Genomic DNA, 46053 nt, shown 5'->3' on the forward strand with positions numbered 1-46053 from the left:
GTCCAAAATTTTGTTTCGTTCACCAACTCAAGGTTAGCTACTAAAAACTTTATTGATTACGTTTTGCTTGTTCAGTTTTCAAGGTTCATTTCGTTACCGTTTTCTCAACAGCAACTTTTATATAATATCATGTCGTTCGCTAGATGTCAACAACTAATTTTCTTTTGATTTAATTGTTTTTCAGTAGCTGTCTTAACGACTTGTATAATACTACACTCTTAATTTAAAAAGGTCAATACTTTTTCAAATAAAAATTTATACTTTTTCATTTCATTGAAAAGCTTCCTATTTAATAATTGAGTTATCGTTTCGATCAAACTTTGTTCAACAGGTGATTAAATGAGAAAATACATTGTTTTTTCACGTTTAGAAGTGAGAGACTTTTTTGGTGGGAGAAGTTAAATTTAGGTATAAATTAAACAAAAAGACTCTTTCCTTTTTAAATAATTCCATTAATACTAATAGATGACCACTATGTGGAAAGGAGTTATGTATAAATGTCCTATGTCAATAAAGATCTTGCTCGTACCTTAGAACAACAACATAAGCGAAGTGTAAGAGGTTTATTTTTAAAAATTCAAGACTTAAATAATGATTGTACATTATTAAGAAAACGACTTGAACCACAGATCGACTTAGCTGTTTATAAGAATGCTATTGATTATGTGAATCAATTCGTTTCCCACACTACCATCCTCAACTTAAAATTCATTACAAATACACAAAATCTAGAGGTCGTTGTGTTACATGCACTTTTATTAGCGCATATATTAGAAAACGAAGACTGTTATGCTTTTGACTATGAACATCATTTGCTTCAAGGGTACATTCATGAAATATTTGCATTAAACGATCATGCAAAAGCACTTTATACTAATCACCAGGAAAAGATGCTTCACTATATGGAATCTCAACCAACATAAAAAAGACGATCTTCGTAGCATATTGCAACTAGATCGTCTTTTTTCTTCATTCAGTAGAAGATTCCCACTCTAAAGGTGTGATATAAATACGAATGTTACTCCTTTTCAATGGGTGTCCAAACACCTACTGAATGGAGAAAAGCCTCCGGCGGATGTCACGGATTTTCAAAGGAATGAATTGTGCGGGCACAATTCAAAATCCGGACGCAATTACGCCAAGGCGAAATTGATTATCTATTTTAACCCTTTAATAATCAGTGATCGAACTGGTAAGAACTGCTCTCCTGTATCACCATAAGTGAGAATTACATCATCACCTTCTTGTAAATAAATTGCAAGCGGTTCTGTTTCTGAGCTTACCAAATAGTTTTCCCCGTTATTTAGTAAAAATGATACAACTGTATATTCTCCAAGACGTTCTTTGTATACGCGAAGCACCTTTCCACTTACATTTTTCTCTTCTGCATGTGAGCTTCCTTCGACTGTAGTTCCACCGCGACTTAAGGCTGTTTTATATAATTTCAGTGCCTCTTTAGGAGTTGTCGCATAAACCGAAATTTCAGGGTTTGCCGCAGAAACGATGAAATAATTTTGTAAGAAACCATTTGAGTCAAGCACCGCTGTTAGCCAGCTAGCTTCACCGTAGAAGTTATACAACACCGGCATTTCTCCAGACCATTTTTTCTCTATAAATTTCTTCTCAATAATTTGCAAGTTACCTTGTGAATCCATATAAGAAGCGTCTAGATTTCCAGTATAATAGGTTGCTTGACCTGTTCGGGCATTTGTTAAGGAATAGCCAAGCATTGAATCGACACCCTCTTTAGGGCTCGTAAAGTCTGTGAAATAATACATATCGCCCTTCTCATCAAAAATCGGGCTAACATTTGCTTCTGTCCCCTCATCAGAAGGAAGTTTTACATCTTTCTTACCAAAATTACTGTTCCAAAATCCGTGTATATAATTACCGAAATAACTATTTTGTAAACTTACTGTCTCTGGAGAAACCGCTCCATCAATAAATTCTGGAACATCTTTCAACTTGATGACTTCTGATTTTCCTGTTAATGCATCTACAAGCACGATCCCTTTTACATCGAAACCATTACGTGCTGAAATAAATTCACCATATGAACGGATGTAGTATGGTTTACCCTCATCATCTATTTCAAGTTGTACATCTCCACAAAAAACAAGGAATGGATGTTGTAAACGTATATGACGGTCTAAATTTGAATTTAAATAAGCAGATGGAACATACTTCATTTCCTGCTTAACAAACTTTGGATTATCCGCTGAATCCGTTGCACTCATTATAAAGTAACCAGGAGTCGACCCGCCATTCATCCATTTAAAGAAACCAGAGAACTCAACTGGTGCTATATAAACATACTCGCCATTCACTTTTTGAATTTGCAAGCGCCCTAGCTCGTAATAACTTGTATTCGGTACTTGCCCGAACGCTTTTTTCATCTTATTACGTGCAAATTTAGGAGGAACACTAGCTGGTGTTTGTGTTTCATCGAACGGTTTTATTTCAACCTCTTCCTTCATTTCAGCTGACTTAAATTTTTCGTTAGCATTCCATAAAGGAGCTGATAATACATACACTGCAACACCTAAACTAGCTAAAAATAAAACACCCTTTATTTTTCTTTCAATACCACTTGCAAGAAGCGCGCCGCCTAATGTTAATAGAATAATAGCGGGCCAAAAAGCAAGCCAGTTTACATCCATTTTTGTCACATATACTGTTATACCAGTAGCTAAAAACCCTAGTACAAATACACCTATAAAGAAGTATCCAATTACCTTTTTAGATCCGTCTTCTTGCTTTTTCGTTATGAGCGGTGTTAATAAAACACTCGCGATTAATCCAATGACTGCCGAAGCTATTAATAGCTTGGTCATTTCGTTCACCCTCTCTTACTTACTGTCCACTTATTTACGGCTACATACTAAAAAAGTTTCATTCATAAGATGAGTATGTAGATTTCCTTCACAAAAGAATAAAGGAAATTCTAACATAGATAAAGAATTTCAAAGAAAAGGAGATGAGAAATTTGTCTAAAAAAATTTTAATAGCATTTATTATTTTGTTTGGTCTATATTATATTTTTTTCCTGTCCCATATTCCAGAAAACTTGATACTTATCTTTAAAGTTATTCCAATGCTTCTGATCATTATTTTAGCCGCTACACCAAAAAATTTAGGTATTAAAAAGTATCAACTACTAATTGTCATCGGACTTGTGTTTTGTATGATCGGTGATTATACACTACAGTGGTTTCTAATTGGGCTAACAAGCTTCTTAATCGGTCATATTTTTTATATCATCGCCTTTTTTTCTACTAATGAACGACAAGTACCGACTTGGGCGAAGATTGTCTTACTCGTTTACGGGGCAAGTATGGCTGTGTGGATTGCAGGTACAGTGTTTTCATCAGGAGAAGTAGTGCTTGGTATCGCGGTAATTGCCTATATTTCGGTCATATTAACGATGGGTTGGACTGCAATTCGAACAGGTTCTACATTTGCAACGATTGGAGCTCTGCTATTTATTTCATCAGATTCCTATTTATCTATTAATAAATTCGTTATGCCCTTACCATTTTCTCATGAGATTATTATGTTGACATATTACAGTGCCCAAATACTAATTGCGTTAAGCATTCTTCAATATTCCGAAATCCGAAGTAAAGTGTTACAATAATTTAGACTTACACATTAGGAGGCCATACTTATGAAAGAACAAGTAATCGAGCGTTTAATTCGTTATGCAAAAATTGATACACAATCTGATTTCACAAGCGAAACAACTCCTTCAACACAAAAGCAATTTGACTTATTGCATGTACTAAAAGATGAACTTGTAGCAATAGGCTTAACTGACATTACATTAGATGAAAATGGTTATTTATTTGCGACACTCGAAGCAAATACAGATAAAAAAGTGCCTACTATTGGCTTTTTAGCACATGTGGACACTACAACAGACTTTACTGGCACAAACGTTAATCCACAGCGCATTGACAACTATGATGGCGGAGTTATCCAGCTTAATGAAAATCTAGCGATGTCTCCAACAGATTTTCCTGAGCTTAAAAATTATGTAGGTCAAACGTTAATTACAACGGATGGTACTACATTATTAGGCGCTGACGATAAAGCTGGTATCGCAGAAATTATGACGGCTATGGAATACCTAGTAAACACTCCTTCTATTAAACATGGTAAATTGCGTGTAGCGTTTACACCCGACGAAGAAATTGGCCGCGGTCCTCATAAATTCGATGTGGCTGCATTTGGAGCCGACTATGCTTATACGATGGATGGCGGACCTCTTGGCGAGCTACAATACGAAAGCTTTAATGCAGCAGGCGTAAAGGTTGTGACAAAAGGTACGAGTGTACACCCTGGTTCTGCAAAAAATAAAATGGTCAATGCCATCACAATGGCGATCGCTTTCCAAAATGAAATGCCTACCAATGAAGTACCAGAAAAAACGGAAGGCTATGAGGGCTTTATTCACTTAATGGGCTTTAACGGTGCGATCGAGCATACTGAGCTTTCTTATATCGTCCGTGACCATGACCGTCAAAAATTCGAGGCGAAAAAACAATTAATTCTTGATGCTGCAGCGAAAATCAAAGCCCAATATGGCGAGGATGCTTTAAGCATTACTATGGAAGATCAATACTATAATATGGGCGAAAAAATTGAGCCCGTTAAAGAAATCGTTGACATTGCACGCACAGCAATGGAAAAGTTAGATATTACTCCAATTACATTACCAATCCGTGGCGGTACTGATGGTTCACAGCTTTCTTACATGGGCTTACCGACACCAAACATTTTTGCAGGTGGCGAAAATATGCACGGTAAATTCGAATATGTATCTGCAGAAACGATGGAGAAAGCTACACAAGTGATTATTGAGATTGTTGAGCTCTTTGAACAACAAGGAAAATAGTTACGAAGAAGGGTTTGCCCCTTCTTCGTATTTTTTTCAAAAACAATGACTGAATTTTCAAATTACATGAAGGGTTTTGAGGTGATTTTAATGAAAGAAATTGCATTAGGCATTTTAGCCTCACTTTTTTTTGCTGTTACATTTATATTAAATCATGCAATGGAAATGCAAGGTGGTAGTTGGCTATGGAGTGCATCGCTGCGCTATTTCTTCATGCTACCGTTTTTACTTGCGATCGTCTTCTATCGAAAAGGCTTTTCCCAACTATCAGGTGAAATGAAAGCACAGCCTATCGCTTGGCTGCTTTGGAGCTTTATCGGATTTGTATTGTTCTATGCACCACTGACATTTGCAGCAGCATTCGGTCCAGGCTGGCTCGTTTCCGGAACATGGCAATTGACAATTGTCGCTGGCGTATTACTAGCTCCCCTATTTGTTTCAGTAGTAGCTGGGAAAACAGTACGTCAAAAAATACCGCTTATTTCATTACTCATTTCATGTGTCATTTTAGCCGGCATTTTACTTATCCAAATACCACAGGCACAATCTGTTCCACTTAAAAGTTTAATGCTTGGCATTTTACCTGTTGTCGTCGCTGCATTTGCCTACCCTCTTGGTAACCGCAAAATGATGGCAATCTGTGGCGGACGCATCGATACATATCAACGAGTTCTTGGCATGACCATCGCCTCGATGCCTGCATGGATTATTCTAGCCATTTATGCATTGGCAACGGTCGGGCTTCCTTCCATCAGCCAAGTGATGCAATCGTTACTTGTAGGCATAAGCTCTGGTGTCATCGCCACAACTTTATTTTTCATTGCAACTGACCGTGTTCACGATCATCAAGGCAAGCTTGCAGCAGTTGAAGCAACACAATCGACTGAAATACTCTTTGTCATTATCGGTGAAGTATTATTACTCGGCATTGCATTCCCAAATCCAATTGCTCTTGCGGGCCTAGGTGTCATCATTGTTGGCATGCTGCTACATAGCTACTATACGATGGTACTAGGGAAAAAAAGTGCTGTTCATAGCAATCCTACGCAGTAATATTAAATACAAAAAAATGTACATTACTAAATTCACTTTTAGTAGTGTACATTTTTTATTCTAGAGAGCACTATAATTTGTAAATCATTGTTTTAGAAGTGCCTACTACTTCATAATCTTGAAAGCCAAGTTTGTTATAAATATTAATGGCCGAACTATTTTCAAGGTCTACACTAAGTGAAATGGTATTGTATCCTTCATCCTGCGCTTGTTGAATTATTTTACGCATCAGTAAAGTCCCCACCCCTTTTCCTCTTACGTCTTTTGAAACAGCAATTCCTATTTCAGGAGTATTGCAATCAATATAACCATAGCTTTTATTATTTTCATCAAACAATCTGTACCAGACTGCACCAACAGTTTGATTTTTTGCGTCAAAGGCAATCAAAGCTTTATCTCCCTTTCTCCCCCAACCTTCGTGATATTTTCTTATGTCAGGCGAGTTTAGTAAAATTTCTTTTGATGGTTTATTCTCAGGAATATGAATAGACTCATATAACATATCTAGAAAGAACTCAAACTCATTTTCGAAATTTCTAATATAAAACATGAAATAATCACCCCTTCTCATTAAGGTATATTATATATTAAATTGTAATTTTTGGTATAATGATTATGAGTTAAATGTACGCTATATATTAGTGTTGATTGGAGTGGAGACTGGGCGACTCCTCGGGGATTAGCGTCACAGATGAGACCCTGCAGCGAGCAACGCGAGTGAAGCGGCTCATCGGACGCCCCCAGGAAAGCGCCCAGTCGGAACGGAAATCAACCCCCACGTTATGCGGGGATGATTTCATTTTTAAAGGAATACTTTGAAGATTTATCGGAACATAATCTCATTTTATCGGAACAATTTTAGCTTTTATCGGAATATTATCTCGTTTTATCGGAACAATTGCAGTTTCAATCAAAAAAAGACGACTCAGTCACAATGGAGTGAGTCGTCTAGAGATTTTACGTTCCCAAAAAATGAGGGGGGTTTTAGGAGCGTTATCATGAACTAGCAAACTTCTGGAGAAAAGTAGCTAAAGTTCATCCTCTCTACACTGTATTGTAGAGGAGGAATAATCTTTATACGATAATGATAATCATTATCAATTATAAAGTCAACATTAATCTGAAAATTTTTTCAAGTTTTTTTATGCCTTCTTCAACGAGCGACGGTATTGCCATTGCTTTAACTGAAAATGTAGGAAACAGCCTATACAAAATCCTGCAATTGCTAACGATGAAGCTACAGCAACCATTCCCGTAAAGACATAGCCAACCACCTGCCATTTAAGCAAGTAACCTAAAATTCCACCTGCTAAACAAAAGCTAGCAATTCTAGAATTAAATTTTTGCTGTTGTGCATCCTCTGGTATATATGTAGATGGCGCATTTTTTAGAAACAGCTTCCCTACCCGAATAATGGGGTTGTAATTGCATAAAACACCTAGTAAATTTGCTACTAAAGGAATTGCTAAAATCCAAAAGACGCCTGTTACCCACGTTAGCATGACACTTAAAAGAATCATCCATTGATTCAGTCGTACGAGCGGCCTTGGAATTGCATGAGGCTGTGACATCACACCATAAAACCTACCTTTCTGATATGTTTAATGTATTTTACAATATTGCATTCCATTTGTGAAGCAAAAATGATTAATTTATAATTGAAGTAAGAGAAGACTGAAAGAAAAGGTGATCACGATGCCAGCATTAACGATGGATCAAGTTCGACAATTGAATTCCTATAGCATTTATACGACAGAACCAAAGCGGACATTATTTACATTAGCGGATATACATAAGGACTTTTACCATCCTGACTTTTTAAACCTGATGATGGGAATTACAGACGCAGCAACAGAAACAGCCGCTATTTCTCACTTTGCACGCCGCTACGGTATGTTTTTCGCTATGCAACTTTACATGCTTGCCGCCTATGACGAGGTGTGGGACGGTAAACCAATCGAGCTTCGCTTTGATGCAGCAAAAGAATTTGACAGTTTTACAGTCGCAATGTTTGTTAATCCAAACGATTGGCGCTATGTCGAGGAGGAAGAACGTCAAGCCGTTATTGAAAAGATTCTATATGATGGGCATGTTATCGTTCAACAGCTCCGTAAAGTAACATCTATTTCCCCTCTCACTATATGGGAGAATTTCTTTGGATATCTACTTTGGCACTATCATATATTGCTTTCTAATCCCGGTCTAGCTGATCAAGCAATGGAGGATATTGAAGCTTTAGAGGACCCTAAAACATGGGCACGTTTCTCCAACAAATCTTGGTGGGCACAATATACAGGAGGTCAAAGCCCTACTAATTTAGTGAACGTTCCTGTACGAAAATCATGTTGTTTTTCAAAAGACATACCTGGCTTAATGGCTTGTGGCTTTTGCCCAATGAAATAAAAAAGATGCAAGTCATTCTACTGAGTAATCCGGTTAAGAATATATAGAAACTTAATGAAAAAGAATCCAATTTGATTAATCTTTTATTCAAATTGGATTCTTTTTATATATTACAAATTATGGGCTGGGGATGAATTTTGATGAAGTATTCCAATATAAAGATGTTCGGAAATTTCCATTTTTACTATTATCCTAAAAAATTTAAAACCTTTTCCAATTTGAGTCGTCTCTTTAGTGCGCGATATCTTACGGAGGATAAAAATGATAAATCAAAATCCATTTGAGGTGATTGAAGAGATTTATGAGGAGCATTACACATATTTGCGGAACTTTTTAATTGGATTAACTAAAAGTTATGACGTAGCCGATGACATCATTCAAGAGTTATTTGCAAAAATCTTAACAGATCCATCAAAAGTGCAACAAGTTACTTATATGAAAAGTTGGTTAGTGAAGGCAGCTAAAAATACACTCCTCGATCATTACAAAAAAAGAAAACCAGCGCTGTTTCATGATGAAAGTGTCATTGAAAGCTTATTAATTGATAATCAAACACCTGAATCAAAGGCAATCATAAATTCCCAAATTATAACTACCTTAGGTTATTTATCGACGCATGATAAGGCCATTTTTTTAGCTAAGTTTCATTATGGTTATGATTATCAAGAAATAAGTACACTTTTGGATATACCTATCCCTACATTAAAGTCCAAGATATTTAGGATGAGAAAGCAGATGGCTAGAAAGAGGTGAAAAAGATGGAGGATTCCCAAAAGATTCATATTCTTTCGCGGGAGTTAATCTCTGTATTTGATGAGCTAGAACAGGAAACAAAAGATATAGTTTTGGAACATATTCAAGACTGTAGTGAGTGTAGGCAATTATTTAATGAATTAGCTGAAGAAATTTATCCGATGTTAGAACAGAGTGAGGAAGTAGAAATAAAGCCATTAAAGAAATTAGTTCAGTTTAATCATGGCCTTAAATGGTTGTTTATTTCCATTAGAGCCTTCATTTTATTTTATATCATTTATTCTTCTTTTTACTTTTACAACTGGGAACTGTCTGCTGATGCAGCCATTGAATATATCAAAAGTGTCACTTTCATGTTCTATTTCCCAGCAGCTATTTTTTTATCAGTATTCACGATGACATTTTTTACCAATAAGTGGATTATACTCTCAATTCTCTTTGATTTGGGGATCATATTTTTTCTAGACTCATTTATGTCGATTTTCAATTAATACATTAATATATTGGGGGTGAACAAATTGGTAACGATAAGTTTAGTTGGTTTCATTATAGGGGCATGTATTTTCCTTTTTACTTTAATAGCTATGAAAAAAACAGGAAAGTTCTACTTGGCTCCGATTGTGACATTTTTAATTGCTATGTTTACCGTCCTATACGGATTGTTCAAAGTGAGAGGCTTTGAAGGGATGGGTTTTGGCATTATTGGAGCAGGTATTTTGATAGCTGCCATAGTTGGGACGTCGTTACTTCCTTTTACGCAAGGCCTAAAAAAATCTGAATTTAACAAAGTGGATAAATCAATCTTATTTATAGTCCCAGTCCTTATTTTTGCTATTATTGGTTGGACGATCACTTTAGATAAAGGTTATTGGATCAATGAAGAAGGCGTTATAGTGGCTGGTAAAGATACATCCTCCTACTACGAGGTATCTACGATTTCTGAAGGAATGAAACAAATTCATATTCAATTAGGCGAGAAATATGAAGGAAAGCATCTGGAAGTAAAAGATGTAAAGACCATAGGGAACACTGAAATCACAGTTAAGGTTGTCGATAAAGGCAATGCAAAAGAAGGACTCCCATTTATAAAGATAGGTCTAGAAAAAATTGTTGAGCCGTTAGTGGTCCAAACAACTGATGGAGAGATAGTCAATTCTAAATAACTAAAAAACTACTTCAATGGAAATTGTAACTGTATACCATTATTAAACAATCGGCACTATTGTTATATAATTAAACAACTATATTTTTAACCCCGTCCTACATTTAGAACGGGGTTGTGCTTGTTTGAGCTTTTAAAATTAAATTAAATAACTTTATTGTTATTTTACATGGGTTTGTTTTTTAATCATGGCTATAATACTGTTTTAGATCAGCTTGTCGACTCATACTGGTGATGAGGAGCTGTTGATTTTTCACGGAGAGTGGCGACTCCTGCGGGATTATCTTGCGCTGAAAGCCCCGCAGGAACGTAGTGACGAGGAGATTGATCAATTATGCCTCGGCATAATTGCGTCCGGAATCGGCTTTGTGCTTGCACAAAGGACTCCTATCCGATTCCGTGACATCCGCCGGAGGCTTTAACTTCTTTCAGCAGGTGTTTGGACACCCGCTGAAAGAAGTTAAAGCCAAGCCCGCGGAAAGCGCCAACTCGGAGTGAAAATCAACCTTTGTTTATTGAAACACCTTAATTTATATTTTATCCTTTTGTCGACAAGATAAGGCTCTTTACTATTATTTATTTTTCATAAACGACGAACCAATCATTTTGATCCTCATACATAGAAGTACCTATATAACCCTGTTTCAAAAGCTGTTGCTGACCAACTGTATCCCCCATTGATATCGTCTTCTTTTCTGTAAAGGTTGGTAGCTCTTGTCGCAAGTCTTTATAGAAAATATATCGGAGCTTATCTACATATTTAATCTTTAATCCCTTTACGACTAATCCTTGAGAAAATTTATCTTTTAAGCTAGGGATATTATATGGCTTTACCGTTGAACATACATAATCATATTTTTCTAAATCGATATGGCCCATGACAACTTGGGCTAATGTTTTTTGTAGTCCATAGCCACGATATGCTGGTGAGACATTCGATATTTCTTGATATAAAACTTTATGAAATTCGTTCTCGGCAAGCCCACAATCATAGCCAAGGTGCTCATCATCAACAGGTGGGTTCAATAGTGCGCGAAAGGCAATTAACTCATCCTCTACGTAAGCACCTATCATCATGCCATTGCCTCTTAAAATATAGTCAAATTCTTCAGTGCTTAATGGCTGTAATATACTTTGGTCTGCTAATGATTCATAAACCTCAAGCTGTAATTTTTCAATTTCTTGCACATGTTGAAGATTTAATGTTGTAACAAAAAACGGCGTTTCCCCCAGCATACCTTCATAATTTTTTTCCATTTCGCCGCCTCCTTAGGCTGTTACAATTGTTGAGAACTTACATAATTCTTTAAGGATTTCTTCATCTACGTCTACACCTAATCCTGGTTTTTCGTTTAAACAGATAAATGGCACATCATAGTGTAAGTTTCCGACATCTTTAGAGAATTTTAAAGGACCTGTTAATTCTACACTTGTCATTATTTTTTTAGAGAATGCTACATGGAAACCAGCTGCTGAACCAACTGATGATTCTACCATTGAACCGATTTGACATTCAATGCCTGCCATTTCAGCCATAACTGCTAGTTTCATAGCAGGATAAATTCCACCGCATTTCATTAATTTAATATTGACTTTATCTGCAGCACGCTTTGCAATAATTTCGCGCATTTCACGTACACCTCGAAGTCCTTCATCAATCATTAATGGTACATCTGTTTTCGACTTCACTTCTACCATTCCATCAATATCTTCACTATCTACTGGCTGCTCTAACCAATCGATATTTAAATCCTTTAATGCACGTAAACCTTGTAATGTAGTTGACGCATTGCCCCATCCTTGATTTACATCTACACGAATTGCAATATCTTCTCTAACACGTTCACGTACCGCTTTGATACGAGCAACATCACGAGCTACCTCTGTTCCTACCTTCATTTTAAATGATCGATAGCCCATCTCCACGCGGTTAGCCGCCTCTTCTGCCATCGCCTCAGGTGTTCCAATGCTCAGTACATGCGTAATCGGGAATTTCTCATGATAACGTCCACCTAGTAGTTGGTACACTGGAACCTGTAACGCTTTACCCGCAATATCGAAACAAGCAATGTCAATCGCTGCTTTCGCTGCCGGCACATCCTTCACAACTTTGTTCAATTTATCGTGAAGTTTTTCAAAGGTCATTGGATTTTCTCCAATGATGGCAGGAGCAAGCTGATTCTTTAATACAGCATATGTGCTCTCCCACGTCTCCCCTGTTACGTGTTCATCTGGTACTGCTTCACCGTAGCCTACAATACCTGTATCTGTCGTAACCTTCAAAATGATAGAAGGCATCGTATCATATGTAGCATAACTGATGATAAATGGATCAATAAGTGGTAAATGAATTGCAAAAATCTCTACTTGTTGGATTTTCATTTTTATCACTCTCCTGTATAATATAGTTGTCGCTAATACGTCGCTAATTGTTAAAAAAATATTGTATAGAAAAGGAACGTTGCCTATGTCTACTAAAATAGCGGTTATTTGCTCTAAAGCATTTATGAAGCGTATAAACAGTATCGCACAAAACATAGAGAATATTCAAATAGATTTTTATCTTTACAATCAACCTATAGAAGCACCCGTGTTATTAAAAGAAATGAAGCCATGTGATGCACTTTTATTCGGAGGAACGCTACCCTTTTTACATGCCCAATCTGCACTGTCAGAACTACCAATACCTTGGAATTATATAAAACAAGATGAGACGGCAATTTCTACAACTTTGTTATCGCTTAAAGCCAATCATGCAATACCTTTAAATAGAATTTCCATTGATGTTATGAATCCGGCTATTGTACAAAATGTTCTAACAGAAATAGAGTATTGTGGTCCAAAACCATATATTCAACCTATTTCTATCACTAAACCTACTCAATCTATATTGCAGCATCATATAGCTTTATGGGAAGCTAACAGCATTGACTTTGTCATAACAAGTATTCATAGTGTGTTTGATGAACTACAAGCTCTTCAAATACCTGCAATGCGCATGTTAGATGCAACTAACTCCATTATTCAATGCTTAGAGGAAACGAGATCTCAATCACTTCTTACAAAATCCGAGTCTGTAAAAGCCGTTGTTGGACTATTAGAAGCTCCTGAAAATAAACCTATAGACTATAACATGTTAAGGCAAATCACAGTAGCTACACATTCAACTTATAAAGAAATTTCACCATACTCTTTTGAGCTATATACGACAGCAGGGCATTTGCAAAAGGCACTCGAAAAAGAAGCCTTACAAAGCTTATTACAACAAATCGATCAGCCATTTAAGCTAGCATTTGGTTATGGTCATTCAATATTTGAGGCTAACCAAAATGCTAAGAATGCATTAACATTTGCTAAACCTTGTGAAATTTATATACTTGATGAACATAAAAACTTGCTAGGTCCCTTTCCAAAATCGGAAGTAAGACTAGCTTTAAAAACAGATGATCCCTACGTTTTACAAATGGCAAAGCAAACAAGCTTAAGTCCATTAAATATTTCCAAGATCATTCATTTTAGCCGAGAGCGACAATCAGCACAATTTACATCCCATAATCTTGCAGAATACTTACAGGTTACACGCCGCACAACAGAGCGCATTATTAAAAAATTAGTGGATAACGGCTATGCTAAAGTAGTTGGTGAAGAAATGACTCACCAACAAGGCCGCCCACGTACAATATATGAATTGAACTTTGCCATCTACTAACATAAACTCTCGCGGATGCCTTTGCTTCCGCGAGACTTTAGTTAACTATCAGAAGAGATTTAGTCAGCCATGACCATGTCAGCTTCATTTATTTCTTGCTCTTTTTTACGCTTCTCAGCTTCTTCCATTTCTTCAGGTGTCAGCTTAACAATCGCAAAACCGATATATGCATAAAAAATTGAAATAATAGGTACCAGGAAGTTAATAATGGCATATGGCGCATATTCCATTGCACCTACACCTAATGTTGCTAAAATAAAGACTCCACAAGTATTCCATGGGAAGAATACAGAAGTTAGTGTTCCCCCATCTTCTAACGCGCGAGATAAGTTTTTCGAATGCAAGCCTCGCTCTTGATAGACATTCGCAAACATACGTGATGGAACAACAATTGAAATATACTGCTCAGAACATGTAGCATTTGTTGTAATACATGCAGCAATCGTTGAAGCAACTAAGCTTCCTGTTGATTTAGCAAATTTCACAATGACATTCATAAGTGCTTTTAACATGCCGGAATATTCTAACACCCCACCGAATGTCATAGCCACAATTGTCATTGAAACCGTATTCATCATCGAATCTAAACCACCACGGTTAAATAGATTGTCCACCATGTCATTGCCAGTTGAAATCACAAATCCTTCTTGTAAAGCATGTACAGCCATTGTAGGTGTGCCGCCTTGTACGAAGATTTGTAGTAAGAATCCTGAGATTATTCCGACAACTAAAGCTGGAATTGCAGGTACTTTTTTCGCTACCAATACAATTACACCAACTGGTACAAGCAATAACCAAGGAGAAATAACAAAGCTTTCCTCCATTACTTTTAATGTCGTTAAAATGCTTTCTGATTTCATTGAAATATCTGCGAAGCTTCTTCCCATAATTCCAAATACAACGATTGCAATGACTAAAGCTGGAATTGTTGTATAAAGCATGTGCTTAATATGATCAAATAAGTCGGTACCAGTTAAACCTGCTGCGAGATTAGTAGTATCTGATAATGGTGACATCTTATCACCAAAGTATGAACCCGAAATAACTGCTCCAGCAATCATTGCTGCAGGGATTCCCATACTTAAACCAATACCCATACCAGCAACACCTATTGTAGCCATCGTCGACCATGAGCTACCAATCGCCAATGAAACAATTGAACATAACAGCATGATTGTTACTAAAAACCAAGCTGGAGAAATTAATTTTAAACCAAAATAAATCATTGTCGCTACGACCCCGCCGCCAATCCATGCGCCGATTGTCAAACCTACTAAAATAATAATAACAATTGCTGGTAAAGCTAGACGTATCCCCTTATACATCATTTCCTCAATTTCCATCCATTTAAATCCATGTATTTTGGCAACTACTGCTGCTACAGTTGTTCCGATAATAAGTGGTACGTGAGGACTTTGCTCTAACACAACTACTGTAATTAACATAGCTATAATCATTATTACAAAAGGCAGAAGTGCCCAACCAGCATTAATATCTTTTTTCATGAATCCATCCCCTTTTTTGCACCAGTTGCCAATCTCGGTTGTCAAAGACGCAAATATTTTTATATGTTTTTTAGCATAATATTCGAAAAATTAAAAGTCAACGCAAAAAATTTATGCTTCTCGAGCGATTTCGACTATTTTTGCGCATAAAAACGCTTTCAAATAGCTATTAGGGACATTGCAAAATATTCATACATTTCGACAAAAAAGAAAAGAAAAAGGAACTATATCAAAAGAATTTTGTACTTTTGATATAGCTCCCTCTCGCTATCGTTATTCGTATTCAGGTTTTTTTTCTAACACACATTCAAGTACTTTTGCAGCATCCATTAATGCACTTCGTTCAAAAGTCATTTTCGGATGATGTAATCCTGGAGTTAAGTTGGCTCCAATACCAACCATCGTTGCTTTTAATTCAGGTTTTTTAACTGTGTAAAAATGGAAGTCATCGCTTCCAGGTGTTGTAATTTCCCCAGCTAAATGCTCTTCCCCTAGTGTTTCAATAATTGCGTCTTTAGCCATCCGTGCAGCAACTGAAGAAACCTCAGCACCAGGTGTGAAATCTAACCATTTCCAATCCATATCAATCTCAAATTGCTGCTGGATTGATTTTAAGCCAAACTCAATACGACTACGAAGTAATTCTAGTTGGCTATTACGTTGCGCCCGAATATCCATTGAGAAGCTCGCAGTTCCTGGAATAATATTCGTACTACCACCATCTGCAACAATCTTCGTTAACTTTGCCGAGTGAGGCTCGAAAGGTGATAAATGTATGCTATGGAGCATTTGTTGTACGGCCATAATTACATCGATTGCATTTTTCCCTTGATGAGGTCTAGCACCATGGGCATCAGTGCCTCGTATTGTTCCTTCTAAAAAATAAGCCGCTCCGTGATGGATAGCAGGCGATACCTTGCCAAGTGGTAGCTCTTCAATTGGTCTTAAATGAACGCCAAATAAATGCGATACGCCATCAACGGCTCCACGCTCAAAGGCTGCACAAGCTCCATTACCAAGTTCTTCAGCAGGCTGGAAAATAAAACGAACACGATGTTGCAATGGTCGATCTTTCAGCAGTAATAAAGCGCCAAGTACCATCGTAATATTTGCATCATGCCCACAGGAGTGGTTCGCTTGCCATTTCCCATCCACTTCCTGCCATAAAGCATCTATATCTGCACGTACAGCAACAATTTCATCACCTGTACCAATTTCAGCAATTAACCCCGGAACATCCCCTAACAAACGATAGGATACATTTAACTCATCTAAAATAGACGCAATCTTTTTAGTGGTTTCAAATTCCTTCCAGCTTACCTCTGGGTATTTATGAAAATGTTCAAACCATTGATAAATTGTCTCTTTTAAGATTACAGCATTTGACATAACTACACCTCTATACGCATTTTTGTTTCCCATTATACAGGAAACTATTTCATTAAAGTACATATGGATTTAGACCTATATATATGAAAAACAAGGATATTTTATTAATATGACTCCATACAGTTGAAGAAATCAATATCGAAAAAAATGAGGCTCATCACCAAAAGTTGTGGATGACGTTTATTAAAACGTATGTCATATCGTAACGCTGATCCCCAAGGAGTCGCCCAGTCGGAACGGAAATCAACCACACGCTATGGTGAGGATCCAAAAATGATTAATATATGTAAAAAAACGAAGGACTGTGTTAAAAGTTATTTCTACCTTTAGCACAGTCCAGCAAATATTTATTATAAACTTGTAAAAAAACCTTCTGGATAGTCTTCATAATGTACCATTGTTAGTTGCTCCTCATTTTTTTCCTCTTCCATATTAAGCTCAATTTCCTGATCCATTAAATACGTTTCAAATTTTGAGTTAAACCATTTTTTCATTTGATCACCTCCTTATTTAATTAATTGAATTTTCTGATAAAAAGATTATACAATGACCTTTGTAAAAAAAGCAATAAACAATGCTCCTTATGCATAAAAAGTATAAAAACAATCTACTTTTTAGATTAAAATTTTGGGCTTATCAGAAAAAGAGATGTATCTAATTACGATACATCTCTCTTATAGTAAGACTTATAAACCAAGCGCTCGATACATAAACGCCGTAAATTGTGCGCGTGTTAAGTTTTCATTCGGTCTAAAATTACCGTTTTCATCACCTAGCGCAATGTTATGGTCTGCTAGAGCAGCAATATATCCACTCGCCCAGTGTGATGAATCTACATCCTTGAACGTACTGTTGCCTCCTGGCGTTAAGTCAAAGGCAAGCACCATTATTTTCGCCATTTGGGCACGTGTTATATAAGCGTTTGGTCGAAATGCTCCGTTTGAACCATCCACGATACCTGCTCGTTGCAGTCGTGTAATTTGTTCATAATATACATAATTTTTAGGTACATCCGAAAATGATACTGCCTCTCGAATTGGTGTTGGTTGTAATGCACGTTCAATCATAAGTACCACGTGTTGACGTTGAATCATATCATTCGGTCGGAAAGTGCCATCTGGGTAGCCTTTAATAATGCATCGCTTGGCAATTTGCTCAATCATATCTTGTGCCCAGTTATGATCAATATCCTTAAAAGTAATATCACAGCCAGTACTCTCCTCCATCCATCGAGCATATAACGTTAAGTCTGTTGTGACTACATCTTTTGCAAAATCCCATGCCTTTGTGAAGTCTTTATTTTTATACCAGCCGATAAATGTATAGCCTTCCTTCTTTGGATTAGAAGGGGCTTTCACCAAAGCCTTATACGCCACTGTTTGCGAAGGAACTTTACTGCCTCCATTTGAATCAAAAGTAACAATATAGCTACCTTCTGACACATTATCTTTTGTCCATTTCGCATATAATGTTATGTCTGCTGTTACTCTATCTTTCGCAAAGTCCCATACATTTTTAAGCTCTGCATCCTTATACCAGCCATCAAATTGATAGCTATCTTTCACTGGAGTAGTTGGGGCTTTTACAAGCTCGTTATAGCCAACCGTTTGTGACGGCACTTCACTTCCACCATTGGAATCAAAAGTGACTTTATAGTTTGATGAACCTCCACCAGATCCTCCTCCTGATGTGTAATCCTTTGTCCATTTCGCATACAACGTAACATTTTTTGTCACTACGTCTTTTGCGAGATCCCATGGTACTGTCAATTCTTTGTCTTTATGCCAGCCGTCGAATATATAGCCTTCCTTCTTTGAAGCAATTGGTACTTTTACTAATTCACCTAGCCCTACAGATTGGGATGGAACTTCGCTTCCTCCATTGGCATCAAAAGTAACGATATAGCTTACTTTCGACCATTTAGCATATAGCGTAATATCTTGTGTTACTACATCTTGATTAAAATTCCACGCTTCCGTAAGCCCTTTATCTTTATACCAACCCGCAAATGTGTACCCTTCTTTTACTGGAGTAGATGGGGCTTTTACTAATTTACCAGATTCCACTGATTGGAATGGTACTTTGCTTCCGCCATTGGCATCAAAAGTAACGATATAGCTTCCTTTCGACCACTTGGCGTATAGCGTGATATCTTTTGTTACTACATCTTGATTGAAATTCCACGCTTCCATAAGCCCTTTATCTTTATACCAACCCGCAAATGTGTACCCTTCTTTTACCGGAGTGGATGGTACTTTTACTAATTCTCCAGACCCTACTGATTGGGATGGAACTTTGCTTCCGCCATTGGCATCAAAAGTGACAGTAACAGTATTAAGGCTCCACTTTGCAAAAATTGTCATTGGTTGTACTACTGAGTAATCCCAATCTTTTGTAAAACCCTCATCTTCATACCATCCTAAAAACGTTTTCCCTTCCTTTTCTTGCCCTTCGAATGGTGAATATTTTCCTGGCCATTGGAAATTATCTAAACCATTAAATGTTACAAAATCAAGACTGTTACTATAAAAAGCATCATCTTCAATCTTTGTCACACTTTCTGGAATTTCTACATTTGTCAATTGATTATAAGCAAATGCAACCTTCCCTATCTCTGTCACACTCGATGGGATCTTTATACTCGTTAATTGATTTATTGCAAATGTAGCCTCTTTTATCGCTGTAACACTTGACGGAATTTCTACATTTGTCAATTGATTATCAGCAAATGCATAATCACCTATCTCTTTCACACTTGAAGGGATCTTTATACTTGTTAATTTATTTTTGACAAATGCACCATATCTTATTTCTGTAACACTTTCTGGAATTTCTACATTTATCAATTGATTATAACCAAATGCAAATTCCCTTATCTTTGTCACACTTGATGGAATCTTTACACTTGTTAATTGATTATCATAAAATACATTCATGCGTATCTCTGTCATGCTTGACGGAATTTCTACATTTGTCAATTGATTATTAGCAAATGCATACTCCCCTATAGTTGCCACACTTGATGGCATCTTTATACTTGTTAATTGATTTGCTCTAAATGCACCATATCCTATCTCTGTCACTTTTGACGAAATTTTTACATTTGTCAATTGATTATGATCAAATGCACTAATTCCTATCTTTGTCATATTCGGAGGAATACCTACATTTGTCAATTGATTATAAGCAAATGCAGCAAATTTTATCTCTGTCACATTTGTCGGAATATCTACAGTTATTAATTCATTATAAGCAAATGCATACTCCCCTATATCTTTCACACTTGACGGAATATCTACCTTTGTCAATTTCTTTTTCCACAATGCATAATCACCTATTGTTACAACTGGTTCACCATTTATTTTATCAGGGATAGAGATCTCTTTCGAGTCACCTTTATAGCCAGTAATGGCGACACCACCGGACACAATTTTTGTTGTAAATTCTTCTTCATCCGATACTTCATTATTACCTTCATCATTCGATGTTACGGATTCATTTTCATTATTATCTAGGGTTGTATTTCCGTTCTCTTCTTCATCATTAGAATATACGATTTCGTCTTCATTGTTTGTTGCTTCGTTCTCATTTTTCATCATATTGTTCTCACTGTGGTTTGTCGCATAAACAGATAGATTACCCAATGACAATTGAGAAAAGACTAAAAGTATGATCATTAAAAGTAAGCTCGCTTTTTTCATTTCGAAATCTCCTTTCAACTCATTGAATATAATAAAAGTTAGCTACCTTTAATGGGTAACCTTTATTACAGTTATCAACACTAACAATCCTCACAAAAGCATGCAAATCAACTTTTGCTGGTTTTTGAACATATTTTGATAATCGATTTTATTGACAATTAAGCACTAAATTATGTAGGTGCTTCGCTTCTTCTTTTACCCAGTATCATCGTCCCAACTGGGCGCTTTCCTGGGGACACCCTGCCTTCACTCCAATCGCCCTTGAACTAAAAATGAATGATTTTGGGAAATTAATAATTGCTTGTCGATTTACCCCCAAAACAAAAAACTGTATCTAAAGTGATTTACTTCAGATACAGTCGATCTATTTTCCTTATTGAATAATGCCACAAGCAATTCTAGCACCAGAATTACCGGAAGGATCTGTTTTATAATCATCCTCAGATTCATGAATGATTAATGTAGTGCCACCATCACGTAACAATGAATTGGCAGCATCTTTTTCTAATGTTAGCCCTTCCGCTAAGAAATTCAAATCCACTTTCCCATCTTCTCCAACTTCTAAATTCGGAAGATCTCCTAAATGATATCCCTTAGGATTATCCTTCCCATGCTCTTTACTCGTTGGATTAAAATGAGGACCTGCTGATTCAAACGTCGGTGGTTCACACTTCCCAACTGAATGAACATGAATGCCGTGTTTTCCGGGTGGTAATCCTGAAAGTGCGAGTGTCACTTTAACCCCATTATCCTCTTCCTCAAAATACGCATTGCCATAGCTTTCATTATTTTTACCAATTACTTTCGCGGTTGCTGTTGGTCCTGAATTTGCGTTAACTGCCACTTTTTGCTCCTTCTTTTCAAAGAAACCACAACCACCGACAAATACTAATAAAGAAATAATTATTAAACTCATTTTTTTCATAAAAATACCTCCTCTATTTCAGATGGTTGCCAACTATCCTTCCACTTATGCAATTTCAGTAGGATTTTGCGAATTATTGGTTAAGGAGTAAATTTTTCATACTTGGCTTTTAATGGCCTTTAACGCATTAAAATAGTAATGCAAAATAAAAGGATATCTCTTAATAAACGAGATATCCTTTCAATCACATTAATTTAAAATTTTTACAGTTACATGTTTGACGCCCCACTGACGAGCTTGTCCCTCAGTAGGAATAAATACATCAATTTTATTACCTTTTATCGCTCCGCCGGTATCTGCTGCGATTGCTTCACCATAACCTTCAACCCAAACCCTGCTACCAAGGGGTATTACACGTGGATCTACAGCAATTACCTTTAAGTTTGGATTAGATCTTATATCTGTTCCATTCGCTGTAATCCCCGAACATCCTTCACAATACGCTGTATAGGCTGTTGCTCGCATTGTTAATGTTTTGCCCGCATTTGCCGGAGCACTCACTGAGTTTGTGCTTGATGTCGTTACTTTCTTTTTACTTGATGTCGTTGCTACCTTGTTAGTTTTGCTTTCGGAAGTTTTAGGTTTTGCCGCCGATGCTTTGATAGCTAATGATTCACCTACGTAAATTAGATCAGATGAAAGGTTATTCCATTCCTTTAATTCTTCCACTGATACACCATTTACGCGTGCCATTGAAAATAATGTATCCCCGGCCTCAACAAAGTGTTGGTCTTTCATTGAATTATCATTTTTCGATTCGACTACATTTAAATCTTGCTCTGGATAAAACCATTTTGCGTCTGGATCGACCATTTGCTCATAATCTCCTAAAGATAAATTGTAAATTTTCGAGATTCCCCACAATACGTCATATGGCTTAAAAGTGAGTTTTTCCTTAGCAGATGATGGACTGGCAAATAAACTTAATCCCAAGGTCAATGTTACAGCTAAAGCTAAAGCTTGTTTTTTCATATTTTGTAACCTCCATATTTAATTATTTTGCAGTCTGCTGCTAGCACACTAGAGTTAGGCTCTTTTATGCAAGGAATGCTAGAGAATGCAATTAATAACTCAGGACAACGGACCTGATAGTACGAATTATTTCTATAAAAACGGAAAAATATACAATATCAATAATATTTTTGGTAAATTGATCAATTTTGCGGAAAAAACATTGGGACTCTATTTGCAATTTTTATATGTTGGAAAATCAGTGTTTTTATACGATAATATGGTAAAGGAGGAATCTATGATGGAAATCAATACAATAATGTCTTCTCAGATTATGGAGCTACAACAAACTGTACAAATGAGTGTTATGCAAAATGCGCTTAATTTAAATACTGCAGCTGCTATCGAATTATTAAAAGATCTGCCACAACAGCAAGTGGCTATACATCCGTATAAAGGGGCAGTCATTGATATTTCAATTTAACCTATTTCACTTTATTTTTTTAAAATCAGGTTATTAAACATTGGAAAGTTGGTGCCCTTTTTGATTCGAGTGATAATAATGGATGATGAGCCATTAGCTCTTATAAACATGGAGAAAAAGTTAAAAGAATTTAATTCAATAGAGGTCATTAAATCTTTTACAACTGCAAAAGATTTGCTTGCAGAGGGGCCAAACTTGGATTTTCAAGTCGCATTTTTAGATGTTGAAATGCCTGGCATGAACGGTTTAGAGATTGCACGGCTATTAAAAGAATGGAACAAAAACATTTTTATCGTATTTGTCACTGCCTATCGGGACTATGCTGTCCAAGCATTTGAAATTCACTCCATTGACTATTTATTAAAGCCTATTTCAAAAGCTCGTCTAGAGACAACTATTAATAGAATCCAAGAACTCCTTCACCTAGAAAATAAATCGACTCCTATACAAATACGAAATAAATCCGCGCTTACGATACAATGCTTTGGAGGATTCGTTGTTTTACACAATGACAAAGTAGTCCATTGGAGAACGCTTAAAACAAAGGAATTATTCGCCCTCCTTTTTTCCAATCTTAATAACCATGTACCTCGTGATACAATCATCGATGCTTTATGGGCAGATACAGAATTTAAAAAGGCAAGAGTTCAGTTACATACAACAGTTTCCTATTTACGCACTACGCTTTCAGCACTGGGCTATTCTGAAGTCATACAGTATGGAAATGGCTGCTATATTTTGCAACTAGAGGATTTTCAATGTGATGCCCATGACTTAGAGCATATTTTAAATGGTAAAGCGGAGACTGGAAAGATTGATGTAGAGAAGGCTGAGGCACTGCTACAAAACTACCAAGGTGAATTTATGGCCTCATTAGATTATCCCTGGATTACTAGTAAAGCAAATTTTATGAACAATAAATTTACCCTTTTACTTCATGATTTAGTAGAGCACTATACAGCAATACATGATGTAAAAAAACGAGAGGAAATATTACTTTTAACGATAGAGCATAATCCATATTCCGATAAAACCATCCGTCAGCTAATAAAGCACTATATAGAAGTGGATAACCGAGCAAGTGCAGTAAAGGTTTACAATTCCTTTAAAAGTACCTTGTTAGCGGATCTCGGTATTTTACCCGAGCAAGAAACAACTGAGGTGTTTAATGTTATATCGGTTGAATAATTTTAATCTATAAAAGGCATCGAGAAGATAACTCTCGATGCCTTTCTATTCATTCAGCCAGTCATGGAAATCAACGTTCTTACCACCATAGCGTGGGGTTGATTTCCATTCCGACTGGGCGTTTTGTTGCTGCCGCTTCGCTTTCGCACAGAGCAAAGCTTCCTAGGGGCGTCCGATGAGCCGCTTGGGCCAACAGATGTTTTTTGCGCGAAAGCGAAGCGGCAGCGGCACCGATGTTGGTCACGAAGGCGTTATCACAGGATGTGATGGTTTTAGCCTTCGTTCCTCTATCGCTAATCCCCAAGGAGTCGCCCAGTCTCCACTCAAATCAACTTATATACATAGCATACGTTTTAACAAATGTTATTTACGTTACCATCCAATCCAGACCTTCATTTAATATTAATTAAAAATTTTTGAGCTTGAATACAATACGATATTCATTTGATTATTTTTTCAGATAGTTCTTCGACGACACAGATACAATTCCTTCCTGACTGCTTCGCCTTATATAATGCCTGATCTGCAATTGTAATGATCTGATTAGCAGTCTTAATATTTGCTGTAAGTGCTGTAATACCGGCAGACATTGTCACTGGCCTTCCACATGCCGTATCTAACAAGGCCTGCTTAATGCGTACATTCTCCGCTAATTCTAAAGCTATATCTATTGTCGTGGATGGCAATATAACCATAAACTCTTCCCCACCATATCGAAAACACATTCCCTGTTCCTCAATGTTCTCCTGCATATGATTTGCGAAAGCTTTTAAAACTTCATCCCCTACAGTATGTCCATAGGTATCATTTATACTTTTAAAATCATCTAGATCTATTAACACTATTGTATGTGGGACTTTATTGATGATTAGCTCATTTAAAATTTGATCCATCCTTCTACGGTTAGGAATTCCCGTTAAGGAGTCTAAATTCAGTTGATTCGTTAAATCAACTATTTTGCTTTCCGAACTTATGAACATGTTTTGTACTACTTTTTTTAACGAATGTGCTTCGTAATACCAATCATCCATTTCTTCAAGCTTCTGTATTTCTTCTCTCTCCACGCTAGTAGAAAGCTTTTTTAAAGGTCGTGCAATTTTGAAAGCAAGCCATACAGCTAATACAAGTACTACGACTATCCATAATAGTAAAGGAACGATTATACTTTTTATGAACGCGCTAAATGAAACAACTCTTTCATCAAGTAACTTGTTAACCACTTGCACCATATAAGGTTCAATCGACTTATCTTGATTTGGTTCCATCAGTTTTTCTTGTACGTAGCTCTCCGTGATTACCGAAACTTCCTTCACATAATTTTCCTGCATGGCAATCTTATTTTGCATAAGAATGTCGTTAAAATTTCGATAGCTACTCCAAATACTAATACTAGAAGTCGCAAGTACAACAATTACCGTCATACTAACAATAACAAACGATAACTTTAACTTGAATTTACCCACAATAGATCATTTCTCCCATTGAGATGATTTTTTGTTCAATTTTTATACGCTTTAACCCGCAAATTATTTATTCCTCCATCATACGTCACGCCTCTTAAAAAAAACTTAAACACTAATGACTCTCCCTCAAAATATGTACTGGACTGCACAGTAAAAGGGGTCTCAAATCTCACGCTACTCACCTCAGGAAAGCAGTAACCTGTAACGGAAATCAGCTCCCCTATTCTTTCTGATTAGTCTGAAAGTATTATTTTTAAAAATTTCTTATTTCCATTTGCTAAATTTCATGGCATGGTAAATATAGTTCTTTTATTACAAGAAGAAAATTTTGGAGGTTCTTATGTCACTCTTGAAAAAAGCGACTATACGACATTCACTTTTCATTATTTTAATTTTTATAGTTCTTACTACACTTCGTTTACTATGGCTAGCATATTTTCTTCCTTCCAGTGAACAACCGATTGCCCGGGAAGGTATATTCGATATACGGGATCAGCAGCTATCCGACGAAGAAGTTCTTAACTTAGATGGTGAATGGCTCTACTATCCCGGATCATTAATAGATCCTTTAAACATTAATACCCAATCATTTGAACAAACTACCCGAACGATTCCCATGCGAGATTCAGATGCAACGACACAACGATATGGCTCATACCGTTTAAAAATATTACTCAATCACAATGCTCCGAAAGATAATCGTTTTGCCGTTCGAATCCCTGCAGTGTCAACTGCTTCAGCATTATATATTAACGGGAAGTTGGTTGAACAATCCGGGAAAGTAGCTACTGATTCACATAGTCATAAAGGCCAAGCCGCTCCTTATACTCTTTACTTTACAAATGAGCAACCTGAAATTTACTTAATTTTACATGTATCTAATTTTGATACATCAATAAGCCCTACCATTGATAAAAGAATTTTATTTGGCTCTGCTTCAGCTATAGAACATCACCAAATGATTAACGATTTATCTCTTGCTACAATTTCAATAACACTCTTATTGTTCACACTTTTTAGTACCCTTGTGTTCTTGTTTATTAATCCAAAGCCAATTGTTTTACTGTTCACAGTAGGCTTTCTTTTGCCCTTAGCAGATGAATTAATTTCATATGATCAATCTATACTCACGTGGTTACATCTCGATTATGTATGGTCATTTAAGCTATCTACTATCATTTATCTCGGGTCTTCATTTTTCTTTGTTCAATTTATGCGTGTTTTACTAGTCAAATATCATCATGCTAAATGCTTTCAGTGGCTCTGTGCTTTCTATGCCCTTTCAGCATTTTTCACTGTCGTCTTACCGATTAATTGGTTATACACAATAAATTCTCTGTACTTTATACTTTATGTCATTTCATTTTTATTTGTAGTAGTACTCGCTTTAAGAGAGTATCTTGAAAATCAAAAACAGAGCACAGCTTTTATTGCATTGACGGCCCTTGGTACAATGAACGGTATCATATGGGCGTATATTAAATCCATCTATGATTTTGATATACCCATGTATCCATTCGATTATCTATTTGTCATACTCGGTTTTTCGGGTTATTGGTTTAAACGCTTTTTTGAAAATCAAGCGCAAATTAATCAATTGATTGCTAAATTACAAAAAGATGACGCATTAAAGGATGAATTTCTATCCAGTAGCTCGCAAAAGCTATGGGATCCCATGAATAAAATGATTACATTAGGACAGTCCATTTATGATAATCCAAACAATAAGCTTATGGCTGATGACAAACAAAACCTAAAGCATCTAATTGATATTGGGAGAAGCATGTCATTCGCATTAAATGACATACTAGACTTCACTCGTTTAAAGGAGGGTAATTTGCACCTTCATAAAAAGAACGTCAGCATTCAGGGTATAGTTTATGGTATTTTTGACATGTTACGCTTTATAACAAGTGGAAAACAGATCCAAATGAATTCAGCGATTCCTAGGGCATTTCCTAATGTAGTGGCCGATGAAAATCGATTGATTCAAATTCTTTTTAATCTCCTACACAATGCCATTAAATATACGAGTGCAGGATCTATAAAAATCAGTGCCCATATAGAAAATAACATGGCTGTTATCCATATTCATGATACTGGGTCAGGAATGGATGACGATATCCAAAGTCGTCTATTTTCCCCTTACGAACAAAGAAATGACAATAATGATGGAATCGGTCTTGGGTTATTAATTTCAAAGAAGCTTATCGAATTGCATGGTGGAACTTTGCAAATACATTCTGTTCCTAACAAAGGATCGGATGTCTATTTCACCTTACCATTAGCAGAGGAAGACTTTAATGAGGAGCAATCCTATATAGAGGAAGAGGATATGCATCTTCCTATTGAAGAACATAATTCATTAGCGACAGTGGAAAAGCAATTTAAAATTTTAATGGTCGATGATGATCCTGTTAACTTAACCATTATGCGTAGTTTATTTACAACTTCTGAATACGCTGTTACTACCGTTACTAGCAGTGAAAAAGTATTAGAAATGCTACAGCAAGACGATTGGGATTTAGTCATTATTGATGCGATGTTACCTTATATATCTGGCTATGCATTAATCGAAATTATTCGAGAACACTACTCATTGCTTGAATTACCTGTCTTAATACTAACAGCCCGTAATTATTCCGAGGATGTCTATACTGGTTTCGCCCATGGTGCAAATGACTATGTGACGAAGCCTATTAATTCTTTAGAGCTAAAGGTCAGGAGTAGAGCCTTAATCGATTTAAAATATAGCATCAATCAACGACTACATTTGGAAACAGCTTGGCTTCAAGCCCAAATACAGCCGCATTTTTTATTTAATACTTTAAATACAATTGCATCACTTAGTACGATCGATACAGATCGAATGATTGACTTAATGCATCATTTCGGTGAATATCTACATGCAAGCTTTGATGTGAGGAATTTACAGCGAGTTGTGCCACTTCAGGATGAGTTAGAGCTAGTACGGTCATATCTCTATATTAATCAGCAGCGTTTTGGGGACTTACTAAACATCGAATGGGATGTTGATGACAATATAAATATTGAAATCCCCCCTATCTCCTTACAAACTTTAGTCGAAAATGCAATTCGTCACGGTGTATTGAAACAAGAAGAAGGCGGTACAGTTTGTATCCGTATAAAAGATTTTTCTGATCATGTGGCAGTAAGTATTATCGATGATGGCGTTGGGATTGACCCAAGTATATTAGATGAACTACAATCCGGCAGCAATTCGCCAAACGCTGGCGTAGGTCTACGTAATACGGATTTACGTCTTAAAAGGATTTACGGACAGAGATTACAAATTAAAAGCACACTAAATGAAGGAACAAATATCACCTTCCATATTCCTAAAAAATAAATAAAAGAGGTCATCACCTTCCCAATAGGGTTTGGTGGTGGCTCTTTTTTATAATTTCAAGTTACAATTACTATATTCAATGAAGAATATTAATGGATTTCTAAAAATCAGGGTACATTAATAAAGAAAGCTACTCAGCATAACGTGAGGTTGATTTCCGTTCCGACTGGGCGCTTTGTTGTTGCTGTCGCTACGCTTTCGCACAGATAAAACAATTGCTGTCGCTTCGCTTTCGCACAGAGCAAAGCTTCCTGGGAGCGTCCGATGAGCCGCTTCACTCGCAGGGCTCGCTCCAGGGTCTCATCTGTGACGCTAATCCCCAAGGAGTCGCCCAGTCTCCACTCCAATCAACCAATATACCTTCATATATTTTAATAAAATAACCACTTTTTTAGTGATAGTCTATAAAGAAAGGTCGATACTATGTACAAAATATACATAATAGAGGACGATATCAATATTTCAAAAATTATTGTGGAGCATTTATCAAAATATCAATTTGAATGCTATACCGTCCAACAATTTAATCATATAGTAGAAGAATTTCAAGCTATTCAACCTCATCTAGTTGTTATGGACATTAACCTGCCAACCTATGATGGGTACTTTTGGTCGCGCAAAATCCGTCAGCTATCCAAATGTCCGATTATCATTGTATCTGCGCGTGTGAATGATATCGATCAAGTGCATGGGATTGAAAATGGAGCGGACGATTTTATCACTAAGCCCTTCTCGCTAGATGTGCTTATGGCAAAAGTGAATGGTCTTATTCGTCGTACATACGGAGAATATGCTTCCTCCGAATCTAATTCAATATCAATTGCTAATACAACATTAAATGCTGATACAGTTCGTCTCTACACCGAAAAACACGAGAGCCTGTTAACGTTAAAAGAGATGCAGCTTAGCAAATTACTATTTGAAGCTTATCCTAATGTTGTTCCTCGTCAAAAATTGTTAAGTGCCATTTGGGATGATGAGTCCTTCGTTGAAGAAAACACTTTATCTGTTAATATTGGCCGATTACGCAAAAAATTCGAGGCTATCCAATCTAGATTAGAAATTAAAACAATCCGTGGACTTGGTTATCAATTAGTGGAGGCAGAAGAATGAAGCTATTCTTTCGAGATCATGTAAGTGTAATCATTCTTTATTGTGTAAGCTTTCTATTATTACCTTGGATCATTCATTCATTGGATGATTTATCTTCACACTATCTTTATTTTATCTTTCTCGTTAGCTTCCTATTTATCATTTGGCTGATCGGTCGTTATTATCGCAGAAAAAAACTCTATACTCATTTACAGAACAACACATTAACGAGCGATGACCTCCATCTGTATGAACCACAGGCTATGATTGAGCAAGCCTACAGCCAAAAACTACGACAAATGCAATATCTATACTTAACACAGCAGCAACATTTAGAGGAGCAAGAAAACGAAAAGCAACTTGTGCTTTCACATTTTGCCCATCAAATGAAAACGCCATTGTCGGTTATTCAACTGCTTATCCAATCTAATGCAAATAGCCAATCCGAGCATTTGCAAACAATTAATCAAGAATGCGATAAGCTGACGTTTACCCTTAATCAGCTACTAACATATGAACGCACGTCCAATCTCGTGGCTGATTTAAAAATAGAAGCACTCTCATTAAAGGAGCTTATGAAGGATGTTGTTAACGATTTAAAGGATTATTTCATTGCTAAAGAAGTTTTTCCAAAAGTGACGCTTGTTGAAGATACTATTATTTATTCAGACCGTAAATGGTTAAAAATTGTACTTTATCAAATCATCAATAACGCCATTAAATACGGCGAGTCTGAAAGTTCTATTCAAATTATTTATGATGAAGCTACTTTACAAATTAAAAACTATGGAGATACGATTCCCGAGAGTGAAATTTCACGTGTCTTTGATTTATTTTATACAGGCGTGAAAGGAAGAACGAACGGTGAGGCAACAGGTATAGGCTTGTATTTAGTGAAAAAAATTTTAACTGTATTAGAGCACCCTTTTACTATACAGTCCCATGAGCGCGTTACTACTTTTTCCATAGACTTTTCAAATAGCGTGAAAAAATCATGCTCGTAATATGACAACTTTGTCATATTGACGTCATTTAACCAAATAGGTAAAATGCTGCTCCTTCTTTATACTTAAGCTATTCAATCGAAGTAAGGGAGTTGTTCAAAGATGGGAAACTCAATCCTACAAGTGACCAATCTGCAAAAAGAATATATCGGAGAAATCACATATAAGGCATTGAATGGCATAGATTTTCAACTTGGTGAGAACGAATTCGTAGCCGTCATGGGGCCTTCAGGAAGTGGAAAAACTACATTTTTAAATAGCGTGTCAACAATCGATCGCCCTACTGCTGGCGAAATTCTTATAAATGGTAGAAATCCATATTCATTAGATGATGAAGAGCTTGCAAAGTTCCGGCGTTCAGAATTAGGCTTTGTCTTTCAAGATTTTAATCTTGTACACACATTAACGGTGAAAGAAAATATTTTATTACCGTTAACTTTAGATAGTATACCTGCCGATAAAATGCAGCAACGACTTCAACATGTATCTCAATTTCTTGGAATTGAAGAGCTTCTTTCAAAACGAATTTATGAAATTTCCGGTGGGCAAAAACAACGTGTAGCTATTGCTCGTGCGGTTATTCACGAACCGAGTTTATTGTTGGCAGATGAACCTACAGGGAATCTTGATTCAAAAGCAGTAAATGATGTCATGAATTTATTTAGTTCTATTCATACAGGACTGAAAACTTCCATTTTAATGGTTACACATGATCCTTATGTAGCGAGCTTCGCAAATCGTATTATATTCATTAAGGATGGTAAATTATATAACGAAATTCATCGCGGTCATAATCGTAAACAATTTTACCAGGAAATCATGGACACACTTGCTTTTTTAGGTGGTGGGCAGCATGAGCTTTAATCATATCGTTATTCAAAATATTTTACGTGATAAATGGACTTATGTTTCGTATTTCCTTAGCAGTATGTTCTCTATCATTATTTTCTTTCTATTTACAGTCATTGTATTTCATCCAAGTCTTGCAAGTTTAGATCCAGACTCAACACTTGGGCTTGCATTAATGTTAGCAAGTATACTCGTCTATTTGTTTTCATTTATCTATATCGCCTATTCCATCATGGCCTTTTTAAAGAAGAAAACAAAAACACTAGGTATTTTTATGATTACTGGTGCATCCATGAAACAAATTCGTACGCTCGTTTTTCGTGAGAATATTCTTATCGGTGTATTGGCGATTATTACTGCAATCATTCTTGGGCTTGTCATTTCGCCTCTCTTCTTAATGGGCGCCAAAGTTGTTTTAAACACAGAAACTTTCGGTATGTATTTCCCTATCAAAGCTATCATGTTAACTATTGGTTTATTCCTTGTATTATTCGTTGTTATTTCAAAAGTAATGACAAGATTTATTAATAAAGAAGCTTCCATTCAACTATTAAAAAGTGATGTTGTCATCGAAGAGTCGATAAAATCACATTATCTTTTATTATTCATTAGCCTAATGATCTCTATTAGTTTAAGTTATTTTTTAAAAATAGATCATGACATTGTAGGTAATCTCGGTGTTCTTTTCTATGTAGTGTTTTTCGTGAGTGTTCTTTGTACAATTTATTTAATCATCTCACAAGGAATGCGCTTCCTGCTAAAGGCTTTTGAGAGATCGTCAGCCTATATGAAACAAACGAATATGCTACTGGCTTCCAATCTGAATGCAAAAATGAAATCACACGCAAATATGCTATTTTTAATCACTATTTTATTAAGCGGTGTATTTTTATGTACAAGCATTTTATTTAGTTCTTACTATAATGTTGAAAAAGATAGTGAGGCGAATTATCCTTACAGTTTTCAGTATATTGCCACTCCTAAGGCTGATCCAAGTAGGATAAAAGCTGATATTGAAAGTATTGGAAAACAATTATCCACAGTGGATTTACAAAAATATTTTATTGAATTTAAATCGAATGAAGATCAACGACTCGGTTATATGTCCGTTTCCGATTATAACTTGTTACACAATGAAAAGGTTAGCTTAGGTGCAAATGAATTTATAGCAGTTGCTGGTAACCGTAAAACATTACCAATTACTAATGTAAATGATGACAAATATCTAAAGCAATTTAAGCTTGTATCTGTAAATGAAAAAAATCTATTAACAACAGGTTTCCAACAAACGTATTTTATTGTGCCTGATGAAGTTTATAACAGCATCAAATATCCTGTCTACAAAACCTATTTATTTGAGCTAGACAATTGGACGGCACATACAGAGTTAGCGAAAAAAATCATTGAGGATTTCCCACATATATATGAGGAACGTTATGTAACTTCAAAAATCGAATTGTATGACGCAGAGATGTTTACAAAAAGTGTTATGTTCTTTATCGGCTCTATGTTGAGTTTGATTTTCTTAAGTGCGGCTATGAGTATACTCTACTTCTATTTACAAACGACACTTCTTCAAGAAAAAGAAAAGTATGTAGGCATACGAAAACTTGGACTATCTAAAAAAGAGTTATTCACTGTTGTTTCTAAAGAGCTGGCAATCCTTATATTTGTACCATTCGCAATAGCCACTACAATGTTATTTGCTACATTATTTGCTATGCGAAAAATGGTTTCAACATCGTTTTTACAAGTCTCAATGATGAGCTCTTTATGCTTCTTTGCCCTGTTCTTCGTTAGTTTTATATTTATTCGCAAAAGCTATTTCAAACGCTTGCTTAGCAATTGATGAAAAAAATTCGCACTCCTCTCAGGGTGCGAATTTTTCATATTGTTGAAAAACTATTATGTCAATGAAATAAAGTATGGCACTTCGGCAAAACGAGTGATTGATTTCCGTTCCGACTGGGGCTTTGTCGCTGACGCTTCGCTTTCGCACAGATAAAACATTTGTCGCTGACGCTTCGCTTTCGCACAGAGCAAAGCTTCCTGGGGGCGTCCGATGAGCCGCTTCACTCGCGTTGCTCGCTCCAGGGTCTCGGGCCAACAGATGTTTTTTGCGCGAAAGCGAAGCGGCAGCGGCACCGAGGTTGGTCACGAAGGCGTTATCACAGGATGTGATGGTTTTAGCCTTCGTTCCTCTATCGCTGATCCCCAAGGAGTCGCCCAGTCTCCACTCCAATCAACCACTTCACATAGCATGTATCTTCTGGCATGTCACTCTAATTTATAGTGATAAAACGAAACTTCAGCAACAGATGTTTTTTGTGCGAAAGCGGAGCGGCAGCAACAGATATTTTTTGTGCGAAAGCGGAGCGGAAGCAACATTCACAAAACTTAGGGTGCGATTTTTTATCCTTTACCAAAGTACAGGCTTTGCTACCATTAGCCATAACATGATTAGCAATAACAAAATGTACATCCATGCTTTACGATGTAGCAATGAAGCAAATTTTTGCTGGTCATAGGCAGGTGTATCAAATGTCTGTAAAGTCGGTTTGAACGCTCTTGCTAAAAAAACAATGGAGGCCAACATCACGAGAAAAGTAAGAACAATCCACGAGGTACTCCATTGATAGCCCGCATGCCACATTAATAAAATACCGGATGCAACAAGAACATGCCCCGAATGCTTGACGATCGTAATGGCTCCTTTAAAAGCCTCAATATATGGTGACATTTCAACATGAGATGCTGTACGCATTTTCTTAACAATTGTTAAAACAACGAACAAAGGCCCAATCGAAAGGATAGCACTTAAAATATGTATGTAAAGAAGAAGTGTATAAATTGAAATCATGGTGCATACTCCCCTTTTAATCAGTTCCCCTCATTATAGCACTCAACATCAGCGTGCTTTATCATCAATTGTGAATCATTTGTAAACGCAAATTGAATCATTGTAAAATATGTTTGAAATTTGCACAAAGAGGGTATGGATTATAGTAACATGCACATATAGACCAAAAAGGAGTGATTTTTATAGGAATTCATCAATTTTTTACAAGTCTTAACGACTTAGAGCGAATTATTCGTTGCCCTGGACGCTTCAAATTTGAGGAGCACAATGTGGCTGCTCACTCTTGGAAGGTATCGCAGTATGCGATGTTCTTTGCCACACTTGAAGAAATGAATGGAGCTACGGTCAATTGGAAATCATTATATGAAAAAACCATCAACCACGACTTTGCTGAAGTATTTATCGGTGATATTAAAACTCCAGTAAAGCATGCGAGCCCAGAGCTTAAGCAAATGCTTGCACATGTGGAAGAAAAAATGATGGAGAAATTTATTATTGATGAGATCCCACAAGAGTTTCAGACTGTCTTCTTTGAGCGCATGAAAGAAGGTAAGGATAAAACTATAGAAGGTCTCCTACTTGAGTTTGCTGATAAGCTTGACCAATTCTACGAAGCCTTTGCTGAATTAAAACGTGGAAACACAGATAAAGAATTTGTGCATATGTATCAATCAGCCCTTTCCAAGATTTTAACTATTCCTCTTGAAGCGTCGGTTCACTATTTCCGTACTGAGATTCTGAAGGATGCTGTGAAGGAAAAAACACATATTGATATTCAAGCTTTGACCAATGAAGTATTAACATCAAATTAATAGGGTGCATGTAAGTTTTCCGAACGAATTAACTCACGGAAGGCTTTTTTTATTTTCATCAATTATGCCTTGGCATAATTGCGTCTGGAATCGGCTTTGTGCCTAGGCCTGCGTGATGCAGGTCAGTTAGCCGTTATCGCATGGATGCGATGATTTTAGGCTAACATCCTATGTGAACTCCTTTCCGATTCCGTGACATCCGCCGGAGGCATTAACTTCTTTCAGCGGATGTTTTTTGTACCGAAAGCGTAGCGACAGGTACAGATGTTTGGACACCCGCTGAAAATTAACTTAAACCCGCATTCATCTGCTGAAAGAAGTTAAAAAGTCGTATAATGGAAGGAGATCGATCGGAGGGAAGCTTTTGTCACAGGAATGTTCAATTGTAGAGGATTTATTACCTTTGTATAAAAAACAAGCGCTCCAAGCAACTACTGTAGAATTTATCGAACAACATTTAGCTACTTGTGAGCATTGTCGGCAGCTCGCTACTTCAAAACAATCACTAGGCTATCATTTATTAATGAAAAGAACGATAACGTTTTTCCATCTTGTTTTTATCGTACTATCCTTTATGTTTGCCATTAACTCTTCCTTACTGGGCAATCAAACAAGCTTTGCTATATGTTACGCGATTTTTGGCTGCCTTACTTATTTCTTTTATAAAAATATTTGGATTGTTTTTGCCATCAGCTCTGTGCCTGTTTTCGTATGGGCCATTATTAACAATATTAATAATTCACTCTATGTCACCCACTACTCCTTAACGGAAATTGGGGCACTGTTGATTGGAGCTAGCTACATAGCCCTTTTACATACTATTTTTGCACTAATTGGTGCTGGTTTTGCTATTCTATTTCGTAGGTTTACAAAATAATGTTACACCAGCAGAAAGAAGTTGTCTCAAGTATCTGAGACAACTTCCTTCATCACCAATTATACCCATTCATAAGTTCAACATCCCCTAGCATTTCATTAGAAATACCTTCTAGATCTTGAAGCATCCATAGTTGCTTTGTCGGTCCTGTTACAACAGCACCATAAGCTTGAAATCCATTCTTTTTAATATAATCATAGCGTTCTTGCAAATGGTGTAAACCGAGAAATCCTTCGTAATAGCTTTTCTTTTCATTTTTCAATAGTTTTTCCATATTTCTTACCATCCAACGCTGGCTATCTTTCACATTACTTGAAAAGTTACTTGATAAGTCCTGTGCTTCAGATATATGTGAATAATCATCACTAACTGTTAAGCCCCCTGATAGCCCGATTCTATCATAAATTGTAATTGTACCACTGGAGCGGCCAGAAGCAGTTGGTTCAAAGGATTTAAACTCACCTGTATATAATGGCATCCAAACGATTCGGACGTCGTACGGAGCAAGCATTTTTACCAATTTTATAGGCTCTTTAAAGGATGAAATCGAAAATGCCATTTCCGCCACAGTCCCTTCAGGTAATTCTTCTAATATCTTCCATATATTATTATTAAGTTGAGATGAGGTTGCTTTTCCCGTTACCGGATCTTCGGGTAAATTAAAATTAAATTGTTGTGATGTATTTGTCGACGGTAAGTCCATACTCAGAGATGAATTAGAATTCATTATAGATTTTTCAACATGCATTTCGCCGACTACTACCTTTTCCTTTCCTACCTGCTTCTCTAGAGGATAGCTAAATTTTTGCGTCAGAAATGGTGTTATTTCAGCAGGCGAACCCATAGAATATTGACCTTTCATATTTGGATTTAGCCATTCAAGTACTATTAAAGAGTTATAAGCATGTTTAAGATCTGGACGCGTTTTATCAAAAACGATGGACACCCCTATTATATAGAGAGCATAAATAAAGAAGCATATTAGCAATACACGTAGTACTCGAAATGTTAATGTAAAACGGTATTTTCGTAAAATCTTTTTTTCATTCTCCTGCGACCACTCAGTCATGTTGAAAACCTCCATTCTTTTTCACTATTTCTTCCAATCTTTTGCGGGCACGATGCAAAAGTATTTTCACCTGCCCCTCAGAAAGTTCTAGTGCCTCCTGCAATTCTAAGTAGGTGAATTGTTCATATTCACGTAAATATAAAATCGTTCGGTAATTTTCAGGCAAAAATTTCAGCAACGCCTGTACATCTTCTGTCACTTCTTGCGTTAAAAAATCCTCTTCTGGTAACCCATACGGACTTAGCATTTCATCTTTCCAAAATAAGTTTGCAAATGGAATAGTCCTTCGCCTTTTCTGCTTACGCCATTCATCTAAATACGTGTTCCGTGCAACTTTGAATAACCACGCTCTCACATCCTCCTCTTTATAAAACGACAGCGATATCGTAGCTCGTACAAATGTTTCTTGCACTAAATCTTCCGCTATATGCACTGATCCAGACATCTTCAGCAGGAAATAATATAACGATTTCGCGTATTTTTCATAAAGTTGCTCAAGCTCGTTTTTCCGCTGTCTGTCCATGGCATGCCATCCCCTCGTTTCGCTATTTCACAAGTAAAACGTATATCTTTTCTAAATGTTACAGTAATTACTAAAAATTTTTTATTAAAATCAATTTCGCCTTGGCGTAATTGCGTCCGGATTTTGAATTGTGCCCACACAATTCATTCCTTTCAAAATCCGTGACATCCGCCGGAGGCTTTATTTTTATTCAGTAGGTGTTTAGACACCTACTGAATAAAAATAAAAAAAGAGTCGTTTTTTTGAATAGCTTCCCAACATCATTTCCTAGTTGGGTGCTTCATTTTCACGACTCTTTTTTACTTATGCTTTTTTTACGAACTCAGACTTTAATTTCATTGCACCAAAGCCATCGATTTTACAATCAATATTGTGATCGCCTTCAACGAGACGAATACTTTTCACCTTTGTCCCAATTTTTAATGTTGAAGAACTACCCTTAACCTTCAAATCCTTAATAATTGTAACTGAATCACCGTCTGCAAGTAGATTGCCATGAGCATCCTTTACGATTAACGTATCTGTCTCCTGCTCCGTTACATCAGTGCTCCACTCATGCGCACATTCTGGACATACAAAGTTCGATCCATCCTCATATGTGTATTCAGAATTACATTTCGGACAATTTGGATAAGCTGCCATTTCCGCTTCCTCCCTATACTGTTTTGCTAGGTAAACCCTATATATTCTCCTATCTTTACATACTTCGTACTATTAAGTAAAGGATGTTCGTATTTTTCGTTCGTATTTGTGAAAAATGTTTGAATCTGTTTTATGCTTTTGGAGATATTTCATTCTGGATAAGTATGATTTGGGACACTTGCCCATTGACTTTTTTGTACAAACCATCTTACTTGCAAGATCGTTTAACATGCCTTATTATATCCTTAAAGGCTGCATTGTTCGTATAATATTAAGTTTTAACCTTTAAGCTGTAAAAGGGAGTTTTATTATTGGAGTTGGAATGACGGGCCTCACACCAAGGTGCATGAGGATAAGCAGGAAAGCTTCTGCGAACACCCACTTTGAGGAGTGGTGGTTTAAAACTTTCTATAATAACTACGGCATACGCGGCTTTTTAATTTAATCATACAGCCACAAGGCTTTGAAGCATTTCTCTCATAGTGAAAACTATGGGAGATTTTTTGTTATGGGGAAAAAGCGAGAAATTGTTGAGAGAATTAAATATTCTACGGTTTTTACTCTATGGTTTATATCTAATCAAGATACTTATATTTAATTACAATATTTACAAAAGAAAAAGCAAATACATTATGAAACACATTTACTTTTTTCATTTTATTAAAATTCATCATTAAGTAATCCTTGCATTGCAATTATACGATGCTCACCTAATATTATTTTCCTCTTTTGCCTCTCAATTCTAACATTTCTTTTCTAAATGCAGCTTCTTCTTCAAGAGAAATTTTACTAGTTAACTCTTCCATATACTTAATTGCTGCTTTAGCTAACGCTTCTCCCGATAACACTTCACCGATTGGTTCACGAGTAGCAAAATATTGGTCAATATCGACTGGTTTATGATTGTTATCGGCAAATTTTCCGTACCTAATAAACAGCAATGAATAACACTCTGGTTAACTATGGTTGGCACTTATTTCAAGTAGAGAAAAGCGTAAAAGAATGATAGACTTTTGAATGGAAATGTAGTTAATTATTACTACATAAAGAAAGGTGATTGATAAAAATGCAACAACAAACTTCAGAAAAAAACTATATAGTAATGATTTTACTATGTTTCTTTTTAGGTAGTCTAGGAATACATCGCTTCTACGCAGGTAAAATAGGTACTGGTATTTTAATGATTATAACTTTGGGTGGACTAGGTATCTGGACATTGATCGATTTTATTATGATTATTATCGGCAAATTCAAAGATAAAGAAGGAATGGAAATAAAACCTTCTTAACAATAATAAATAAGGCGTTGGTTAACTGCGGTTAGCTGGCGCTTTTTTTAATGGAGAAATGTTGTTTAATAAATCGTAGATGTCAGGGAGGATTGATATGCGCCCTATGTGTCTCCTGTGGCCGCTTTTATACTCTTTCTCTGATAAATGCTATCCCTTGCCTTTTAATACGGGGAATATACACATCTAAATCAATTTCTTTTCACTCATCTGACATTTTAATCATACAGCCACAAGGCTTTAGAACGAATCACTCTCCATTATTGGAGGGTGATTTTTTTTAATCAAAATGAGCTAATATTTGTTGTCTGTTTTTTTGTTCATATTTAATTCGTCATTTATTTTTGTAAATTATAAGGAAATCAGTCTTAAGGCTGAGAGGCAGCACCACCTAAAGTTCGTTTCCAGTAAAAAGGAAAAGTGTTACAATTAAAAAACATTTATCGGAGCATTAAGATTCATCGCCAAAAGTATGGATGACGTTTATTAAGGAGCGTAAAGTTATGGTAGTAAACCAAATACAATTATGAATAGAAAGGAGATATTTATTTTGAGTATGAAAATATGGTGGGCTATAAATATTGTATGGCTATTCATTTTTGCTGCTGGGGCCATATTTATTGGAGTAAGAGAAGTTGATTATGCAGGGGTAGTTCAAACTCCTGAAGTTAGAATGGTCTCATTCATTGTTTTGGGTATTGTATTTTTGATTGTTGCACTATTTCAACTAATACTACTCATTTTTATTCATTTTGTTAGAAAAGGTACAACCTCTCCAACAAAAAGACTATCATAACAACGGTGGTCTTTGTAATTTTCTAAGTCACTTAAATGAAGTGCAAATAACCACACACTTTAATCATAAAAAAACTGCACTCCAATAGATGTGTCTATCAATTGGAGTGCAGTCAACTGCTTCTTTTTTTATAAATTAAATAACGAAACCAACAATTGTGGCCGTTAAGATACTAACGAGCGTAGCTCCATACAACAACTTTAAGCCAAAACGAGCAACTACATTCCCCTGCTTTTCATTCAAACCTTTTACTGCTCCGGCAATAATACCGATAGATGAAAAGTTTGCAAAGGATACAAGAAAGACTGAAATAATAGCCAGTGTATGTGCACTCATAGACTTAGCTACTTCTCCAAGGCTTATCATCGCAACAAATTCATTCGTTACTAATTTTGTTGCCATAATTCCTCCAGCAGTAATAGCATCTGCCCACGGTACACCCATTAGGAATGCTATTGGTGCAAAGATATAACCTAAAATGTCTTGGAAGGATGTACCGAAAATCATATCAAATAGTGAATTGATTAAATCCATTAATGCTACGAAACCGATAAGCATAGCGCCAACAATGATGGCTACTTTAAATCCATCCATGATGTATTCTCCGAGCATTTGGAAGAAAGATTGCTTATGCTCATCTTCAATTTTTAAAATATCTTCGCTTTCTTCTACTGTATACGGATTAATGATCGAAACAATAATAAATCCACCAAACAAGTTCAACACAATCGCCGTTACAACATATTTTGGTTCAATCATAGTCATATATGCTCCAACAACTGACATAGAAACGGTCGACATTGCTGACGCGCATAATGTATACATTCGCTGTGGGCTAATCTTATCTAATTGTTTTTTTACAGTAATGAATACTTCAGATTGACCTACCATTGCAGAAGCAACAGCATTATATGATTCTAATTTCCCCATACCACTTACTTTACTTAAAAGTAAACCTATCCATTTCATGATGAAAGGAAGAATTTTAAAATGCTGTAAGATCCCTATCAATACAGATATAAAAATAATTGGTAATAACACATTTAGGAAGAAGGAATACTCTCCTTTATTCGCTAAACCACCAAAAACAAAAGTTATGCCTGTACTTGCGTAAGACAATAAATGATCAAATACTTTTGTAAAACCTTTGATTAGAACATAACCAAATTTTGTATTTAGTAGTAATGCTGCAAGTATAAATTGGATGATTAACATAATAATTATGTTTTTATATTTTATTTCTCTTTTGTTTTTACTCATTAACAGAGCTAAACCAAAAACAAGTAGCAATCCACAAACGGATATTAAGTATCTCATGAGTTCCTCCATAAATATATTGATAATTTTGGGCGTTCGATATCTGAAACTACAAATCCCTCTTTTGCTCATTATGTTCCATTATTGAAACTTGAATAACAACCATAGATCTTAAAACTGAAAATACGTAGATAGTCAGACGTCAGACAAATAACTTCACTATACATTGTTTTCACTATCAATTCAATAGTTAAAAGAAAAAAACTATGCCAGAAAGTAAACGATTACAAAATCATCGTTTTATAAAAAAAGACCATCATAAATGATGGCCTCAGCTTACTACAAGTTTTTGTAAACTTTATTCAAATTATACTGATTTATAAGGATAAATTGCTGTCCATAAATCCGAATTATTTTACATGAAAATACCAATAATCAATTTACCTACTATAAAGTGACCTTTAATCTACCCATTCACCCACGAAACCTTTTTATGATTATTCAATATATAAGGATTTAGGTATTAGCATTTCAATTTCTGTATAAAATTTAATGCTTAAAATAAATTATTTCACTTATTATCAAAAGACAGTTTTTAAACTCTAAAAAATTCATTTTTCCGATGCCTCCGATAATTTTTGATTAATAAAAAATTAGAGTGTAAGGTGAGTTTTGATTTTATGACGTACTGAAACAGATGATTATGTCGATTATCTGTTTTTTCATTATATACTTTTACCAAAATCTCACTTAAAATGGAAATATAAAGATATATATTACATACATAAAAAGAACTGAAGTTATCGTAACTTTTGATACGCGATTAATTATATAAGAATCAGTAAGGAGTATATTAAATGAATATAAAGAAGAGGATGTTGTTTTTTCTATCACCGCTATTTCTTTTAGCTTCTTGTAGTGACGATGATCAAGCTATTAAAAATGATGAGAAAATGTATGCATCATCAATTCAACAAAAGGAAATATATGAAATTAAACAACCTGCAAAATCTAATGTTTCAAGAGGGTTGATACTTAGTAATATGAACAATTCATTAAACGTCAGTGAAATTGAAATAGGATTAATGGATTTATCAGTCAATCACTTTCCTACAAAGAAGTTTTATATGCAGGAAGGTCAATATTTAGATGGTAAAATTATAAATAAATGGTTAGATAGAAAATCAAAAGAAGGTTTTGGTTTAAACCCACCTATAAAAAAAAGTACTGGAGATGTTTTAGAGGATGAAAAAAATAATCCTAAAATATTATCTCATGTCTTAGAACAAAATTTTGTTAACAAAGAAAACGGAAAAGTAGAAGGAATGTCTTTAGCCATATCCTTAAATGAATTTTATGACATTAGAGTACATGACGATAAAGGCTTAACTTATACAGATCAAGTTAAAGTCGATACGAACGAAGATAATGTTAACGACGTAGAAAATTACGGTAAGGAAATAGCCGGAACTATAATAGAAAATATAAGAAATGATAATAAAATTCCTAATATCCCTATTTATTTAACTTTATATCAAGAATCCAATAAAAACGATATAATTCCAGGAATATTTTTAGCTCAAACATTTATTCCTGAAGGAGAGGGTAAAATAGATAAATGGACTGGTATAGATATAAAAAATTATACATTCCCTTCAGATTCACTTTATAGTTTAGACAAAGATACTTATAGTAAATTATTAATTTTTAAAGAAGATATTCAAGAAAGCTTTAAACATTTAAATCCTAAAATAGTTGGTAAACTTCGATATGAAAACGGGAATTTAACTGAATTAAAAATAGATGTTAATGTGCCTTTAATAAATGATACTGAATTGATAGGTCTTTTACAGTTGACTAGTACTAAATTGAATACTATTTTATTTGATTATATTCCAATTTCTATTCGTATTATAGATCAAAACCAAGATATTGGGATTGTCCTCTGGGATCCAACTGAAAAACAGATTTATGTAACTCCATTGTAATTTAACTTCTTTCAGCAATTATTTTCTGTAGCGAAAGTGAAACGACGGTTACAGAAGTCTCCACCTCTATAGGTGGTGAGATGAATGCGGGTTTAAGTTACTTTTCATCGGGTGTCCAAACATCCGCTGAAAAGAGGAACTCAGGCTAAGAACTTCACATCCTGTGAAAACGCCTGAGTGACCAACGTTGTGTTGGCCTAAAGCCTCCGGCGGATGTCACGGAAATCGGAAAGGAGTTCATAAAGGATGTTAGCCTAAAATCATCGCATCCATGCGATAACGGCTAACTGACCTGCATCGGTAAAAACGCCACGTCCTGTGGCATCACCGAAATGACCGACATCGTGTCGGCCCTCGTGCATGCCTAAGCACAAAGCCGATTCCGGACGCAATTATGCCGGGGCATAATTGATTTTTTTATTACCTTCCTTCTTTTTGTATAATTCACCTCCATTTTGCGCATATATGGTAGTAACAAGGGAGGTTATTACATTGAAGAAGTTATTTTATTTGTTTTTATTAGCCACACTTTTATTATCAGCTTGCGGAAAAAATACCGCTCCAAAGGAAGTTGCTGTCGATAAAAATACTTCCGTTGAAGATATAGTAGGAGCTATCGTTAAAAATAAATTCACTGTTGAAGAAAAGAATGGTACGGTATCAATCTCCATTCAAGATACAGATGTGAAAAAAGGTATGAAAAGTCAAATGCTGAAGGATTCCACTAAAATATTTGCAGAGCTATCTAAGCTAAAAAGTGTTAAAACTCCAGCTATTAATTGGTATGCCCCGTTAACGGCACATAATGGGGATAAATCTATGACAGAGCTTTTGAATATTTACTTTAGTGAAGAAGATTTTAGAAAGGCTAATTGGGCAAACTATACCCAGCTAGATATTGAATCCATTGCTACTCATTATCATCAAAATGCTGCTTTAGGACAATAGAACATCTCAATAACGATACCCCTCCATGTATAACGAAGGGTATCGTTTTTTATTTACTAATTGCTTCAGACAAAAGTTTTTTTGCCAGTTGCCTTTCCATCTTTCAATATTAAAGGCCGCAACAAAATACCATACTGGGTATAAAAACGTAAGCTCGTCCGTTTATCTATTTAAATACCCTCTGTGTTCATCAATACAAGACGCCAGCCATCAGGATCTTCAATTGTGACACCTTTTTCAGCCCAATATTGATTTTCTGGCTCTACATCAGGGTAGCCCATTTGCAATAATCGTTCCGCAATACGTTGTATGGTTGAACGATTTGGAATATACAATACGAGCAGGTTATCCTTTGTTGGTGCTGGGCAAGGGCTTCCTTCAATATGCTCTGTAAATTCTAAATGATAGTCAGCATTCGGAAGGCCAATCATGATACCATTGTAGCCTCGATGTCCTGAAAAAGAGCCGATTTTTTCTAACCCCACGCCTTCGCAATAGAATTCTTCAATTTCCTTTAATTTATCAGTTGGCCTAGCAACGCGCACCTGTGCCACCTGTAATTCATCTGACCATTGTTGTCTCATAGGTATTTTCCTCCTTTTCAATCATTGTATAATTGTAAAATATAGCTTGAGAACAGCCAATAGTCTGAAAAATCTCAATCAACTTTAATGCACTTCAGAAATACCCGCGCTTGAAGGCAAAATACCCGCGATATCGGTTAAAATACCCGCGAATTGGAGACAAATACCCGCGCAATCTGTGTAAATACCCGCGAAGCGACAAGTCCTTTCAAAAATCACAAGTATATCCTTTGATTGACACTCCGAATGAAAAATAACCAGCCCTTTCAAAGAACTGGTTACATTCAATCACTTTACCCCGCATTAACGGGCAGTAATTGTGTACCGAAAGAGAAGCATCGGGTACAACCTCGAGATTAAACGGAAGCAAAAAAGTTATGGGAAGTTAACTGCCCGTAAACGCCCGATTGGTGAAGAATCGAGTAGGAGACTAGCCATTAATTGACTAGTCGACCTCTCCCACCACCGTACGTACGGTTCCGTATACGGCGGTTCGAAAGTTTTATGGGTT

General features: G+C 36.0%; 41 protein-coding genes and 1 other RNA gene. 23 read left to right on the top strand and 19 right to left on the bottom strand.

All coding sequences use genetic code 11. The features are described from left to right. Window positions 1-497 precede the first annotated feature (497 nt). Entirely contained in the window at window positions 498-923 is a 426-nt protein-coding gene (locus tag ABH968_RS25085; protein WP_370048406.1) for a hypothetical protein, read from the top strand. 234 nt (window positions 924-1157) lie between these two features. On the opposite strand, the gene ABH968_RS25090 is transcribed toward ABH968_RS25085, so the two are convergent. Further along, window positions 1158-2834, bottom strand: a complete 1677-nt coding sequence (locus ABH968_RS25090) for a hypothetical protein (protein ID WP_370048408.1) — start codon at window positions 2832-2834, stop codon at window positions 1158-1160. A gap of 143 nt (window positions 2835-2977) precedes the next feature. Between ABH968_RS25090 and ABH968_RS25095 the strand changes: the two genes are divergently transcribed. From ABH968_RS25095 to ABH968_RS25105, 3 genes are all read left to right on the top strand, one after another. Next, window positions 2978-3637: a lysoplasmalogenase gene (locus ABH968_RS25095; RefSeq protein ID WP_370048409.1), complete on the top strand. Its 660-nt coding sequence runs from the start codon at window positions 2978-2980 to the stop codon at window positions 3635-3637. A 30-nt stretch (window positions 3638-3667) separates the two neighbouring features. Next, the gene (pepT, locus tag ABH968_RS25100) at window positions 3668-4897 is read left to right on the top strand and encodes a peptidase T (RefSeq protein WP_370048411.1); all 1230 of its coding nucleotides are present in this window, start codon (window positions 3668-3670) and stop codon (window positions 4895-4897) included. A 90-nt stretch (window positions 4898-4987) separates the two neighbouring features. Beyond that, a complete protein-coding gene (locus tag ABH968_RS25105) occupies window positions 4988-5950 on the top strand; it encodes a DMT family transporter (RefSeq protein WP_370048412.1) in 963 nt (320 codons plus the stop codon). A gap of 70 nt (window positions 5951-6020) precedes the next feature. Here ABH968_RS25105 and ABH968_RS25110 read toward each other — a convergent pair whose 3' ends face one another. Further along, the gene (locus ABH968_RS25110) at window positions 6021-6500 is read right to left on the bottom strand and encodes a GNAT family N-acetyltransferase (protein ID WP_370048414.1); all 480 of its coding nucleotides are present in this window, start codon (window positions 6498-6500) and stop codon (window positions 6021-6023) included. 592 nt (window positions 6501-7092) lie between these two features. Next, complete coding sequence (locus tag ABH968_RS25115) at window positions 7093-7521, bottom strand: DUF4395 domain-containing protein (protein WP_370048470.1); 429 nt, start codon at window positions 7519-7521, stop codon at window positions 7093-7095. Window positions 7522-7645: 124 nt separating this feature from the next. On the opposite strand from ABH968_RS25115, the gene ABH968_RS25120 reads away from it, so the two are divergent. The 4 genes from ABH968_RS25120 (at window position 7646) to ABH968_RS25135 (ending at window position 10269) form a co-directional block, all read left to right on the top strand. Continuing rightward, window positions 7646-8353, top strand: a complete 708-nt coding sequence (locus ABH968_RS25120; RefSeq protein WP_370048416.1) for a Fe-S oxidoreductase — start codon at window positions 7646-7648, stop codon at window positions 8351-8353. A gap of 261 nt (window positions 8354-8614) precedes the next feature. After that, window positions 8615-9106, top strand: a complete 492-nt coding sequence (locus tag ABH968_RS25125; protein ID WP_370048417.1) for an RNA polymerase sigma factor — start codon at window positions 8615-8617, stop codon at window positions 9104-9106. 5 nt (window positions 9107-9111) lie between these two features. Next, the gene (locus tag ABH968_RS25130; RefSeq protein ID WP_370048419.1) at window positions 9112-9597 is read left to right on the top strand and encodes a zf-HC2 domain-containing protein; all 486 of its coding nucleotides are present in this window, start codon (window positions 9112-9114) and stop codon (window positions 9595-9597) included. Between the two features lie 27 nt (window positions 9598-9624). Continuing rightward, entirely contained in the window at window positions 9625-10269 is a 645-nt protein-coding gene (locus ABH968_RS25135) for a YesK family protein (protein WP_370048421.1), read from the top strand. Between the two features lie 575 nt (window positions 10270-10844). Here ABH968_RS25135 and ABH968_RS25140 read toward each other — a convergent pair. Continuing rightward, window positions 10845-11525 (bottom strand): GNAT family N-acetyltransferase, encoded by a 681-nt coding sequence (locus ABH968_RS25140; RefSeq protein ID WP_370048422.1) that lies wholly within the window; start codon window positions 11523-11525, stop codon window positions 10845-10847. A 12-nt stretch (window positions 11526-11537) separates the two neighbouring features. Then, the gene (locus ABH968_RS25145) at window positions 11538-12650 is read right to left on the bottom strand and encodes a mandelate racemase/muconate lactonizing enzyme family protein (protein ID WP_370048424.1); all 1113 of its coding nucleotides are present in this window, start codon (window positions 12648-12650) and stop codon (window positions 11538-11540) included. Between the two features lie 85 nt (window positions 12651-12735). Between ABH968_RS25145 and ABH968_RS25150 the strand changes: the two genes are divergently transcribed. Next, window positions 12736-13977, top strand: a complete 1242-nt coding sequence (locus ABH968_RS25150; protein ID WP_370048426.1) for a hypothetical protein — start codon at window positions 12736-12738, stop codon at window positions 13975-13977. A 59-nt stretch (window positions 13978-14036) separates the two neighbouring features. On the opposite strand, the gene nhaC is transcribed toward ABH968_RS25150, so the two are convergent. The 6 genes from nhaC to ABH968_RS25180 all read right to left on the bottom strand — a co-directional run bounded on the left by nhaC (window position 14037) and on the right by ABH968_RS25180 (window position 22469). Then, a complete protein-coding gene (gene nhaC, locus ABH968_RS25155; RefSeq protein WP_370048428.1) occupies window positions 14037-15482 on the bottom strand; it encodes a Na+/H+ antiporter NhaC in 1446 nt (481 codons plus the stop codon). Between the two features lie 273 nt (window positions 15483-15755). Beyond that, entirely contained in the window at window positions 15756-16871 is a 1116-nt protein-coding gene (locus ABH968_RS25160) for an amidohydrolase (protein ID WP_370048430.1), read from the bottom strand. 350 nt (window positions 16872-17221) lie between these two features. After that, the gene (locus ABH968_RS25165; protein WP_370048431.1) at window positions 17222-17365 is read right to left on the bottom strand and encodes a hypothetical protein; all 144 of its coding nucleotides are present in this window, start codon (window positions 17363-17365) and stop codon (window positions 17222-17224) included. Window positions 17366-17557: 192 nt separating this feature from the next. After that, on the bottom strand, window positions 17558-20572 hold the full coding sequence (locus ABH968_RS25170) for an InlB B-repeat-containing protein (RefSeq protein WP_370048433.1): 3015 nt from the start codon (window positions 20570-20572) through the stop codon (window positions 17558-17560). Window positions 20573-20945: 373 nt separating this feature from the next. Further along, the gene (locus ABH968_RS25175; RefSeq protein WP_370048435.1) at window positions 20946-21497 is read right to left on the bottom strand and encodes a superoxide dismutase family protein; all 552 of its coding nucleotides are present in this window, start codon (window positions 21495-21497) and stop codon (window positions 20946-20948) included. A 189-nt stretch (window positions 21498-21686) separates the two neighbouring features. Beyond that, window positions 21687-22469: a 3D domain-containing protein gene (locus ABH968_RS25180; protein ID WP_370048437.1), complete on the bottom strand. Its 783-nt coding sequence runs from the start codon at window positions 22467-22469 to the stop codon at window positions 21687-21689. An 85-nt stretch (window positions 22470-22554) separates the two neighbouring features. Here ABH968_RS25180 and ABH968_RS25185 point away from each other — a divergent pair, with 85 nt between their 5' ends. Then, window positions 22555-22932, top strand: a complete 378-nt coding sequence (locus ABH968_RS25185; protein WP_370048439.1) for a YjfB family protein — start codon at window positions 22555-22557, stop codon at window positions 22930-22932. 69 nt (window positions 22933-23001) lie between these two features. Further along, window positions 23002-24120, top strand: a complete 1119-nt coding sequence (locus tag ABH968_RS25190) for a response regulator (RefSeq protein ID WP_370048472.1) — start codon at window positions 23002-23004, stop codon at window positions 24118-24120. 440 nt (window positions 24121-24560) lie between these two features. Here the strand turns inward: ABH968_RS25190 and ABH968_RS25195 are convergent, their stop codons facing one another. Continuing rightward, the gene (locus ABH968_RS25195; RefSeq protein ID WP_370048440.1) at window positions 24561-25583 is read right to left on the bottom strand and encodes a GGDEF domain-containing protein; all 1023 of its coding nucleotides are present in this window, start codon (window positions 25581-25583) and stop codon (window positions 24561-24563) included. Between the two features lie 340 nt (window positions 25584-25923). On the opposite strand from ABH968_RS25195, the gene ABH968_RS25200 reads away from it, so the two are divergent. The 5 genes from ABH968_RS25200 to ABH968_RS25220 all read left to right on the top strand — a co-directional run bounded on the left by ABH968_RS25200 (window position 25924) and on the right by ABH968_RS25220 (window position 33747). Next, complete coding sequence (locus ABH968_RS25200) at window positions 25924-28953, top strand: hybrid sensor histidine kinase/response regulator (protein ID WP_370048442.1); 3030 nt, start codon at window positions 25924-25926, stop codon at window positions 28951-28953. Window positions 28954-29376: 423 nt separating this feature from the next. Further along, window positions 29377-30066 (top strand): response regulator, encoded by a 690-nt coding sequence (locus tag ABH968_RS25205; RefSeq protein WP_370048444.1) that lies wholly within the window; start codon window positions 29377-29379, stop codon window positions 30064-30066. Beyond that, entirely contained in the window at window positions 30063-31049 is a 987-nt protein-coding gene (locus ABH968_RS25210) for a sensor histidine kinase (protein WP_370048445.1), read from the top strand. Before ABH968_RS25205 ends, ABH968_RS25210 begins: the two co-directional genes overlap by 4 nt. A gap of 102 nt (window positions 31050-31151) precedes the next feature. Then, window positions 31152-31913 carry an ABC transporter ATP-binding protein gene (locus tag ABH968_RS25215; RefSeq protein ID WP_370048446.1) on the top strand — a complete coding sequence of 254 codons (762 nt, stop codon included), beginning with the start codon at window positions 31152-31154 and terminating at the stop codon, window positions 31911-31913. Next, complete coding sequence (locus tag ABH968_RS25220) at window positions 31903-33747, top strand: FtsX-like permease family protein (protein ID WP_370048448.1); 1845 nt, start codon at window positions 31903-31905, stop codon at window positions 33745-33747. Before ABH968_RS25215 ends, ABH968_RS25220 begins: the two co-directional genes overlap by 11 nt. Window positions 33748-34317: 570 nt before the next feature. On the opposite strand, the gene ABH968_RS25225 is transcribed toward ABH968_RS25220, so the two are convergent. Next, entirely contained in the window at window positions 34318-34758 is a 441-nt protein-coding gene (locus ABH968_RS25225; RefSeq protein ID WP_370048450.1) for a hypothetical protein, read from the bottom strand. A gap of 173 nt (window positions 34759-34931) precedes the next feature. Here ABH968_RS25225 and ABH968_RS25230 point away from each other — a divergent pair, with 173 nt between their 5' ends. Together ABH968_RS25230 and ABH968_RS25235 are read left to right on the top strand one after the other, a co-directional pair. After that, window positions 34932-35570 carry a YfbR-like 5'-deoxynucleotidase gene (locus ABH968_RS25230; protein WP_370048452.1) on the top strand — a complete coding sequence of 213 codons (639 nt, stop codon included), beginning with the start codon at window positions 34932-34934 and terminating at the stop codon, window positions 35568-35570. A gap of 364 nt (window positions 35571-35934) precedes the next feature. Next, complete coding sequence (locus tag ABH968_RS25235; RefSeq protein ID WP_370048454.1) at window positions 35935-36447, top strand: zf-HC2 domain-containing protein; 513 nt, start codon at window positions 35935-35937, stop codon at window positions 36445-36447. Window positions 36448-36499: 52 nt separating this feature from the next. On the opposite strand, the gene ABH968_RS25240 is transcribed toward ABH968_RS25235, so the two are convergent. The 3 genes from ABH968_RS25240 to ABH968_RS25250 all read right to left on the bottom strand — a co-directional run bounded on the left by ABH968_RS25240 (window position 36500) and on the right by ABH968_RS25250 (window position 38681). Beyond that, a complete protein-coding gene (locus ABH968_RS25240) occupies window positions 36500-37516 on the bottom strand; it encodes an anti-sigma factor (RefSeq protein WP_370048455.1) in 1017 nt (338 codons plus the stop codon). After that, complete coding sequence (locus ABH968_RS25245; RefSeq protein WP_370048456.1) at window positions 37509-38039, bottom strand: sigma-70 family RNA polymerase sigma factor; 531 nt, start codon at window positions 38037-38039, stop codon at window positions 37509-37511. Before ABH968_RS25245 ends, ABH968_RS25240 begins: the two co-directional genes overlap by 8 nt. 303 nt (window positions 38040-38342) lie before the next feature. Further along, a complete protein-coding gene (locus ABH968_RS25250) occupies window positions 38343-38681 on the bottom strand; it encodes a zinc ribbon domain-containing protein YjdM (RefSeq protein WP_370048458.1) in 339 nt (112 codons plus the stop codon). 246 nt (window positions 38682-38927) lie between these two features. On the opposite strand from ABH968_RS25250, the gene ssrS reads away from it, so the two are divergent. Then, window positions 38928-39120, top strand: a non-coding RNA gene (ssrS, locus tag ABH968_RS25255) — 6S RNA. A gap of 277 nt (window positions 39121-39397) precedes the next feature. On the opposite strand, the gene ABH968_RS25260 is transcribed toward ssrS, so the two are convergent. Beyond that, the gene (locus ABH968_RS25260; RefSeq protein ID WP_370048460.1) at window positions 39398-39622 is read right to left on the bottom strand and encodes a hypothetical protein; all 225 of its coding nucleotides are present in this window, start codon (window positions 39620-39622) and stop codon (window positions 39398-39400) included. 125 nt (window positions 39623-39747) lie between these two features. On the opposite strand from ABH968_RS25260, the gene ABH968_RS25265 reads away from it, so the two are divergent. Together ABH968_RS25265 and ABH968_RS25270 are read left to right on the top strand one after the other, a co-directional pair. Then, window positions 39748-39969, top strand: a complete 222-nt coding sequence (locus ABH968_RS25265; protein WP_370048462.1) for a TM2 domain-containing protein — start codon at window positions 39748-39750, stop codon at window positions 39967-39969. Between the two features lie 556 nt (window positions 39970-40525). Further along, complete coding sequence (locus ABH968_RS25270; protein WP_370048473.1) at window positions 40526-40765, top strand: DUF3923 family protein; 240 nt, start codon at window positions 40526-40528, stop codon at window positions 40763-40765. A 135-nt stretch (window positions 40766-40900) separates the two neighbouring features. Here the strand turns inward: ABH968_RS25270 and ABH968_RS25275 are convergent, their stop codons facing one another. Continuing rightward, window positions 40901-42082, bottom strand: a complete 1182-nt coding sequence (locus ABH968_RS25275) for a NupC/NupG family nucleoside CNT transporter (protein ID WP_370048464.1) — start codon at window positions 42080-42082, stop codon at window positions 40901-40903. A gap of 797 nt (window positions 42083-42879) precedes the next feature. Here ABH968_RS25275 and ABH968_RS25280 point away from each other — a divergent pair. Further along, window positions 42880-44010, top strand: a complete 1131-nt coding sequence (locus ABH968_RS25280) for a CamS family sex pheromone protein (protein WP_370048466.1) — start codon at window positions 42880-42882, stop codon at window positions 44008-44010. Window positions 44011-44502: 492 nt separating this feature from the next. After that, entirely contained in the window at window positions 44503-44958 is a 456-nt protein-coding gene (locus ABH968_RS25285) for a hypothetical protein (protein ID WP_370048468.1), read from the top strand. Between the two features lie 170 nt (window positions 44959-45128). Here the strand turns inward: ABH968_RS25285 and ABH968_RS25290 are convergent, their stop codons facing one another. Then, the gene (locus tag ABH968_RS25290) at window positions 45129-45542 is read right to left on the bottom strand and encodes a VOC family protein (protein ID WP_370048469.1); all 414 of its coding nucleotides are present in this window, start codon (window positions 45540-45542) and stop codon (window positions 45129-45131) included. Window positions 45543-46053: the final 511 nt, after the last annotated feature.

Source organism: Lysinibacillus sp. RC79, from assembly GCF_041262405.1.
Lineage (GTDB): Bacteria > Bacillota > Bacilli > Bacillales_A > Planococcaceae > Lysinibacillus.

Bases quoted from the DNA above. Each gene is read 5' to 3' on its own strand.
- ABH968_RS25085 (WP_370048406.1), top strand. From the start codon at position 498: ATGTCCTATGTCAATAAAGATCTTGCTCGTACCTTAGAACAACAACAT.
- ABH968_RS25090 (WP_370048408.1), bottom strand. From the start codon at position 2,834: ATGACCAAGCTATTAATAGCTTCGGCAGTCATTGGATTAATCGCGAGT.
- ABH968_RS25095 (WP_370048409.1), top strand. From the start codon at position 2,978: ATGAGAAATTTGTCTAAAAAAATTTTAATAGCATTTATTATTTTGTTT.
- pepT (WP_370048411.1), top strand. From the start codon at position 3,668: ATGAAAGAACAAGTAATCGAGCGTTTAATTCGTTATGCAAAAATTGAT.
- ABH968_RS25105 (WP_370048412.1), top strand. From the start codon at position 4,988: ATGAAAGAAATTGCATTAGGCATTTTAGCCTCACTTTTTTTTGCTGTT.
- ABH968_RS25110 (WP_370048414.1), bottom strand. From the start codon at position 6,500: ATGTTTTATATTAGAAATTTCGAAAATGAGTTTGAGTTCTTTCTAGAT.
- ABH968_RS25115 (WP_370048470.1), bottom strand. From the start codon at position 7,521: ATGTCACAGCCTCATGCAATTCCAAGGCCGCTCGTACGACTGAATCAA.
- ABH968_RS25120 (WP_370048416.1), top strand. From the start codon at position 7,646: ATGCCAGCATTAACGATGGATCAAGTTCGACAATTGAATTCCTATAGC.
- ABH968_RS25125 (WP_370048417.1), top strand. From the start codon at position 8,615: ATGATAAATCAAAATCCATTTGAGGTGATTGAAGAGATTTATGAGGAG.
- ABH968_RS25130 (WP_370048419.1), top strand. From the start codon at position 9,112: ATGGAGGATTCCCAAAAGATTCATATTCTTTCGCGGGAGTTAATCTCT.
- ABH968_RS25140 (WP_370048422.1), bottom strand. From the start codon at position 11,525: ATGGAAAAAAATTATGAAGGTATGCTGGGGGAAACGCCGTTTTTTGTT.
- ABH968_RS25145 (WP_370048424.1), bottom strand. From the start codon at position 12,650: ATGAAAATCCAACAAGTAGAGATTTTTGCAATTCATTTACCACTTATT.
- ABH968_RS25150 (WP_370048426.1), top strand. From the start codon at position 12,736: ATGTCTACTAAAATAGCGGTTATTTGCTCTAAAGCATTTATGAAGCGT.
- nhaC (WP_370048428.1), bottom strand. From the start codon at position 15,482: ATGAAAAAAGATATTAATGCTGGTTGGGCACTTCTGCCTTTTGTAATA.
- ABH968_RS25160 (WP_370048430.1), bottom strand. From the start codon at position 16,871: ATGTCAAATGCTGTAATCTTAAAAGAGACAATTTATCAATGGTTTGAA.
- ABH968_RS25165 (WP_370048431.1), bottom strand. From the start codon at position 17,365: ATGAAAAAATGGTTTAACTCAAAATTTGAAACGTATTTAATGGATCAG.
- ABH968_RS25170 (WP_370048433.1), bottom strand. From the start codon at position 20,572: ATGAAAAAAGCGAGCTTACTTTTAATGATCATACTTTTAGTCTTTTCT.
- ABH968_RS25175 (WP_370048435.1), bottom strand. From the start codon at position 21,497: ATGAAAAAAATGAGTTTAATAATTATTTCTTTATTAGTATTTGTCGGT.
- ABH968_RS25180 (WP_370048437.1), bottom strand. From the start codon at position 22,469: ATGAAAAAACAAGCTTTAGCTTTAGCTGTAACATTGACCTTGGGATTA.
- ABH968_RS25185 (WP_370048439.1), top strand. From the start codon at position 22,555: ATGCAATTAATAACTCAGGACAACGGACCTGATAGTACGAATTATTTC.
- ABH968_RS25200 (WP_370048442.1), top strand. From the start codon at position 25,924: ATGTCACTCTTGAAAAAAGCGACTATACGACATTCACTTTTCATTATT.
- ABH968_RS25205 (WP_370048444.1), top strand. From the start codon at position 29,377: ATGTACAAAATATACATAATAGAGGACGATATCAATATTTCAAAAATT.
- ABH968_RS25210 (WP_370048445.1), top strand. From the start codon at position 30,063: ATGAAGCTATTCTTTCGAGATCATGTAAGTGTAATCATTCTTTATTGT.
- ABH968_RS25215 (WP_370048446.1), top strand. From the start codon at position 31,152: ATGGGAAACTCAATCCTACAAGTGACCAATCTGCAAAAAGAATATATC.
- ABH968_RS25220 (WP_370048448.1), top strand. From the start codon at position 31,903: ATGAGCTTTAATCATATCGTTATTCAAAATATTTTACGTGATAAATGG.
- ABH968_RS25225 (WP_370048450.1), bottom strand. From the start codon at position 34,758: ATGATTTCAATTTATACACTTCTTCTTTACATACATATTTTAAGTGCT.
- ABH968_RS25240 (WP_370048455.1), bottom strand. From the start codon at position 37,516: ATGACTGAGTGGTCGCAGGAGAATGAAAAAAAGATTTTACGAAAATAC.
- ABH968_RS25245 (WP_370048456.1), bottom strand. From the start codon at position 38,039: ATGGACAGACAGCGGAAAAACGAGCTTGAGCAACTTTATGAAAAATAC.
- ABH968_RS25250 (WP_370048458.1), bottom strand. From the start codon at position 38,681: ATGGCAGCTTATCCAAATTGTCCGAAATGTAATTCTGAATACACATAT.
- ABH968_RS25265 (WP_370048462.1), top strand. From the start codon at position 39,748: ATGCAACAACAAACTTCAGAAAAAAACTATATAGTAATGATTTTACTA.
- ABH968_RS25270 (WP_370048473.1), top strand. From the start codon at position 40,526: ATGAAAATATGGTGGGCTATAAATATTGTATGGCTATTCATTTTTGCT.
- ABH968_RS25275 (WP_370048464.1), bottom strand. From the start codon at position 42,082: ATGAGATACTTAATATCCGTTTGTGGATTGCTACTTGTTTTTGGTTTA.
- ABH968_RS25280 (WP_370048466.1), top strand. From the start codon at position 42,880: ATGAATATAAAGAAGAGGATGTTGTTTTTTCTATCACCGCTATTTCTT.
- ABH968_RS25290 (WP_370048469.1), bottom strand. From the start codon at position 45,542: ATGAGACAACAATGGTCAGATGAATTACAGGTGGCACAGGTGCGCGTT.